This is a genomic window from Streptomyces sp. NPDC017202 (assembly GCF_044331705.1).
Lineage (GTDB): Bacteria > Actinomycetota > Actinomycetes > Streptomycetales > Streptomycetaceae > Streptomyces.
On sequence record NZ_JBIRNP010000026.1, the window covers coordinates 1 to 56748 of the forward strand.

The 56748-nt window shown below is 72.1% G+C and carries 53 protein-coding genes and 1 tRNA gene (1 of these 54 only partly in view); 30 read left to right on the forward strand and 24 right to left on the reverse strand.

Annotated elements, in window-relative coordinates; all coding sequences use genetic code 11:
• Window positions 1–90 precede the first annotated feature (90 nt).
• Window positions 91–1131, reverse strand: a complete 1041-nt coding sequence (locus ACH4N1_RS31395; RefSeq protein WP_398102961.1) for a hypothetical protein — start codon at window positions 1129–1131, stop codon at window positions 91–93.
• A 156-nt stretch (window positions 1132–1287) separates the two neighbouring features.
• Window positions 1288–2865, reverse strand: a complete 1578-nt coding sequence (locus ACH4N1_RS31400; RefSeq protein ID WP_398102964.1) for an oxidoreductase — start codon at window positions 2863–2865, stop codon at window positions 1288–1290.
• A 169-nt stretch (window positions 2866–3034) separates the two neighbouring features.
• Between ACH4N1_RS31400 and hisD the strand changes: the two genes are divergently transcribed.
• From hisD to hisF, 8 genes are read left to right on the forward strand one after another with little or no spacing between them, the layout of a single operon-like run.
• On the forward strand, window positions 3035–4360 hold the full coding sequence (gene hisD / locus ACH4N1_RS31405; RefSeq protein WP_398102967.1) for a histidinol dehydrogenase: 1326 nt from the start codon (window positions 3035–3037) through the stop codon (window positions 4358–4360).
• Window positions 4357–5463, forward strand: a complete 1107-nt coding sequence (locus ACH4N1_RS31410) for a histidinol-phosphate transaminase (protein ID WP_398102970.1) — start codon at window positions 4357–4359, stop codon at window positions 5461–5463. Before hisD ends, ACH4N1_RS31410 begins: the two co-directional genes overlap by 4 nt.
• Window positions 5460–6053, forward strand: coding sequence for an imidazoleglycerol-phosphate dehydratase HisB (gene hisB / locus ACH4N1_RS31415; RefSeq protein WP_366058870.1), 594 nt, complete (start codon window positions 5460–5462; stop codon window positions 6051–6053). The genes ACH4N1_RS31410 and hisB overlap by 4 nt, the downstream gene beginning before the upstream one ends.
• Window positions 6050–6214, forward strand: a complete 165-nt coding sequence (locus ACH4N1_RS31420) for a hypothetical protein (protein WP_170109940.1) — start codon at window positions 6050–6052, stop codon at window positions 6212–6214. The genes hisB and ACH4N1_RS31420 overlap by 4 nt, the downstream gene beginning before the upstream one ends.
• Complete coding sequence (gene hisH, locus ACH4N1_RS31425; protein WP_398102974.1) at window positions 6205–6855, forward strand: imidazole glycerol phosphate synthase subunit HisH; 651 nt, start codon at window positions 6205–6207, stop codon at window positions 6853–6855. Before ACH4N1_RS31420 ends, hisH begins: the two co-directional genes overlap by 10 nt.
• Entirely contained in the window at window positions 6852–7577 is a 726-nt protein-coding gene (gene priA / locus ACH4N1_RS31430) for a bifunctional 1-(5-phosphoribosyl)-5-((5-phosphoribosylamino)methylideneamino)imidazole-4-carboxamide isomerase/phosphoribosylanthranilate isomerase PriA (protein WP_382788228.1), read from the forward strand. The genes hisH and priA overlap by 4 nt, the downstream gene beginning before the upstream one ends.
• A complete protein-coding gene (locus ACH4N1_RS31435) occupies window positions 7574–7987 on the forward strand; it encodes a RidA family protein (protein WP_398102978.1) in 414 nt (137 codons plus the stop codon). The genes priA and ACH4N1_RS31435 overlap by 4 nt, the downstream gene beginning before the upstream one ends.
• 25 nt (window positions 7988–8012) lie before the next feature.
• On the forward strand, window positions 8013–8768 hold the full coding sequence (gene hisF, locus ACH4N1_RS31440; RefSeq protein WP_398102981.1) for an imidazole glycerol phosphate synthase subunit HisF: 756 nt from the start codon (window positions 8013–8015) through the stop codon (window positions 8766–8768).
• Window positions 8769–8843: 75 nt separating this feature from the next.
• On the opposite strand, the gene ACH4N1_RS31445 is transcribed toward hisF, so the two are convergent.
• Together ACH4N1_RS31445 and ACH4N1_RS31450 are read right to left on the reverse strand one after the other, a co-directional pair.
• Entirely contained in the window at window positions 8844–9242 is a 399-nt protein-coding gene (locus tag ACH4N1_RS31445) for a VOC family protein (RefSeq protein WP_398102984.1), read from the reverse strand.
• A gap of 12 nt (window positions 9243–9254) precedes the next feature.
• Window positions 9255–9890, reverse strand: a complete 636-nt coding sequence (locus ACH4N1_RS31450; protein ID WP_398102987.1) for a TIGR03085 family metal-binding protein — start codon at window positions 9888–9890, stop codon at window positions 9255–9257.
• An 82-nt stretch (window positions 9891–9972) separates the two neighbouring features.
• Between ACH4N1_RS31450 and hisI the strand changes: the two genes are divergently transcribed.
• The 11 genes from hisI to lgt all read left to right on the forward strand — a co-directional run bounded on the left by hisI (window position 9973) and on the right by lgt (window position 19159).
• A complete protein-coding gene (gene hisI / locus ACH4N1_RS31455) occupies window positions 9973–10425 on the forward strand; it encodes a phosphoribosyl-AMP cyclohydrolase (protein WP_398102990.1) in 453 nt (150 codons plus the stop codon).
• An 11-nt stretch (window positions 10426–10436) separates the two neighbouring features.
• Entirely contained in the window at window positions 10437–11939 is a 1503-nt protein-coding gene (locus ACH4N1_RS31460; protein WP_398102993.1) for an anthranilate synthase component I, read from the forward strand.
• Between the two features lie 52 nt (window positions 11940–11991).
• Window positions 11992–12642 (forward strand): TIGR02234 family membrane protein, encoded by a 651-nt coding sequence (locus tag ACH4N1_RS31465; protein ID WP_398102995.1) that lies wholly within the window; start codon window positions 11992–11994, stop codon window positions 12640–12642.
• 159 nt (window positions 12643–12801) lie between these two features.
• The gene (locus tag ACH4N1_RS31470) at window positions 12802–13053 is read left to right on the forward strand and encodes an HGxxPAAW family protein (RefSeq protein WP_382788212.1); all 252 of its coding nucleotides are present in this window, start codon (window positions 12802–12804) and stop codon (window positions 13051–13053) included.
• A gap of 92 nt (window positions 13054–13145) precedes the next feature.
• The gene (locus ACH4N1_RS31475; RefSeq protein ID WP_398102998.1) at window positions 13146–13583 is read left to right on the forward strand and encodes a DUF2752 domain-containing protein; all 438 of its coding nucleotides are present in this window, start codon (window positions 13146–13148) and stop codon (window positions 13581–13583) included.
• A 183-nt stretch (window positions 13584–13766) separates the two neighbouring features.
• Entirely contained in the window at window positions 13767–14576 is an 810-nt protein-coding gene (trpC, locus tag ACH4N1_RS31480; RefSeq protein WP_398103000.1) for an indole-3-glycerol phosphate synthase TrpC, read from the forward strand.
• 19 nt (window positions 14577–14595) lie between these two features.
• Window positions 14596–14835, forward strand: a complete 240-nt coding sequence (gene trpM / locus ACH4N1_RS31485; RefSeq protein WP_382791707.1) for a tryptophan biosynthesis modulator TrpM — start codon at window positions 14596–14598, stop codon at window positions 14833–14835.
• Window positions 14836–14899: 64 nt separating this feature from the next.
• Window positions 14900–16183: a tryptophan synthase subunit beta gene (trpB, locus tag ACH4N1_RS31490; protein WP_398103003.1), complete on the forward strand. Its 1284-nt coding sequence runs from the start codon at window positions 14900–14902 to the stop codon at window positions 16181–16183.
• Window positions 16180–16998 carry a tryptophan synthase subunit alpha gene (gene trpA, locus ACH4N1_RS31495; RefSeq protein ID WP_398103005.1) on the forward strand — a complete coding sequence of 273 codons (819 nt, stop codon included), beginning with the start codon at window positions 16180–16182 and terminating at the stop codon, window positions 16996–16998. Before trpB ends, trpA begins: the two co-directional genes overlap by 4 nt.
• 106 nt (window positions 16999–17104) lie before the next feature.
• Window positions 17105–17875 (forward strand): thioredoxin domain-containing protein, encoded by a 771-nt coding sequence (locus ACH4N1_RS31500; RefSeq protein WP_398103008.1) that lies wholly within the window; start codon window positions 17105–17107, stop codon window positions 17873–17875.
• Window positions 17876–18127: 252 nt separating this feature from the next.
• A complete protein-coding gene (lgt, locus tag ACH4N1_RS31505; RefSeq protein WP_398103011.1) occupies window positions 18128–19159 on the forward strand; it encodes a prolipoprotein diacylglyceryl transferase in 1032 nt (343 codons plus the stop codon).
• A gap of 63 nt (window positions 19160–19222) precedes the next feature.
• Here lgt and ACH4N1_RS31510 read toward each other — a convergent pair whose 3' ends face one another.
• The 7 genes from ACH4N1_RS31510 to ACH4N1_RS31540 all read right to left on the reverse strand — a co-directional run bounded on the left by ACH4N1_RS31510 (window position 19223) and on the right by ACH4N1_RS31540 (window position 26629).
• The gene (locus ACH4N1_RS31510; protein WP_398103014.1) at window positions 19223–20044 is read right to left on the reverse strand and encodes an HpcH/HpaI aldolase/citrate lyase family protein; all 822 of its coding nucleotides are present in this window, start codon (window positions 20042–20044) and stop codon (window positions 19223–19225) included.
• Window positions 20041–21267 (reverse strand): CaiB/BaiF CoA transferase family protein, encoded by a 1227-nt coding sequence (locus ACH4N1_RS31515; protein WP_398103017.1) that lies wholly within the window; start codon window positions 21265–21267, stop codon window positions 20041–20043. Before ACH4N1_RS31515 ends, ACH4N1_RS31510 begins: the two co-directional genes overlap by 4 nt.
• Entirely contained in the window at window positions 21264–21425 is a 162-nt protein-coding gene (locus ACH4N1_RS31520) for a hypothetical protein (protein ID WP_398103020.1), read from the reverse strand. The genes ACH4N1_RS31515 and ACH4N1_RS31520 overlap by 4 nt, the downstream gene beginning before the upstream one ends.
• Window positions 21422–22792 carry an ADP-ribosylglycohydrolase family protein gene (locus ACH4N1_RS31525; protein ID WP_398103023.1) on the reverse strand — a complete coding sequence of 457 codons (1371 nt, stop codon included), beginning with the start codon at window positions 22790–22792 and terminating at the stop codon, window positions 21422–21424. The genes ACH4N1_RS31520 and ACH4N1_RS31525 overlap by 4 nt, the downstream gene beginning before the upstream one ends.
• Entirely contained in the window at window positions 22792–24009 is a 1218-nt protein-coding gene (locus tag ACH4N1_RS31530) for an ADP-ribosylglycohydrolase family protein (RefSeq protein WP_398103026.1), read from the reverse strand. Before ACH4N1_RS31530 ends, ACH4N1_RS31525 begins: the two co-directional genes overlap by 1 nt.
• Window positions 24010–24017: 8 nt before the next feature.
• On the reverse strand, window positions 24018–25274 hold the full coding sequence (locus ACH4N1_RS31535) for an ADP-ribosylglycohydrolase family protein (RefSeq protein WP_398103159.1): 1257 nt from the start codon (window positions 25272–25274) through the stop codon (window positions 24018–24020).
• 350 nt (window positions 25275–25624) lie between these two features.
• Window positions 25625–26629 carry an ADP-ribosylglycohydrolase family protein gene (locus ACH4N1_RS31540; RefSeq protein ID WP_398103029.1) on the reverse strand — a complete coding sequence of 335 codons (1005 nt, stop codon included), beginning with the start codon at window positions 26627–26629 and terminating at the stop codon, window positions 25625–25627.
• A 294-nt stretch (window positions 26630–26923) separates the two neighbouring features.
• On the opposite strand from ACH4N1_RS31540, the gene ACH4N1_RS31545 reads away from it, so the two are divergent.
• The 4 genes from ACH4N1_RS31545 (at window position 26924) to ACH4N1_RS31560 (ending at window position 35051) form a co-directional block, all read left to right on the forward strand.
• Window positions 26924–27655: a VIT1/CCC1 transporter family protein gene (locus ACH4N1_RS31545; RefSeq protein ID WP_398103032.1), complete on the forward strand. Its 732-nt coding sequence runs from the start codon at window positions 26924–26926 to the stop codon at window positions 27653–27655.
• Between the two features lie 386 nt (window positions 27656–28041).
• The gene (gltB, locus tag ACH4N1_RS31550) at window positions 28042–32661 is read left to right on the forward strand and encodes a glutamate synthase large subunit (protein WP_398103035.1); all 4620 of its coding nucleotides are present in this window, start codon (window positions 28042–28044) and stop codon (window positions 32659–32661) included.
• Window positions 32654–34117 (forward strand): glutamate synthase subunit beta, encoded by a 1464-nt coding sequence (locus tag ACH4N1_RS31555; RefSeq protein ID WP_398103038.1) that lies wholly within the window; start codon window positions 32654–32656, stop codon window positions 34115–34117. Before gltB ends, ACH4N1_RS31555 begins: the two co-directional genes overlap by 8 nt.
• 205 nt (window positions 34118–34322) lie before the next feature.
• On the forward strand, window positions 34323–35051 hold the full coding sequence (locus ACH4N1_RS31560) for a vWA domain-containing protein (protein WP_398103041.1): 729 nt from the start codon (window positions 34323–34325) through the stop codon (window positions 35049–35051).
• A 169-nt stretch (window positions 35052–35220) separates the two neighbouring features.
• Here the strand turns inward: ACH4N1_RS31560 and ACH4N1_RS31565 are convergent, their stop codons facing one another.
• Complete coding sequence (locus ACH4N1_RS31565) at window positions 35221–36117, reverse strand: hypothetical protein (protein WP_398103044.1); 897 nt, start codon at window positions 36115–36117, stop codon at window positions 35221–35223.
• 168 nt (window positions 36118–36285) lie between these two features.
• On the opposite strand from ACH4N1_RS31565, the gene ACH4N1_RS31570 reads away from it, so the two are divergent.
• The 3 genes from ACH4N1_RS31570 (at window position 36286) to pepN (ending at window position 40071) form a co-directional block, all read left to right on the forward strand.
• Window positions 36286–36621, forward strand: a complete 336-nt coding sequence (locus ACH4N1_RS31570) for a chorismate mutase (RefSeq protein ID WP_363087286.1) — start codon at window positions 36286–36288, stop codon at window positions 36619–36621.
• Between the two features lie 151 nt (window positions 36622–36772).
• Window positions 36773–37306, forward strand: a complete 534-nt coding sequence (locus tag ACH4N1_RS31575) for a two-component system response regulator (RefSeq protein ID WP_398103047.1) — start codon at window positions 36773–36775, stop codon at window positions 37304–37306.
• A gap of 272 nt (window positions 37307–37578) precedes the next feature.
• Window positions 37579–40071 carry an aminopeptidase N gene (gene pepN, locus ACH4N1_RS31580; protein ID WP_398103050.1) on the forward strand — a complete coding sequence of 831 codons (2493 nt, stop codon included), beginning with the start codon at window positions 37579–37581 and terminating at the stop codon, window positions 40069–40071.
• Between the two features lie 108 nt (window positions 40072–40179).
• On the opposite strand, the gene ACH4N1_RS31585 is transcribed toward pepN, so the two are convergent.
• Entirely contained in the window at window positions 40180–41985 is a 1806-nt protein-coding gene (locus ACH4N1_RS31585; RefSeq protein ID WP_398103053.1) for a bifunctional metallophosphatase/5'-nucleotidase, read from the reverse strand.
• Window positions 41986–42178: 193 nt separating this feature from the next.
• Here ACH4N1_RS31585 and ACH4N1_RS31590 point away from each other — a divergent pair, with 193 nt between their 5' ends.
• The gene (locus ACH4N1_RS31590; protein ID WP_398103056.1) at window positions 42179–42871 is read left to right on the forward strand and encodes an SIMPL domain-containing protein; all 693 of its coding nucleotides are present in this window, start codon (window positions 42179–42181) and stop codon (window positions 42869–42871) included.
• Window positions 42872–43026: 155 nt separating this feature from the next.
• The gene (pyk, locus tag ACH4N1_RS31595; protein ID WP_398103059.1) at window positions 43027–44463 is read left to right on the forward strand and encodes a pyruvate kinase; all 1437 of its coding nucleotides are present in this window, start codon (window positions 43027–43029) and stop codon (window positions 44461–44463) included.
• Window positions 44464–44475: 12 nt separating this feature from the next.
• Here pyk and ACH4N1_RS31600 read toward each other — a convergent pair whose 3' ends face one another.
• Together ACH4N1_RS31600 and ACH4N1_RS31605 are read right to left on the reverse strand one after the other, a co-directional pair.
• Window positions 44476–45264, reverse strand: a complete 789-nt coding sequence (locus ACH4N1_RS31600; RefSeq protein WP_398103062.1) for a helix-turn-helix domain-containing protein — start codon at window positions 45262–45264, stop codon at window positions 44476–44478.
• A gap of 80 nt (window positions 45265–45344) precedes the next feature.
• A tRNA-Leu gene (locus ACH4N1_RS31605) sits at window positions 45345–45428 on the reverse strand.
• Between the two features lie 99 nt (window positions 45429–45527).
• On the opposite strand from ACH4N1_RS31605, the gene ACH4N1_RS31610 reads away from it, so the two are divergent.
• A complete protein-coding gene (locus tag ACH4N1_RS31610; protein ID WP_086771301.1) occupies window positions 45528–46184 on the forward strand; it encodes an ANTAR domain-containing response regulator in 657 nt (218 codons plus the stop codon).
• Window positions 46185–46264: 80 nt separating this feature from the next.
• On the opposite strand, the gene ACH4N1_RS31615 is transcribed toward ACH4N1_RS31610, so the two are convergent.
• The 9 genes from ACH4N1_RS31615 to ACH4N1_RS31655 all read right to left on the reverse strand — a co-directional run bounded on the left by ACH4N1_RS31615 (window position 46265) and on the right by ACH4N1_RS31655 (window position 56327).
• Window positions 46265–46981: an ABC transporter ATP-binding protein gene (locus ACH4N1_RS31615; protein WP_398103065.1), complete on the reverse strand. Its 717-nt coding sequence runs from the start codon at window positions 46979–46981 to the stop codon at window positions 46265–46267.
• Window positions 46978–47874 (reverse strand): ABC transporter ATP-binding protein, encoded by an 897-nt coding sequence (locus ACH4N1_RS31620; RefSeq protein WP_398103068.1) that lies wholly within the window; start codon window positions 47872–47874, stop codon window positions 46978–46980. The genes ACH4N1_RS31615 and ACH4N1_RS31620 overlap by 4 nt, the downstream gene beginning before the upstream one ends.
• Before the next feature lie 5 nt (window positions 47875–47879).
• Window positions 47880–49706 (reverse strand): branched-chain amino acid ABC transporter permease, encoded by a 1827-nt coding sequence (locus tag ACH4N1_RS31625; protein WP_398103071.1) that lies wholly within the window; start codon window positions 49704–49706, stop codon window positions 47880–47882.
• Window positions 49707–49711: 5 nt separating this feature from the next.
• Window positions 49712–50644, reverse strand: coding sequence for a branched-chain amino acid ABC transporter permease (locus ACH4N1_RS31630; protein ID WP_398103076.1), 933 nt, complete (start codon window positions 50642–50644; stop codon window positions 49712–49714).
• 108 nt (window positions 50645–50752) lie between these two features.
• Window positions 50753–51982, reverse strand: a complete 1230-nt coding sequence (locus tag ACH4N1_RS31635; RefSeq protein WP_398103079.1) for a branched-chain amino acid ABC transporter substrate-binding protein — start codon at window positions 51980–51982, stop codon at window positions 50753–50755.
• Between the two features lie 288 nt (window positions 51983–52270).
• On the reverse strand, window positions 52271–52888 hold the full coding sequence (locus ACH4N1_RS31640; protein ID WP_398103080.1) for a Tat pathway signal sequence domain protein: 618 nt from the start codon (window positions 52886–52888) through the stop codon (window positions 52271–52273).
• A complete protein-coding gene (locus ACH4N1_RS31645) occupies window positions 52885–53157 on the reverse strand; it encodes a hypothetical protein (protein ID WP_398103083.1) in 273 nt (90 codons plus the stop codon). The genes ACH4N1_RS31640 and ACH4N1_RS31645 overlap by 4 nt, the downstream gene beginning before the upstream one ends.
• 338 nt (window positions 53158–53495) lie before the next feature.
• The gene (locus ACH4N1_RS31650; RefSeq protein ID WP_398103086.1) at window positions 53496–53978 is read right to left on the reverse strand and encodes a PaaI family thioesterase; all 483 of its coding nucleotides are present in this window, start codon (window positions 53976–53978) and stop codon (window positions 53496–53498) included.
• A 69-nt stretch (window positions 53979–54047) separates the two neighbouring features.
• On the reverse strand, window positions 54048–56327 hold the full coding sequence (locus tag ACH4N1_RS31655; protein WP_398103089.1) for an FdhF/YdeP family oxidoreductase: 2280 nt from the start codon (window positions 56325–56327) through the stop codon (window positions 54048–54050).
• Window positions 56328–56565: 238 nt separating this feature from the next.
• Here ACH4N1_RS31655 and polA point away from each other — a divergent pair, with 238 nt between their 5' ends.
• A protein-coding gene (gene polA / locus ACH4N1_RS31660; protein ID WP_398103092.1) for a DNA polymerase I crosses the window boundary here: on the forward strand, window positions 56566–56748 show its start. The gene runs 2544 nt beyond the window's last position; only the first 183 of its 2727 coding nucleotides appear in the window; its start codon is at window positions 56566–56568; its stop codon lies beyond the right edge, outside the window.

Genomic DNA, 56748 nt, shown 5'->3' on the forward strand with positions numbered 1-56748 from the left:
GCCGGACGAACTCCCACTCCGCATCGGACAGTTCATGGCGACGTATCACCCGACCATGATCCACCACTCAAGATCATTTGAAGACACCACCTAGTGGTCCGTGGGGTACGCGCGTTCCCCGTGCCCGTTCCGTGGATGGTCCGGGGGCTCTCCGGAGGATCCCGCGCACACGCTCTCGCGCACCGCCAGGAAGTGTCCCAGCGGGTCGTCGGACAGCCGGCCCCACGGGAAGGACGTGGCGTACGGGCCGACCAGACGCAGCTGGGCGAGGGCGTCGGCCCGGCGGCCGAGCCGGACCAGGACGTACGTCAGGAGGTTGCGGATCTCGGCCGTCCACGGGTCCGACCCCGGGAAACGGGCGGAGAGCACGATCGCGCGGTCGGCGGCCGCGTCGAGGCGCTCGCGGGGCACCTCGGGCCCGCAGCCGTCGGTCAGGTAGGAGAAGGCGGCCCGTACCGGCAGCGCCTGGACGAGCGAGCCGGCCGGGGCGTCCTGCGCGGCACGGTCGGCGAAGTCGAAGCACTCGCGGTGGGAGCCGTGCCAGGACTCGGCCAGATAGCGTTCGGCGGCCACGTGACAGCCGTAGTGGTGCGGGGCGCGGCGGACGGCGGCCGCCCACAGCTCCTCGAAGTACGCGGGCCCGGCGTTCGAGCCGCGCGCGTGGTCCAGGGCGATCCGGCACGGCACCGGGTCGCGGTGGTCGCCCTGCGCGGCGGCCGTGATCAGCGGACTCACCTCGCGCAGCAGCTCGGCCCGGGCGGGCGACCCCCAGGCACGCGCCACCGCGAGCTGGGCGGCCACCAGCAGCACGTCGGGGTCGTGCGGGGCGGCGGCCCCCCGCCAGTCCTCGAACCACTCCGGGCGGGACCGGGCGAAGGACGCGAGGCGGGTGACGTACCGGTCGCGGTACTCCCACTCGGCCCGCTCCCTGGTACCGGCCAGCAGCGCGGCGGCCGTCCCGTACGCGCCCCGCCCGGCCGCGACCAGCGCGGGGCCCAGGCGGTCGTCGGGCACGTCGAGGAGCACCTCGTCGTCGGCCGGGAGTCCGGCCGCGGGGTGGGGGGCGGCGGTCCGCGCGCGCCGGGACGCGACCGTCCGCGGGGCGCGGATGAACGGGGGCAGCAGAGCCATGGTTTTGCCATTGAAAAGCGATCGGCCGACCCCGCGCCAGGGGGCGGCGCGAACCTCCGGAAAGTTGTACGCCGCCGGGTCAAGGCCGGGTAAAAGGTGAACGTCCCGTTCCGGTGGGCCGGCCTTCCGGGCGGGGCGCACCGGGCCCGGCCGCCGTCAGCCGCGTCGCAGCGCCCGGGTCACGCCCGCCGCGACCGTCGTGGCCAGCACCCAGCCCAGCAGGATCATCGCCGTCTGCACCCACTGCCAGCCGTCGTGCAGCCGCCACTGGCCCGCCTGGCCCAGGTCGATCACGGGCAGCAGCAGGTCGAGGGCGAACAGCGCCGGATTCCACGGCGGGTGCCCGTCGCGGTTGACCGGCGGATGGTCCGCGTGCGCGAACGCCAGGGAACTCGCCGCCCACAGCACCGCCATCCACACGGCCGCCCGGCCCGGCCGGTAGCCGTAGGCCACCGTCCAGTCCTGGGCGTACCCCCAGAGCTTCGCGGCCGGCGGCAGCGTCTCGCGGCGCCTGCGCTGCTTGGCGAGCAGCACCTCGCGGGCGTCCTCGTCCTCCCCGCCGGCCCGCAGCACCGCCGCCAGCCGCTCGTACGGCTCCGGGTTGTACTCGGCGGTCGCCGCGGCCACCCAGCCCAGGCGCTCGTTCAGCGGGAACGGCCCCTGCGGCACCAGGTTCTCGTACGCGAAACCGCCCATGTGCAGGTTGCCGGGGCCCGGCCAGGCGCCCGCGCGGTCCACCAGGTTGACCACCCGCGCCCCCGACAGCACCACCTTGCCGCGCTGCGGCCGCTCCCCGAGGAAGCGCAGCTCGGGCGTCTGCACCCGGCGCAGCGACAGCTCCTGGTCGTCGGTGAAGCCGAACCGGGCCTGCTCCAGGTCGACGGCGTCCCCGAACCGCCCGTCGTCCAGGCGCACCCCGCCCCGGCACTCGAAGCGCTGGACGCGGGTCCCGCGCGCGGGAGTGGTGCCGCTCAGCGCCTGGCCGCCGAGGCCGGCCGGGGTCAGGTAGAGGGAGCGTTCGACGGTGAGCTGGGGCGCGTTCAGCGCGAACCGGGTGTACGGATTGGTCAGCCGCGCCCCGCGCAGGCTCAGCGAGACCCCGATCTTGGCGCTGCGCAGCCGCAGCTCGCCGTGCGACTCCAGCATCTCGGCCTGGAGGTCCTGGCCGACGCTCAGGCCGTCGGCGGTGATCGAACGGCCGCTGCGGTCGCGGTAGACGATCGCCATGTTCAGCATCAGGTCGGTGCCTATCTGCGCGTCGGTGAGCCGGACGCCGTTGTGGAAGCGGCAGCGGGGCAGGTGCAGATCCCCCTCCGTCTGCAGCCGGGCGGCCTCCAGCCGCGGCACCGAGCAGTCCACCATCCGCAGCGTGGACACCCTCGCCTCGGGCAGCAGCACGTCCCGCTCGAAGCGGCAGCGCTTCATCTCGACGTACGGCTCCACGGTGCCGCCCGCCAGGTCGAGGCTGTCGCTGATCTGCACGCCGACCAGCTTGAGCGAGGCCACCCGGCCGGCGAGGGCGGCCGGCCCGTCCAGCAGCAGCCAGGCCACGATCCGCGCCCGTACCGTGCGGGACTCGCCCCAGGGGTGACCGCCGTGCGGGTCGTCGACGACGCCGTCGCCACTGCTGAGGTCGTACACGCTGCCGTTGCGGAAGGCCTGCCACATGCCGGCCTCGGCGGCGGTCAGGTCGTCCGGCAGGTCCCCGGTCGGTGTCCCGGTCCCTTCCGTCACGCTGCTTCGGTCCCTTCGCTCTCGCACACGTTTCGTACGACCGTTCATGCCCGGTGGGTGACGCCCCGAACGCTAACCGTGAGGGGGATCTTCCGTTTCCGGCCACGTTCTGTATCAGCCATTGATACGCGCGGACGGCCACTGATCCCGGTCTGAGAGAATTGACCACGTGATCTCTCGAATCGATCTGCGCGGCGACGCCCTCCCCGAGGGGCCCGCCCTGCGCGACCTGCTGCCCCGAGCCGACTTCGACGTCTCGGCCGCCCTGGAGAAGGTGCGTCCGATCTGCGAGGCCGTGCACCATCGTGGCGACGCGGCACTGATCGACTTCGCCGAGAAGTTCGACGGCGTCCGGCTCGACCAGGTGCGGGTCCCGGCCGAGGCCCTCACCCGCGCCCTCGCCGAACTCGACCCCGCCGTGCGCGCGGCCCTGGAGGAGTCCGTCCGCCGCACCCGCGCCGTCCACCGCGAGCAGCGCCGCACGAACCACACGACGCAGGTCGTGCCCGGCGGCTCGGTGACCGAGAAGTGGATCCCCGTCGACCGCGTCGGGCTGTACGCGCCCGGCGGCCGGTCGGTCTACCCGTCCTCCGTGATCATGAACGTGGTCCCGGCCCAGGAGGCCGGCGTCGAGTCGATCGCGCTCGCCTCCCCGGCCCAGGCCGACTTCGGCGGACTGCCGCACCCGACGATCCTCGCCGCGTGCGCGCTGCTCGGCGTCGACGAGGTCTACGCGGCCGGCGGCGCCACCGCCGTCGCGATGTTCGCCCACGGCACCGAGTCCTGCCCGCCCGCCGACATGGTCACCGGCCCCGGCAACATCTGGGTCGCCGCCGCCAAGCGCTACTTCACCGGCAGGATCGGCATCGACGCCGAGGCCGGCCCGACCGAGATCGCCGTCCTGGCCGACTCCACCGCCGACCCCGTCCACGTCGCCGCCGACCTGATCAGCCAGGCCGAGCACGACCCGCTGGCCGCCGCCGTCCTGGTCACCGACTCCGCCGAGCTGGCGGACGCGGTCGAGCGGGAGCTGGAGCCGCAGGTCGCGGCCACCCGGCACATCGACGACCGGATCGTCCCGGCCCTCAAGGGCAGGCAGTCCGCGATCGTCCTGGTCGACGGCATCGACGAGGGCCTGCGGGTGGTCGACGCCTACGGCGCCGAGCACCTGGAGATCCAGACGGCCGACGCCGCCGCGGTCGCCGACCGGGTGCGCAACGCGGGCGCGATCTTCGTCGGGCCCTGGGCGCCCGTGTCGCTCGGCGACTACGCCGCCGGGTCCAACCACGTCCTGCCCACCGGCGGCTGCGCCTGCCACTCCTCCGGCCTGTCCGTCCAGTCCTTCCTGCGCGGCATCCACATCGTCGACTACACGAAGGACGCGCTGGCCGACATCGCGCACCACGTGGTCACGCTGGCGGAGGCGGAGGACCTGCCCGCGCACGGCGCGGCGATCAAGGCACGGTTCGACTGGAAGGTACCCGAGGGCAAGTGACCGGCATTGACGATCTCCCCGTACGGGACGAGCTGCGCGGCAAGTCCCCCTACGGCGCGCCCCAGTTGGACGTGCCGGTACGGCTGAACACCAACGAGAGCCCCTACCCGCTGCCCGAGGCGCTCGTCGAGCGGATCACCGAGCGCGTCCGCGCGGCCGCCCGTGACCTCAACCGCTACCCCGACCGGGACGCCGTCGAGCTGCGCACCCGGCTCGCCGCGTACCTGACGGACACCTCCGGGTACGAGGTCGGTCCGGCGAACGTCTGGGCCGCCAACGGCTCCAACGAGGTCATCCAGCAACTCCTCCAGACCTTCGGCGGACCGGGCCGCACCGCGATCGGTTTCGAACCGTCGTACTCGATGCACGGCCTCATCGCGCGCGGCACCGGCACCGGATGGATCTCCGGGCCGCGCAACGAGGACTTCACCATCGACCTCGCGGCCGCCGAGAAGGCCATCGCGGAGAACCGGCCGGACGTCGTCTTCGTCACCACCCCCAACAACCCCACCGGCACCGCCGTCCCGGCCCCGACCGTCCTCGCGCTGTACGAGGCCGCGCAGGCCGCCAAGCCGTCCATGGTGATCGTGGACGAGGCCTACGTCGAGTTCAGCCACGGCGACTCGCTGCTGCCGCTGCTCGAAGGTCGGCCGAATCTCGTCGTCTCGCGGACGATGTCGAAGGCCTTCGGCGCGGCCGGCCTGCGCCTCGGCTACCTCGCCGCCCACCCGGCCGTCGTGGACGCCGTCCAGCTCGTCCGGCTGCCCTACCACCTGTCCGCCGTCACCCAGGCGACCGCCCTGGCCGCCCTGGAACACACCGGCACGCTGCTGCAGTACGTCGAGCAGCTCAAGGCGGAGCGGGACCGTCTGGTGGCCGAACTGCCGGCGCTCGGCTACGAGGTGACCGCCTCCGACGCCAACTTCGTGCAGTTCGGCCGGTTCGAGGACGCGCACGCGATGTGGCGGAGGATCCTCGACCGGGGCGTCCTGGTCCGCGACAACGGCGTACCGGGATGGCTGCGGGTCACCGCCGGGACCCCCGAAGAGAACGACGCGTTCCTCGACGCGGTCCGTGAGATCAAGAAGGAGCAGGGTTCATGAGCCGTGTCGGACGCGTGGAGCGCACGACCAAGGAGACGTCCGTCCTGGTCGAGATCGACCTCGACGGCACCGGCAAGGTCGATGTGGCGACCGGCGTCGGCTTCTACGACCACATGCTCGACCAGCTCGGCCGGCACGGTCTGTTCGACCTGACCGTGAAGACCGACGGCGACCTGCACATCGACTCCCACCACACCATCGAGGACACCGCCCTCGCGCTGGGCGCCGCCTTCAAGCAGGCGCTCGGCGACAAGGTGGGCATCTACCGCTTCGGCAACTGCACGGTCCCGCTGGACGAGTCCCTCGCCCAGGTGACGGTGGACCTGAGCGGCCGCCCCTACCTCGTGCACACCGAGCCCGAGAACATGGCGCCGATGATCGGCGAGTACGACACCACGATGACCCGGCACATCCTGGAGTCCTTCGTCGCCCAGGCCCAGATCGCGCTGCACGTGCACGTGCCCTACGGACGCAACGCGCACCACATCGTGGAATGCCAGTTCAAGGCGCTCGCCCGGGCCCTGCGTTACGCCTGTGAGCGCGACCCGCGCGCGGCCGGCATCCTCCCCTCCACGAAGGGCGCGCTGTGACCGGCCTGTCCACCATCCTGATCGTCGTCGGCCTCTTCCTGGCCGGCGGCATCTACTCCTTCGTCAAGCAGGACATGCCGAGGAGCCTGATCGTGCTCCTCTCCATCGGCGCCGCGATGTGTCTGGTCGCCGGAGTGATGAGGCTGGAGGTGTGGAGTTGACCGCCGCATCCAAGAAGGTCGTCGTCTTCGACTACGGCTTCGGCAACGTCCGCTCCGCCGAGCGCGCCCTCGCGCGCACCGGGGCCGACGTCGAGATCACGCGTGACTTCGACACGGCGATGAACGCCGACGGGCTGCTGGTGCCGGGCGTCGGCGCCTTCGCCGCCTGCATGAAGGGCCTGCGGGCCGCCCGCGGGGACTGGATCGTCGGCCGCCGGCTGTCCGGCGGCCGCCCGGTGATGGGCATCTGCGTCGGCATGCAGATCCTGTTCGCCCGCGGCATCGAGCACGGCGTCCAGACCGAGGGCCTCGACGAGTGGCCCGGCACGGTCGAGCCGCTCCAGGCGGAGATCGTGCCCCACATGGGCTGGAACACCGTGGACGCCCCGGCCGACTCCCAGCTGTTCGCCGGCCTGGACGCGGACGCGCGCTTCTACTTCGTGCACTCCTACGCCGTCCAGGACTGGTCCTTCGACGAGCACAACCCCACCATGCAGGCGCCCAGGGTGACCTGGTCGACGCACGGCAAGCCGTTCGTGGCCGCCGTGGAGAACGGTCCGCTGTGGGCCACCCAGTTCCACCCCGAGAAGTCCGGCGACGCCGGAGCCCAGCTCCTCACCAACTGGATCGGAACCCTGTGAGCAAGCTCGAACTCCTCCCCGCCGTCGACGTCCGCGACGGCCAGGCCGTCCGGCTCGTGCACGGCGAGTCGGGGACGGAAACTTCTTACGGTTCGCCCCTGGAGGCCGCCCTCGCCTGGCAGCGCTCGGGCGCCGAGTGGCTGCACCTGGTCGACCTGGACGCCGCGTTCGGCACCGGCGACAACCGCGCGCTGATCGCCGAGGTCGCGGGCGCCATGGACATCAAGGTGGAGCTGTCCGGCGGCATCCGCGACGACGACACCCTCGCCGCCGCCCTCGCCACCGGCTGCACCCGCGTCAACCTGGGCACGGCCGCCCTGGAGACCCCCGAGTGGGTCGCCCGGGTCATCGCCGAGCACGGCGACAAGATCGCCGTCGGTCTCGACGTCCGCGGCACCACCCTGCGCGGCCGCGGCTGGACCCGGGACGGCGGCGACCTCTACGAGACGCTGGAGCGCCTGAACAAGGAGGGCTGCGCGCGGTACGTCGTCACCGACATCGCCAAGGACGGCACCCTCCAGGGCCCCAACCTGGAGCTGCTGCGCACCGTGTGCGCCGCCACGGACCGTCCGGTCGTCGCCTCCGGCGGGGTCTCCTCCCTCGACGACCTGCGCGCCATCGCCGAACTGGTCCCCCTCGGTGTGGAGGGCTCCATCGTCGGGAAGGCGCTCTACGCGAAGGCGTTCACCCTGGAAGAGGCCCTGGAGGCAGTGTCGTCATGACGTCCGGAACCGTACGGCGCGTGCAGAGCGGAAATCCCTGGGAAGAGACTCTCGGCTTCGCGCGCGCCGTGGCGGCGGGCGACATGGTGCTGGTGGCGGGCACGACGTCCTTCAAGGGCAGCGTGCTGTACGGGGAGGGCGACCCCTACGAACAGGCCAAGGTGGCCTTCGCCAGCGCCCTGGAGGCGATCGCCGAGTTCGGGCTGGGACCCGAGTCGGTGGTCAGGACCCGGATGCACCTGGCGCATCCACGGGACGTCGACGAGGTGGGCCGGGCCCACAAGGAACTCTTCGACACCGTGCGCCCGGCCGCGACCCTGCTGGTCGTGGAGGGGTTCATCGACCCGCGCGTCCTGGTCTCCGTGGAGCTGGAAGCATTCAGAGGCAACACGCGCAACACAGGCAACTAGAGGCAATCAGAGGAGCCGTGGATTCATGACCCTGGCGGTCCGAGTCATCCCCTGCCTGGACGTGGACAACGGCCGGGTCGTCAAGGGCGTCAACTTCCAGAACCTGCGCGACGCGGGCGACCCCGTCGAGATGGCCAAGGTGTACGACGCCGAGGGCGCCGACGAGCTGACGTTCCTGGACATCACCGCCTCGTCGGGCAACCGCGAGACCACCTACGACGTGGTCCGGCGCACGGCCGAGCAGGTGTTCATCCCGCTCACCGTCGGCGGCGGGGTGCGCACCCCCGGGGACGTCGACAAGCTGCTGCGGGCCGGCGCCGACAAGGTCGGCGTCAACACCGCCGCGATCGCCCGCCCGGAGCTGATCAGGGAGATCGCCGAGCGCTTCGGCAGCCAGGTCCTGGTGCTCTCCGTGGACGCCCGCCGCACCGGGTCGGGCTCCTTCGAGGTCACCACCCACGGCGGCCGCCGCGGCACCGGCATCGACGCCGTCGAGTGGGCCCACCGCGCCGCCGAGCTGGGCGCCGGCGAGATCCTGCTCAACTCGATGGACGCGGACGGCACCAAGGACGGCTACGACCTGGAGATGATCGCCGCCGTCCGGGGGCACGTCTCGGTGCCGGTCATCGCCTCCGGCGGTGCCGGCAAGCTCTCCGACTTCCCCCCGGCCGTCGAGGCGGGCGCGGACGCGGTCCTGGCCGCGTCGGTCTTCCACTTCGGCGACCTGCGCATCGGCGAGGTCAAGCAGGCGCTGCGAGCGGCGGGCCACCCGGTCCGCTGAGGCGCCCCCCGGCGTCAGCCCCGGCCACCTCACCTGGTGGCCGGGGCGCACGCGTGAGCGGACACGAAGACCCGACTACCCCCTGGCCTGCGCCAGTTGGACGTAGTTGCCGACCGTGTCGTCCAGCACCGCGGTGATCACCGGACCCCGCTCCCGGGGCTCCTGCGGGAAGCGCACGCCGAGGCCGCTCAGCCGCTCGAACTCCGCCCGCATGTCGTCCACGGACAACACGATGCAGGGCAGCTCGGCCTCCCGCAGCGCCGCGCGGTACGGCGCCACGACCGGACCGTGGCCGGGTTCCAGCAGCAGCTGGAGGTCCCGCTGGGCGCCCTCGGCCGCGCCCACGGTGACGTACTGCGCGCCGCCGCCCAGGTCCAGGTGGACGCGGGTCTCGAAGCCGAGGACGTCGGTGTAGAAGGCATGGGCCCTGGTGACGTCGTCGACGTACACGCTGGTCACAGCGACCTTGATCACTGCGGCGTCCTCTCAGATGCCGAGCTGCTTGCCGCCGCGCAGTGCGGTGATGGCGTCCTCGTCGCCGACCAGGCCCACCGTGGCGGCGCTCTGCCGGCCGTACAGGAACAGCAGCAGCTCCGAGGGCTCGCCGGTCGCCGTGACCACCGGGGTGCCGCGGTTGGCGACCGCCGTACGCCCGTCCGGGCGGCGCAGCACCAGGCCGGTCGGGGTGCCACGGCCCATCAGCCGGGCGGTGCGCTCCAGGCGCGACCACAGGGCGTCCTGGAAGACCGGGTCCAGCTCACGGGGCGTCCAGTCGGGCTGGGCGCGGCGCACGTCCTCGCCGTGGATGTAGAACTCGACGGTGTTCGACGCCTCGTCGAGCTGTTTGATCCGGAAGGGGGAGAACCGCGGCGGGCCGGTACGGATCAGCTGGATCAGCTCCTCGTACGGCTTGGCGGCGAACTCCTCCATCGTCCTGTCCAGCCGGGACGCGAGCTGCTTGACGAGGATGCCGCCGGCCGCGTCGGGCCGTCGCTCGCGCACCACCACGTGCGCGGCCAGGTCGCGGGTCCGCCAGCCCTCGCAGAGGGTCGGCGCCTCGGGCCCCAGAGTCTCCAAGAGCTCGGCGAGCAGAAGTCGTTCACGCTTGGCGAAGGTCGACATGCCGTCAGCCTACGACCGTCCGTCGGGTCCGCCCAGTGGACATCGGCCCGGGAGTGCCGCCACCGCGCGGCACAATGGCCCCATGACCAGCAAGCCCGTCCGTCACCCGGCCACCGCCCCCGAGCGAGACGCCTCGCCCCACGGTTCCCCGCCCCGCGGTCTCGCCCCGGACATCGCCGCGCGCCTCAGGCGCAGCCCCGACGGCCTCGTGCCGGCCATCGCCCAGCAGTACGACACCGGAGAGGTGCTCATGCTCGGCTGGATGGACGACGAGGCGCTGCACCGCACCCTGACGACCGGCCGGTGCACGTACTGGTCGCGCAGCCGCCGCGAGTACTGGGTCAAGGGCGACACCTCCGGCCACTTCCAGTGGGTCAAGGCGGTCGCCCTGGACTGCGACGCCGACACCCTGCTGGTCAAGGTCGACCAGGTCGGCGCCGCCTGCCACACCGGCGCCCGCACCTGCTTCGACGCCGACGTGCTCCTCGAGGACGCCGGGAGCGCCGGTTCCGGCACCTCCGACCCGGATCAGTAAGGTCAGCCGTCATGGATCTCGAGACGTTCCGCAAGCTGGCCACCGACCGCCGCGTCGTTCCGGTCACCCGCAAGCTCCTCGCGGACGGCGACACCCCGGTCGCGCTCTACCGCAAGCTGGCCGCCGAGCGCCCCGGCACCTTCCTGCTGGAGTCCGCGGAGAACGGCCGTTCCTGGTCCCGGTACTCGTTCGTCGGCGTGCGCTCGGCGGCCACGCTCACCGCGCGCGACGGACAGGCCCACTGGCTCGGCACGCCGCCCGTCGGCGTCCCCGTCGACGGCGACCCGCTGGCCGCCCTGCGCGCCACCATCGAGGCCCTGCACACCCCCCACCAGGAGGGCCTGCCGCCCTTCACCGGCGGCATGGTCGGCTACCTGGGCTACGACATCGTCCGCCGGCTGGAGAAGATCGGCCCCGGCGAGCGCGACGACCTCCGGCTGCCCGAGCTGACCATGCTCCTCACCAGCGACCTCGCCGTGATGGACCACTGGGAGGGCTCCGTCCTGCTGATCGCCAACGCGATCAACCACAACGACCTCGACACCGGCGTGGACGAGGCCCACGCGGACGCCGTCGCCCGCCTCGACGCCATGGAGGCGGACCTCTCGCGCGCCGTGGCCCAGCCGCCCGCCGTCCTGCCCCCCTCCGAGCTGCCGGAGTACACGGCCCGCTGGGGCGGCCCCGACTTCCGGCGGGCCGTCGAGGACGTCAAGGAGCGCATCCGCGCGGGCGAGGCCTTCCAGGTCGTCCCCTCCCAGCGCTTCGAGACGCCGTGCACGGCGAGCGCGCTGGACGTCTACCGGGTCCTCAGGGCCACCAACCCCTCGCCCTACATGTACCTGTTCCGCTTCGACGGCTTCGACGTCGTGGGCTCCTCCCCGGAGGCGCTGGTCAAGGTCGAGGACGGGCGGGCCATGGTGCACCCCATCGCCGGCACCCGGCACCGCGGGGCGACCCCGCAGGAGGACCAGGCGCTCGCCGACGAGCTGCTGGCCGACCCCAAGGAGCGCGCCGAGCACCTCATGCTCGTCGACCTGGGCCGCAACGACCTGGGACGGGTCTGCGAACCCGGCTCCGTCGAGGTCGTCGACTTCATGTCCGTCGAGCGCTACTCCCACGTCATGCACATCGTCTCGACGGTCACGGGCCGGGTCGCGGCGGACCGCACCGCCTTCGACGTCCTCACCGCCTGCTTCCCGGCGGGCACCCTCTCCGGCGCCCCCAAACCCCGCGCCATGCAGATCATCGACGAACTGGAACCGTCCCGCCGCGGCCTGTACGGCGGCTGCGTCGGCTACCTGGACTTCGCCGGCGACTCCGACACCGCCATCGCCATCCGCACCGCCCTGCTGCGCGACGGCACCGCCTACGTCCAGGCCGGCGCCGGCGTCGTCGCCGACTCCGACCCGGTCGCCGAGGACCAGGAGTGCCGCAACAAGGCGGCGGCCGTGCTCCGCGCGGTCCACACCGCCAACCGGCTGACCGGTCAAGCAGGGGCGCCGCGCGCGAAGTAGGACGAGGCTCACGTGAGCCCCGGGTGACGGTTCGCCCGGGGTTCAGGCGATAGTGGAGCACGTGACTGCCGTTCCTCACCCCCGTTCCGAAGCCGCCGCTCCCGCCCGGTCCGGCCGCCGGAGCCTCGCGCTCGCCCTGATGTGCGGTGCGCTGGGCGCGGCCCTGGCCCTGCTCGCGACCCGGCAGCGCTGGTCGCAGGGCACGGCGACGGTGGCCGGCGGAGCCTTCCCCCTGACCGCCAAGGGCAGCGACGTCACGGGCGTCCCCGCGGCGCTCGCCATAGTGGGCCTCGCCGCGCTCGTCGCCGTCTTCGCCGTCCGCCGGGCGGGCCGCCTCGCCGTCTCCGCCCTCCTCGCGCTCTCCGGCGCCGGCATCGTCGTCGCCGCGCTGCTCGGCGCCTCCGACAGCTCCGCGCTCGACGACAAGGCGGCCAAGGCCTCCGGGGACACCGCCGCGGCCGTCGCCTCCCTCACCCACACGGCCTGGCCGTACGCCGCCGCGGCGGGCGGCGCCCTGATCCTCCTGGCGGGCCTGCTCGCCCTGCGCTACGGCCGCCTGTGGCCCGCCATGTCGGGCCGCTACGAGCGCGACGGCACCCCCCGGGCCCGGCGCAGGGCCCCGGTCGTCGACCCCGACCGTCCCGAGGACATCTGGAAGGCCCTGGACCGCGGCGAGGACCCCACGGGCGCGGACCCGGCCTGATCCGCCTCCGCGTCCGGTTCCCCGGTGTGGCGAACCAGACTCGACCGGAAGCCACCCCAGCACTTCTGCACACGCGCGCGTACGGGACAATGGAGGACGAGCCCCCGGCTCGGACACGTACGACCCGTACGCCACATAGACAGCAACGAGGAGCAAGTCATGGCGGGCAGCAGCCACGGACACACCCCGGCCGCCTGGACCGGTGTCACCATCGCCTTCATCGGTTTCTGCGTCGCGGGCGCGTTCATGGTGATGGCCGAGCCGCTCGGCTTCTGGGCCGGCATGGTGATCGTGGTCCTCGGCGGTGTCGTCGGCGCCGCCATGAGCGCCATGGGCCTCGGCATGCCGAAGGACGCCCACCCGGTGCACCAGGTCACGGCGACGCGCGAGCCGGCCGGCGCCGAGGGCTGACACCAGCGAACGACCTCGCGTGAGGGGCGGCCGGTGTGCGACCGGCCGCCTCTCACGCGCGCGCGGACGTGCCGCGGGGCACAATACGAGGCGTGAACGCAGACAGCCGCAGCGTGACGCCACCCGCTCCCGCGACCGTCCCGGCCCGGCTCGCGGTGCCCGCCGGGATCCTCGCGGCCGTCGTGGGCGCCTTCGCGTACGTGGCCGCCGTCGACCCCAACGAGCCGGGCCACTACCCGGTCTGCCCGCTGCTGCGGGTCACGGGCCTGTCCTGTCCCGGCTGCGGCGGTCTGCGCAGCGCCCACGCCTTCGCGCACGGCGACCTGGTGACCGCGCTGCACGCCAACGCCATGGCCGTGGCCGCCTACGCGGGCTTCGCCGTGCTGTGGACCGTCTGGGTGGTCCGCGCGGCACGGGGCCGCCCGGTCCGCATCGATCCCGGACCGGTCCCGATGTGGACGCTGGGCGCGTTGCTGCTGGTCTTCACGGTGGTCCGGAACCTGCCGTCCGGCGCCTGGCTGCTTCCCTGACCACCGGCGAACGTCCGGCCCGGGGGCACCTCCCGCCCGAGCCGTGCGAAGCTGGTCCGAGGGTGAGGAAGGGACCTCCCTCCACCGGATGCGAGGCCACCGCCCTCGTCCGGATACCATCGCAGTGACCATCCATCTCCTCTGGTCGCTGGAACCGCAACCGTCTGGAAGGGGGCCGCTCGCGTGAGTGTGCTCGACGAGATCATCGACGGAGTCCGTGCCGACCTCGCGGAGCGGCAGGCGCGCGTCAGCCTCGACGAGCTCAAGGAGCGCGCCGCCAAGGCACCCGCGGCCAAGGACGGGGTCGCCGCGCTCAAGGGCGACGGCGTCAAGGTGATCTGCGAGGTCAAGCGCTCCAGCCCCTCCAAGGGCGCGCTGGCCGCGATCGCCGACCCGGCGGGCCTCGCCGCCGACTACGAGGCGGGCGGCGCCGCCGTCATCTCCGTCCTCACCGAGGAACGCCGCTTCGGCGGCTCGCTCGCCGACCTCGAAGCGGTCCGCGCGCGCGTCGACATCCCGGTGCTGCGCAAGGACTTCATCGTCACGTCGTACCAGCTGTGGGAGGCCCGCGCGTACGGCGCCGACCTCGCCCTGCTGATCGTCGCCGCCCTCGACCAGTCGGCCCTGGAGTCGCTGATCGAGCGCGCCGTCTCCATCGGCCTCACCCCGCTCGTCGAGGTGCACGACGAGGACGAGGTCGAGCGCGCCGTGGACGCGGGCGCCAAGGTGATCGGCGTCAACGCCCGCAACCTCAAGACCCTCGAGGTCGACCGGGGCACGTTCGAGCGGGTCGCCCCCGAGATCCCGGACCACCTCGTCAAGATCGCCGAGTCCGGCGTCCGCGGCCCGCACGACCTGATCGCCTACGCCAACGCCGGCGCCGACGCGGTCCTGGTCGGCGAGTCCCTCGTCACCGGCCGCGACCCGAAGACGGCGGTCGCCGACCTGGTGGCGGCGGGCGAGCACCCCGCACTGCGGCACGGCCGGGGCTGACCCCGCTAGGCTGGGCACGATGACGCTCCCGATCACCCTCACGGCCACGGACCGGTACGCCCGCCTCGCGCGCGGCTGCCGCCCCCGTGGCTGCCGCGCGCCCGCCCGCAGGGTGCACGGCCGCAGAGTGCGGTACGTCATCGGAGACGAGCCGGGCCAGGTGAACGGACGTCGATGGCAGCGCGCCCCCGAGGGGCGCAGCGCAGTGTCCGCCCACGCGGCTTCGCCGCCCGGGCACGACCGGCCGCACCCGGCCTGAGGTCGTCGCACCAGCTCCGCCCCACGGCGATCGGTTTCTCCCCAACTCACCGTGAGGTTTCCGCATGCCCAGCGAGTTCTTCATTCCCGACCCCGAGGGTCGGGTCCCCACCGCCGAAGGCTACTTCGGCGCCTTCGGCGGCAAGTTCATCCCGGAGGCCCTGGTCGCCGCCGTGGACGAGGTCGCCGTCGAGTACGACAAGGCCAAGCACGACCCCGAGTTCGCCCGCGAGCTCGACGACCTGCTCGTCAACTACACCGGCCGGCCCAGCTCCCTCACCGAGGTGCCGCGGTTCGCCGAACACGCCGGTGGCGCACGGGTGTTCCTCAAGCGCGAGGACCTCAACCACACCGGCTCCCACAAGATCAACAACGTGCTCGGCCAGGCGCTGCTCACCAGGCGCATGGGCAAGACGCGCGTCATCGCGGAGACCGGCGCCGGCCAGCACGGCGTCGCCACCGCCACCGCCTGCGCGCTGTTCGGCCTCGAATGCACCATCTACATGGGCGAGATCGACACCCGGCGGCAGGCCCTCAACGTGGCCCGGATGCGCATGCTCGGCGCCGAGGTCGTCGCGGTGAAGTCCGGCAGCCGCACGCTGAAGGACGCCATCAACGAGGCCTTCCGCGACTGGGTCGCCAACGTCGACCGCACCCACTACCTGTTCGGCACGGTCGCCGGACCGCACCCCTTCCCGGCGATGGTGCGCGACTTCCACCGCGTCATCGGCGTCGAGGCCCGCCGCCAGATCCTGGAGCGCACCGGACGCCTGCCCGACGCGGCCGTCGCCTGCGTCGGCGGCGGTTCCAACGCCATCGGCCTCTTCCACGCCTTCATCCCGGACACCGGCGTACGCCTCATCGGCTGCGAGCCGGCCGGGCACGGCGTCGAGACCGGCGAGCACGCCGCCACCCTCACCGCGGGCGAGCCCGGCATCCTGCACGGCTCCCGCTCCTACGTCCTCCAGGACGACGAGGGCCAGATCACCGAGCCGTACTCGATCTCGGCCGGCCTGGACTACCCGGGCATCGGCCCCGAGCACTCCTACCTCAAGGACAGCGGCCGCGGCGAGTACCGCGCGGTCACCGACGACGCGGCGATGCAGGCGCTGCGCCTGCTGTCGCGCACCGAGGGCATCATCCCGGCCATCGAGTCCGCGCACGCCCTCGCCGGCGCGCTGGAGGTCGGCAGGGAGCTGGGCCCGGACGGGCTGATCGTCGTCAACCTCTCCGGCCGCGGCGACAAGGACATGGACACGGCCGCCCGCTACTTCGGCCTGTACGACACCGACGCCGAGGTCGCCGCCGACGCGGCCGACACCGCCGAGATCGAGGGGGACGCCAAGTGAGCGGGAACATCCAACTGCTGTCGGACACCCTCGCCGCTGCGAAGGCCGAGGACCGGGCCGCACTCATCGCCTACCTGCCGGCCGGCTTCCCGACCGTCGACGGCGGCATCGAGGCGGTCAAGGCCGCACTCGACGGCGGCGCCGACGTCGTCGAGGTGGGGCTGCCGCACAGCGACCCCGTCCTCGACGGCCCGGTCATCCAGACCGCCGACGACATCGCCCTGCGCGGCGGCGTACGGATCGCGGACGTCATGCGCACCGTCCGGGAGGCGACCGAGGCCACCGGCAAGCCGGTCCTCGTCATGACGTACTGGAACCCCATCGACCGCTACGGCGTCGAGCGCTTCACCGCCGAACTGGCCGAGGCGGGCGGGGCGGGCTGCATCCTGCCCGACCTGCCCGTGCAGGAGTCGGCGCTGTGGAGGGAGCACGCCGACAAGCACGGCCTCGCGACGGTCTTCGTCGTGGCGCCCAGCAGCCAGGACGAGCGGCTGGCCACGATCACCCGCGCGGGCAGCGGATTCGTCTACGCCGCCTCGCTGATGGGGGTCACCGGCACCCGCGAGTCGGTGGGCACGCAGGCCCGCACCCTGGTCGAGCGCACCCGCGCGACCGGCACCGGACTGCCCGTCTGCGTGGGCCTCGGGGTGTCCGACCCCCGGCAGGCCGCCGAGGTCGCCGGCTTCGCCGACGGGGTGATCGTCGGCTCGGCCTTCGTCAAGCGGATGCTCGACGCCCCGGACGAGGCGGCCGGCGTCGCGGCCGTGCGCGAACTCGCGGGCGAGCTGGCGAAGGGCGTGCGCGGCCAGGCCTGACACGCGGCCGGGCGGAGCACGCCGGGCACGGGAGGAAGCGGTCACTCGAACGGGTGGACCTGGGACCGGGGAGGCGCTGGGCGCCTCCCCGGTTCGTTTCCGGGGTGTGAGCGAGAAGAATCGTGACAGGAAGCGCACCGCCCGGGAGCGGCTGGCGGTCGAGCGGGACAGGCAGAAGGCCGCGGAGCGACGGCGGCGGACACTGATCGTCGCCGCGAGCGTCGTCTGTGTACTGGGCCTGGCCGCGGTCATCGGCATCGTCGCGGCGAACGCCGGAAAGGACGACGGCGGCGACAGCGCGGGCCCGGTCGTGGCGCCCTCGGGCGCGCAGGGCAAGGACGCCCTCGCGATCCCGGTCGGGAAGGAGGGCGCGAAGTCCACGCTCACCGTGTGGGAGGACTTCCGCTGCCCGGCCTGCAAGTCCTTCGAGGACACCTACCGTTCGACGATCCACGAGCTGACCGACGCCGGAAAGCTGAAGGTGGAGTACCACCTGGCCACCATCATCGACGGCAACATGGGCGGCAGTGGGTCCCGCACCGCGGCCAACGCCGCGGCCTGCGCGCAGAACGCCGGCAAGTTCCCCGCCTACCACGACGTGCTGTACGTGAACCAGCCGGAGGAGACCGACGACGCCTTCGCCGACGACGACAAGCTCCTCGAACTCGCCGGCAAGGTCGACGGCCTCGACACCCCCGCCTTCCGCACCTGCGTGGCGAAGGGCACCCACGACGGCTGGGTCGAGAAGTCCAACCAGGCCTTCCGCACCGGTGGTTTCACCGGCACCCCGACCGTCCTGTTCAACGGCAAGAACATCTACCAGGACCGGACGATGACGCCGGCCAAGCTGAAGAAGATGGTGGAGGAGGCCGACTAGGGCGTGTCTGACAATTCGCGTCGGATCAGTGCGCGGCGTCTGGTGCGGTGCATCGCAAGGCGGAGGATCGCCCGTGTACTGGATGTACTCGGGTGATCCGACAACGCGGCGAGGTGCCGTGCCAGGCGTCGCGCACCCGACGGGAATTGTCAGACACGCCCTAGGGGTGAGCCCCGCTCACCGGCCCGTTATGGAGCCGTAGCCGGGCTGCCCGCCGTGGGCCCGGCCCGGCACGGTAGCGTCGACCCTGCCATGGAACTTGCCTACATTCCCAGCCCGTCGCGCGGAGTGATCCACCTCGGCCCCATTCCGCTGCGCGGCTATGCCTTCTGCATCATCATCGGTGTCTTCGTCGCCGTCTGGCTCGGCAACAAGCGCTGGATCGCCCGGGGCGGGCGGGCCGGCACGGTGGCCGACATCGCCGTCTGGGCCGTGCCCTTCGGCCTGATCGGCGGCCGGCTCTACCACGTGATCACGGACTACGAGCTGTACTTCAGCGAGGGCCGCGACTGGGTGGACGCCTTCAAGATCTGGGAGGGCGGCCTCGGCATCTGGGGCGCGATCGCGCTCGGCGCGGTGGGCGCCTGGATCGGCTGTCGCCGCCGGGGCATCCCGCTGCCCGCGTACGCCGACGCCATCGCGCCGGGCATCGCCCTCGCGCAGGCGATCGGCCGCTGGGGCAACTGGTTCAACCAGGAGCTGTACGGCAAGGAGACCGACCTGCCGTGGGCCCTGCACATCACGTCCTCCGTGGACGGCCGGGAACCGGGTTACTACCACCCGACGTTCCTGTACGAGTCGCTGTGGTGCGTCGGCGTCGCCCTCCTCGTCATCTGGGCCGACCGCCGCTTCAAACTGGGTCACGGACGGGCGTTCGCCCTGTACGTCGCCGCGTACTGCGCCGGCCGCTTCTGGATCGAGTACATGCGCGTCGACGACGCCCACCACATTCTCGGTCTGCGGCTGAACAACTGGACCGCGCTCGTCGTGTTCCTGCTGGCCGTGGCGTACCTCGTGATCTCGGCCAGGAAGCGGCCGGGACGGGAGGCCGTGGTGGAACCGGGCGCGGACGACCCCACCGGCGGTGAGACCGCCGCCGGCTCCGAGGCCGACGGCGGCTCCGAGGCCGGGGCGAAGGCCGAGCCCGTGCGGGACGGCGACGACGGCGAGGCCGGCGCGAAGACCGACGAGGACGCCGAGGCCGGCGCGAAGGACGGCGAGGACCAGGCGGGGGACCGGGCGAAGGACGCCGCCGAGTCCGGCTCGGCGGGCAAGAAGAGCTGACGGCGACGTCCACGACGACGAGGGCGCCCGGAATCTCCGGGCGCCCTCGTCGTGTGCGACGGCTCAGGTGCGACGCGCCAGCGACAGCGTCCGCCGGGCCGTCGCCACCACGGCCGCGTCGATGAACCGGCCGTCCGGCAGGGCCTGGGCACCCGGCTCGGCCGCCGCCGCCTTCACGATCGTCTCCGCCTCCTCGATCTCCCGTTCCGTGGGCAGGTAGGCCCGTTCGATGATCGGGAGCTGGCGGGGATGGATCGCCGACCGGCCCAGGAAGCCCAGACTGCGACCGTGCGCACAGGAGGACGCCAGGCCTTCGAGGTCGCGGGTGTCGGGGTGGACCGACTGCGGCGGCGGGGCCAGCCCCGCCGCCCGCGCGGCGACGATCACCCGGGAGCGGGACCAGTCGAGGCCCGCGTCCGCCCGTACGCCGAGGTCGGCCCGCAGGTCGGACTCGCCCAGGGAGATGCCGCGCAGGTCGGGGTGGGCGGCGGCGATGGCATAGGCGTGTTCGACGCCGAGGGCCGTCTCCAGGAGGGCGTAGAGGGGGCGCGGGCCGTGCTCCGCGACGCGGCCGGCGATCCGGGTGATCTGGGCGGGTGAGGTCACCTTGGGCAGGCGGAGGCCGCGGACACCGGGGAGGGCCGCCACCGCCCGGAGATCGGGGGCGGCGAGGGGCCCGTCCAGGGCGTTGACCCGGACGTGGACCGGGACCGGCTGTTCCTCGCAGAGCAGCTCGGCGGTGGCCTCGCGGGCGTACTCCTTGCGGTCGGGGGCGACCGCGTCCTCCAGGTCGATCACGACGACGTCCGCTCCGCAGCGCAGGGCCTTGGCGACGACGTGCGGGCGGTCGCCGGGGACGTACAGCCAGGTGAGCGGGAAGGTCACAGGGCGCCCTCCGTCCGCAGGGCCTCCAGGTCGGCCGGGGTGAGGCCCAGCTCGGTGAGGACCGCCTCGGTGTCCGCGCCGTGCGGGCGTCCGGCCCAGCGGATCGCACCGGGGGTGGAGGAGAGGCGGAAGAGGACGTTCTGCATGCGGATCGGGCCCAGTTCGGGGTCGTCGACCGTGGTGACGGTGTCGAGGGCCTGGTACTGGGGGTCGGTCAGCACGTCCCGTACGTCCTGGATCGGGGCGACGGCCGCTTCCGCCTTCTCGAAGGCGGCGAGGACGTCGGTGCGGGTGCGGGCGGCGATCCAGGTGCCGACCGCCGTGTCGAGGACGTCGGCGTGGGCGGCCCGTTCGGCGCCCGTCGCGAACCAGGGCTCGTCGATCAGGTCGGGGCGGCCGACCAGCCGCATCACCCGCTCCGCCACCGACTGGGCCGACGTGGACACGGCGACCCAGGTGCCGTCGGCCGTGCGGTAGGTGTTGCGCGGGGCGTTGTTCGCGGAGCGGTTCCCGGTGCGCTCCTGGACGTATCCGAGCTGGTCGTACCAGAGGGGCTGCGGGCCGAGGACGGTCAGGATCGGTTCGATGATCGCCATGTCGACGACCTGGCCCTCGCCCGTGCGGTCGCGGGCGGCGAGGGCCGTCATGACGGCGTAGGACGTGGCGAGTGCCGCGATGGAGTCGGCGAGGCCGAACGGCGGCAGGGTCGGGGGCGCGTCGGGTTCGCCGGTGATGGAGGCGAAGCCGCTCATCGCCTCGGCGAGGGTGCCGAAGCCGGGGCGGTGGGCGTACGGGCCGAACTGGCCGAAGCCGGTGACGCGGGTGAGGACCAGCCGGGGGTTGGCCGCCGACAGCTCCTCCCAGCCGAGGTCCCACTTCTCCAGGGTGCCGGGGCGGAAGTTCTCGATGATCACGTCGGCGGTGGCGGCGAGGCGGAGCAGGGTGGCGCGGCCGCCGGGCCTGGACAGGTCCAGGGTGATGGCGCGCTTGTTGCGGCCGAGGAGCTTCCACCACAGGCCGACGCCGTTCTTGGAGGGTCCGTGGCCCCGCGACGGGTCGGGTCTCGACGGGTGCTCGACCTTGACGACCTCCGCGCCGAAGTCGCCGAGCATGGTGGCGGCGAGGGGGCCGGCGAAGAGGGTGGCCAGGTCCAGGACGCGCAGACCGGCGAGGGGCGCGCCGCCCGTCCCGGTCGCGGTGCGGGTGTTGTCCGGTCCGGTCATGACGTGTGCCGCTCCTCGGTCCCGGAGCGGTACGGCGTCGACGCGGAGGCGTCCGGACGGAGGTCCGGTCCCCGCACGCCCTTCCCGCGCCGCGGGGCCTGCTCGACGGGGGCGACGAGGTCCGTGTGCGTGCTGCCGAGCACGACGATGTCGGTCATGGGCGTGCAGCCTCCCGGTGGGTGAGGTGGGCGAGGGTGTCGAATCCGGTGCCGTCGAAGTCTGAGACGGAGGTGGTCAGACGGTTCTTGAGCGGGGCCGTCCAGCGGTCGGGGAGGGCGGCCGGGTCGCCGGCGAGCAGCGCGGCGACGCCGCCGGCGGTGGCGCCGTCGGAGTCGGTGTCCAGGCCGCCGGACACGGCACGGCAGACGGAGCCGGTGAAGTCGCCGTCGGCGTGGGTGAGGGCGGCGGCGATCAGGGCGGTGTTGGGGACGGCGTGGACCCAGTGGTGGGTCGCGCCGTGCGCGGCGTGGAGTTCGTCCACGACCGTGTCGAAGTCGGCGTGCTCGCGGGCGAGTCCGATCGCGTGCGTGACGGCCCGGAACAGGCGCGAGCGGGGCGGGACCACGGTGAGGCCGGTGCGCAGGCAGGCGTGGACGTCGTGCCCGCCCGTCGCGGCGGTGGCGATGGCGGCCGCCGCGAACATCGCCGCGTAGACGCCGTTCGCGGTGTGGGTGAGCGTGGCGTCGCGGTGCGCCTGCTCGGCGGCGGCGGCGGGGTCCCCGGGGTTGGTCCAGCCGTGGACGTCGGCGCGGATCAGCGCGCCGATCCACTCGCGGAAGGGGTTGCGGTGGCGGGCGGTGTGCGGGGGTTCGACGCCGCAGAGCAGGTTGCGGTAGGCGACGCGTTCGGCCGTGAAGGTGCGCCCGGCGGGGAGTTCGTCCAGCCAGAGGCGTGCCACGTCGGCGGTGGTGAAGGTCCTGCCGTGACGCTGGAGCAGGAGCAGGTTGAGCAGGGGGTAGTTGAGGTCGTCGTCCTCGGGCATGCCGTCGATGTTCTCGGCGAGGGAGGTGGCTGCCGAGCGGCGGTTCCAGGGGTGCGCCTCCAGCAGGTCCCGCGGGACGCCCCGGGCCGTGAAGTAGGTGGTGAGGGGCCAGTTGCCGGTGGCGCCGGCCAGGGCGCGGACGGCGTGCAGGGGAAGCTTCTCCACGGGCTTGCCCAGGAGGCAGCCCACCGCCCGGCCCAGCCAGGCGGCTTCCAGGCCGGCCCGGGTGGGGGCCGGGCCGCGCCCGCCCGCGGGACCGGCGGGCCACGCCGGGCAGGCGGCCCTGATGCCCGGCAGGTCCGTCGGCTCGTCCTCCGCCAAGGCGCTCGGCAGGTCCGCCAGTTCGTCCAGCAGGTCCTCCGCCAGCAGGCGCAGGTAGCGCGACGCGCGCCGGGGGGACGCGCCGGCGCGCTCCGGGGCCTCCCCGCCGCCCGCCGCCCGCCAGCGGGCCGCCACCGCCGAGGGTTCGCGGCCGTCCTGGGCCGCCTGCCGCAGTTCGTGGCCGACGAGGTCCTCGGGCTGGACCCAGGTCAGGCGGAGCATCACCGGCCCCCGAGGGCGGCGAACGCCCGTTCGTGCGCACGGCGGCGGCGGACGTCCTTCTCGAAGATCTCCCGTGCGACCTCGGCGAGGGCGGTCGCCGGCGCCCACAGGTCCAGGCGGCTGGCCTTTGCGATCTGCTTGGACCACTCGTCCGGCACGGGGGAACCGAGGGCGCCGGTCACCGCGCCGGCCATCGTCGCGATCGAGTCGCAGTCGCGGCCGTAGTTCACCGCGCCCAGCACGGCGTGACGGTGGTCGCCGCCGGCCACCACCACCATGCCCAGCGCGACGGGGAGTTCCTCGACGGCGTGCAGGCGGGAGGGGCGGCGGGCGGCCAGGGAGGGCTGCCGGTAGTCGGGGCCGACGGTGTCGTACGGCGCCACCGCCTCCCGGAGCGGGGCCAGTGCCGACTCGAAGTCCCGGTGGCGGGAGGCCACTTCACAGACCCGCTCGATCGCGGTCCGGGTGCCGTCCTTGGCCAGGGACAGGCACGCCGCCACCACCGAGTCGGGCGTCGCGCCCGGTGCGCAGGCCGCGGCCACCGCCGCCGCGAGGACGCCCGCCGCCTCACGGCCGTACGACGACTGGTGGGCGCCCGCCAGGTCGATCGCCTCGGCGTAGGCGGCCGCCGGGTCGGCCGCGTTGACCAGCCCCACCGGGGCCATGTACATCGCCGCACCGCAGTTGACGATGTTGCCGACGCCCGCCTCGCGCGGGTCGACATGGCCGTAGTGGAGCCTCGCGACCAGCCACTTCTCCGCCAGGAAGACGCGCTGGAGGGGGAGCGCCTCGGCCTCCAGCTCCGGGATCCAGCGCGGGTTCGTCATCAGGTCGGGGACCAGGTGACCGGCGAGCGCGTACGCGTCCAGGTGGTCGCGGACCGTGGTGTAGACCCTGATCAGCGCGTGGGTCATCAACGTGTCGTCGGTGACGTGGCCGTCGCCCTTGTGGTACGGCGCGATGGGGCGGGCCGTGCGCCAGTCGTCGCCGTTCCAGGGACCCACGACGCCGTGCACGCGGCCGCCGTGGCGCCGGCGGATCTGGTCGGGGGAGTAGCCCTCCACCGGGCCGCCGAGGGCGTCGCCGACGGCCGCGCCGACGAGGGCGCCCGTGACGCGTTCCTCCAGCGTCCCGCCTTCCGGGAGCCGCCCCGCCGGGGTCTGCCGCTCGGGGATTCCCCCGTACCCGACGCCGCCTTCTTCCGTTTTGGGTGTCATGGGCCGAATCATCCTCCTGGTGCGGCCGGTTGTGCGGCTTCCAGCAGTCCGGCGAGTTCCACCAGGTCGGTGCCGGTGAGGCGGGGCAGGGCGCAGCCGGAGAGGGTGCGGCAGGCGGCGCGCCAGGTCGCCGGGATCGACGCGGCACCGCCCAGCGCCCCGGTCAGCGCGCCCGCGAGCGCGGGGGCGGAGTCCGCGACCCGCGACAGACAGGCCGCCGCCGGTACGGCCTCCGCGATCCGCCCGCCCGACGCGACGGCCAGGGCGAGGGCTACGGGCACGGTCTCGGCGGCGGCGACGCCGTAGCTGTAGACGTGGTCGACGATCTGGTGCTCCAGCAGCGGCACCAGGGCGAACGTGCTCTCCGCGGCCCGCGCGAGGACGAGCGCGTGACGGGCGTTGCGGCCGATCTCCGTCTCCTCGGGGAGTTCGGCGAGCGCCGCGGCCACGCAGGTCCCGGTGTCCGCGCCGGCCAGGGCCAGGGAGAGGGCCGCCGCCATCGCGCGGGCGCCGTGCACGCCGTCGCCGTCCTGTGTGTAGCGGGCGTCGAACTCGGCCAGTTCGGCGGCGAGTCGGGGGTTGCCGGGGTGCGCCACCGCGAGCACGCAGGCGCGGACGCAGGCCGCGTCGTCGAAGTAGTGCGGGTTGTCGTGGCCGGTGGCGGGCGGGCGCAGACCGGTGGCCAGGTTGCCGAGCCCGGCCCGGACCGAGATGCGGGCACGCAGGGGGAGCACGGCCGACTCCACCTCGGGCGCGCGGTCCGCCGCCGCCGCGACCTCACTGGCGGCGGCGTTCCAGGTGAGATCGATGGCGGCGCGCATACGGCGCTGGCGGCTGAGGTCGCCGAGGACGGTGTCGTCGCCCGCCCGCAGGACCGCCTCCGCGGCGAAGGCCGCCCACTCGGCGTCGTCGGAGGGGCCCAGGCGGAGGGGTTCGGGGGACTGGTTCAGGGCGATGGGGACGGGGAGGGTCGTCGTCGCGTTCTGCTCGGCGAAGGTGTCCAGTTCGCGGGTGAGGCGGCGGGTCCACTCCGGCATGCGGGCGGCGCGGTGACGGGCGGCGGGCCAGCCTGCGGCGTCGCCCGCGGCGAGGCCGAGGAAAAGGCCCTCGGTCCGGCGCGGGGCCGGTCCGGCCTCGGCTCCGCCGGCGGCCGGGGAGGGTTTCCCACCCGCACCGTCCGTGCGGGCATCGCCGGCGGGTGCGGGCGGCCCCGGCGGGGGGTCCCCGCCGTCGGCGGCCGCGCGTCCGCCGGACTCCCTCGTGATCGTGGGGTCGGTGGGGTCGGTGGGGTCGGTGGGGTCGGTGGCGTCCGGGGCGTCGATGTCGGCATCGGCACCGGCGCCGGCGCTCCCGTCGTCGCCGTCGCCGTCGCCGTCGTCGGTGGTCGCGGGCCTGGTCGGCCTCGTCGGGGCGGTGCGGGGCGTGGCGGGTTCGCCGTCGCCGGCGGGTGCGAGCGGCTCCGCCGGGGTGGTGCGGCCGGTGATGTCCACCGCGTCGGCGGCCGCGGGTGCGGGCGGCTCCGCCGTGGCCGTGCCGCCGGCGGTGGCGGCGTCCGCGGGCGGCGCCAGGGCCACCGGGCCGCCCGCCGCCCCCTCGTCCCACGGGCCCGGCGGCCTCATGAGGTGGCCGCCGGAGCCAGGAGGTCGGCCACGTCCAGGACGTGGTGGCCGCGGACCGAGGGGAGGCAGCTGCCGAGGGCCGGGCCGATGGCGGCCGCCCAGGCCGGGGGGATCGCCGAGACGCCCTGGCCGGCGCCGGCCAGGGCGCCCGCCACCGCGGCCGTCGTGTCGGCGTCGCGGCCCATGTTGACGGCCGTGAGGACGGACCGGGCGAAGTCGCCGTCGGCCGCCGCGTACGCGCCGAAGGCGAGGGCGACCGCCTCGGGGGCCAGGTCGGTCCAGGGGTAGCCGCCGATGACGACGGCGGAGCGGACGGCGCGTTCGCCGCGGTGGGCGACCGCGACCGCGCGGCGCAGGGAGCGGGCCGTCCAGGAGTCGTCGGGGATCACGGCCAGGGCGGCGGCGACCACGGCGACCGTCGGCGCTCCCGCCATCGCGGCCGCGACGCCCGCCGCGACCGCCTGGCCGCCGTAGATGCCCTCGCCGTCGTGGCTGACCGAGCCGTCGACGGCGACCAGGCGGGCGGCCTCGGCCGGGCGGCCCGCGGCGAAGACGCCGAAGGGGGCCGCGCGCATCGCGAGGCCGTCGCTCCAGGCGTGCCGGTGCTGGGCGGAGACGGGGGCGGCCAGGCCCCGGCGGAGGTTCTCCAGGGTGCCGCGTTCGCTGAAGCCCGCCCCGCGGAAGGGGCCCTCGTGGCGGCCGGTGATCCACCGGTGCCAGGCCGCCTCCACGTCGGCGGGGGTCAGCGCGGAGCCGTGCCGGGCCAGCAGGAGGCCCGAGAAGATCGCGTACTCGGTGTCGTCGGTGCCTGCCGGGTGGTCGGTGACGTAGCCCGTGACCCGGCCCCAGCGGGCGCGGATCTCGGACGGTTTGAGGTTCTCGGCCGGTGCGCCGAGGGCGTCTCCCACGGCCAGGCCGAGCAGTGCGCCGCGGGCCCGGTCGCGGAGGCCGGTGGCGTCCTCGGGCGCCGGGACCGGGGGCATGCAGGCGATCGATGCCATACGGGGCCTTCCCTCCGGGGGCCGCGCAGGGGTGCGGAGCCCTTTGCGGATGTGTCCCACCGTCGGCGGTTGACCTGAGCCTCCCGAGCCGCCATGTCACCCGGTCGACATCTGTGCACGCTCCCGATCGAATGAGCGATCCAGGGTAAAGCCGCAGGTTAGCGGAGCCTTTCCTTGCTGGCGAGGAGGGAAGGGCGGGCGTATTCTCAGCGTTGTCAAAATATGGAATGAGTCCAAAGAGGGCTGTCCGGGGGTCACGCCGGGCGGCGCGGAGACGTACGGCTGGAGATCGGCATGGCTCTCATCGAGAACGAGGCGGCGCTGCACGAGGCGCACCGGGACAACCACACCCACCGGGACGTGAACGGCGGCTGGCTGCGGCCGGCCGTCTTCGGTGCGATGGACGGCCTCGTCTCCAACCTCGCCCTGATGACCGGCGTCGCCGGCGGGGCGGTCGAGCGGCAGACCATCGTGCTCACCGGGCTCGCGGGTCTCGCCGCCGGCGCCTTCTCGATGGCCGCCGGAGAGTACACCTCCGTCGCCTCGCAGCGCGAACTCGTCGAGGCCGAACTCGACGTCGAGCGGCGCGAGCTGAGGAAGCACCCGAAGGACGAGGAGGCCGAACTGGCCGCGCTCTACGAGTCCCGCGGCGTCGAGCCGGAGCTCGCCCGGCAGGTCGCCTCGCAGCTGTCGCGCGACCCCGAGCAGGCGCTGGAGATACACGCCCGCGAGGAACTGGGCATCGACCCCTTCGACCTGCCCTCGCCGCTGGTCGCCGCCGTCTCCAGCTTCGGCGCCTTCGCGCTGGGCGCCCTGCTGCCCGTCCTGCCCTACCTGCTGGGCGCGACCGTGCTCTGGCCGGCCGTCCTGCTCGCGCTGCTCGGGCTGTTCCTGTGCGGTGCGGTGGTGGCCAGGGTGACCGCGCGGACCTGGTGGTACAGCGGGCTGCGGCAGCTCGCCCTCGGTGGTGCGGCGGCCGGTGTGACGTACGCCCTGGGCAGTTTCTTCGGAACGGCCGTAGGATAGATCGGATGCTACTTATGCGATGGGCCGTATAAGTAGTCGTTACCCGCTGGTTTCGCGCGCTTGACCACCGGGCATGAGCCGTAAGCGCTGTGGGCAATGACGCCCGCGGCGCACCCGCGGAGCGGGGTACGACCCCCTCCGCCCCCCCTGCGGACTGACGGGCACCGGTCCGACCGATGGTGTCCGGTCAAGTCCCCCCACACACTTTCAGCCGCTCGTGCGGCACCCCGCCGCCACCCCCACGGCGTCCGCATGTTGGAACGGAGTATCCGGTTCCCGAGAACCGCTCCATCATGTAACCTGCACGAAATTTTGCACTTACGCAGAGGGCCAACGTCGTCCCTTCGCCAGCAGACATGCCACTTGAGACGACGACGGGAGAGCCGATGCGTACGCCGCGCCAGCCGTCCCAGCATTCCGCGAATGGCCAGAACTGGTCCTTCATGGATGCTCGCCCTGCTGCGCAGGGTATGTACGACCCCCGCAACGAGCACGACGCCTGCGGCGTCGGCTTCGTGGCCAACCTCACCGGCGAGGCGAGCCACACGCTGGTCGAGCAGGCGCTGACCGTTCTGCGCAACCTCGAGCACCGTGGTGCCACCGGCTCCGAGCCCGACTCCGGCGACGGCGCGGGCATCCTCACCCAGGTCCCCGACGCGTTCCTGCGCGAGGTCACCGGATTCGAGCTGCCCGAGGCCGGCGGTTACGCCGTCGGCATCGCCTTCCTGCCGCAGGACGGCCTGACGGACGCCGTCTCGCGCATCGAGACGATCGCCGCCGAAGAGGGCCTCACCGTCCTCGGCTGGCGCGAGGTCCCGGTCGCCCCCGAGCTCCTCGGCGCCACCGCCCGCTCGACGATGCCCGCCTTCCGGCAGATCTTCGTCACCGACGGCGCCTCGAAGGGCATCGACCTCGACCGCCGCGCCTTCGTGCTGCGCAAGCGCGCCGAGCGCGAGGCCGGCGTCTACTTCCCCTCGCTGTCCGCGCGGACCATCGTCTACAAGGGCATGCTGACCACCGGCCAGCTCGAACCCTTCTTCCCGGACCTGTCCGACCGCCGCTTCGCCTCGGCCGTGTCGCTCGTCCACTCGCGCTTCTCGACGAACACCTTCCCGTCGTGGCCGCTCGCCCACCCGTACCGCTTCGTCGCGCACAACGGTGAGATCAACACCGTCAAGGGCAACCGCAACTGGATGGCGGCCCGCGAGTCCCAGCTCGCCTCCGACGCGTTCGGCTCCGCCGGCAACGGGCACAGCGGGGACCAGGGGCGCATCGACCGCGTCTTCCCCATCTGCACGCCGGACGCCTCCGACTCGGCCTCCTTCGACGAGGTGCTCGAGCTGCTCCACCTCGGTGGCCGCTCGCTGCCGCACTCCGTGCTGATGATGATCCCGGAGGCGTGGGAGAACCACGACTCCATGGACCCGGCCCGCCGCGCCTTCTACCAGTTCCACTCCAACCTGATGGAGCCCTGGGACGGTCCCGCCTGCGTCACCTTCACCGACGGCGTCCAGGTCGGCGCGGTCCTCGACCGCAACGGTCTGCGCCCCGGCCGCTACTGGGTCACCGACGACGGCCTCGTCGTCCTCGGCTCCGAGGTCGGCGTCCTCGACATCGACCCGGCGAAGGTCGTCCGCAAGGGCCGCCTCCAGCCCGGCCGGATGTTCCTCGTCGACACCGCCGAGCACCGCATCATCGAGGACGACGAGATCAAGGCCCAGCTCGCCGCCGAGAACCCCTACGCGGAGTGGCTGGAAGCCGGCGAGATCGAGCTGAGCGACCTGCCCGAGCGCGAGCACATCGTGCACACCCACGCCTCGGTCACCCGCCGCCAGCAGACCTTCGGCTACACCGAGGAGGAGCTGCGCATCCTGCTCGCGCCGATGGCCAAGTCGGCCGCCGAGCCGATCGGCTCCATGGGCACCGACTCGCCGATCGCCGCGCTGTCGTCGCGCCCGCGCCTGCTCTTCGACTACTTCACCCAGCTGTTCGCGCAGGTCACCAACCCGCCGCTGGACGCGATCCGCGAGGAACTGGTCACCTCCCTGCGCTCCTCGCTCGGCCCGCAGGGCAACCTGCTCGACCCGAGCGCCGCGTCCTGCCGCTCCGTCGTGCTGCCCTTCCCGGTGATCGACAACGACGAGCTGGCCAAGCTCATCCACATCAACGCCGACGGCGACATGCCCGGCTTCAAGGCCGCCACCCTCTCCGGCCTGTACCGGGTGCACGGCGGCGGCGACGCGCTGGCCGCGCGGATCGAGGAGATCTGCGCCGAGGCCGACGAGGCCATCGCCAACGGCGCCCGCCTCATCGTGCTGTCCGACCGCCACTCCGACGCCGAGCACGCGCCCATCCCGTCGCTGCTGCTCACCGCGGCCGTCCACCACCACCTCATCCGCACCAAGCAGCGCACCCAGGTGGGCCTGCTGGTGGAGGCCGGCGACGTCCGCGAGGTGCACCACGTCGCCCTGCTGATCGGCTTCGGCGCCGCCGCCGTCAACCCGTACCTGGCGATGGAGTCCGTCGAGGACCTGCTGCGCGCCGGCACCTTCCTGGACGGCATGGAGCCCGAGCAGGCGATCCGCAACCTGATCTACGCCCTCGGCAAGGGCGTCCTGAAGGTCATGTCCAAGATGGGCATCTCGACCGTCGCCTCCTACCGCGGCGCCCAGGTGTTCGAGGCCGTCGGCCTCGACGACGCCTTCGTCGCGAAGTACTTCAACGGCACCGCCACCAAGATCGGCGGCGTCGGCATCGACGTCGTCGCCAAGGAGGTCGCCGCCCGCCACGCCAAGGCCTACCCGGCCAGCGGCATCGCGCCGGCCCACCGCGCGCTGGACATAGGCGGCGAGTACCAGTGGCGCCGCGAGGGCGAACCGCACCTGTTCGACCCGGAGACGGTCTTCCGCCTCCAGCACTCCACGCGCGCGGGCCGCTACGACATCTTCAAGAAGTACACGGACCGCGTGAACGAGCAGTCCGAGCGCCTCATGACGCTGCGCGGACTGTTCGGCTTCAGCTCCGGCCGGCAGCCGATCCCCCTCGACGAGGTCGAGCCGGTCAGCGAGATCGTCAAGCGCTTCTCCACCGGCGCCATGTCGTACGGCTCCATCTCCAAGGAGGCGCACGAGACCCTCGCCATCGCCATGAACCAGCTGGGCGGCAAGTCCAACACCGGTGAGGGCGGCGAGGACGCGGACCGTCTGTACGACCCGGCGCGGCGTTCGTCGATCAAGCAGGTCGCCTCCGGCCGCTTCGGCGTCACCTCCGAGTACCTGGTCAACGCGGACGACATCCAGATCAAGATGGCCCAGGGCGCCAAGCCCGGCGAGGGCGGCCAGCTGCCCGGCCACAAGGTCTACCCGTGGGTCGCAAAGACGCGTCACTCGACGCCGGGCGTCGGCCTGATCTCCCCGCCGCCGCACCACGACATCTACTCCATCGAGGACCTGGCCCAGCTCATCCACGACCTCAAGAACGCCAACCCGCAGGCCCGCATCCACGTGAAGCTGGTCTCCGAGGTCGGCGTCGGCACGGTCGCCGCCGGTGTCTCCAAGGCCCACGCGGACGTCGTCCTCATCTCCGGCCACGACGGCGGCACGGGCGCCTCCCCTCTGACCTCCCTCAAGCACGCGGGCGGCCCCTGGGAGCTGGGCCTCGCCGAGACCCAGCAGACCCTGCTGCTCAACGGCCTGCGCGACCGCATCGTCGTGCAGACCGACGGCCAGCTCAAGACCGGCCGCGACGTGGTCATCGCCGCGCTGCTCGGCGCCGAGGAGTTCGGTTTCGCCACCGCGCCGCTCGTCGTCTCCGGCTGCGTCATGATGCGCGTCTGCCACCTGGACACCTGCCCGGTCGGCATCGCCACCCAGAACCCGGTGCTGCGCGACCGGTTCAACGGCAAGGCCGAGTACGTGGTGAACTTCTTCACGTTCATCGCGCAGGAGGTCCGCGAGCTGCTGGCCGAGCTGGGCTTCCGCTCGATCGAGGAGGCCGTCGGTCACGCCGAGGTCCTCGACGTCGAGCGCGCCGTCGACCACTGGAAGGCCCAGGGCCTGAACCTGGAGCCGCTGTTCCACGTGCCGGCGCTGCCCGAGGGCGCCTCGCTCCACCAGGTCGTCGAGCAGGACCACGGTCTGGAGAAGGCGCTCGACAACGAGCTGATCAGGCTCGCCGCCGACGCGCTGGCCGCGGACTCCCAGGCCGACGCCCACCCGGTGCGCGCCCAGGTCGCGATCCGCAACATCAACCGCACGGTCGGCACCATGCTCGGCCACGAGGTGACGAAGAAGTTCGGTGGCGCGGGCCTGCCCGACGACACCATCGACATCACCTTCACCGGCTCGGCCGGCCAGTCCTTCGGCGCCTTCCTCCCGCGCGGAGTCACGCTGCGCCTGGAGGGCGACGCCAACGACTACGTCGGCAAGGGCCTCTCCGGCGGCCGGATCGTCGTCCGCCCGGACCGGGGCGCCGACCACCTCGCCGAGTACTCGACGATCGCGGGCAACACCATCGCCTACGGCGCGACCGGCGGCGAGCTCTTCCTGCGCGGCCGGACGGGCGAGCGGTTCTGCGTCCGCAACTCCGGCGCGACGGTCGTCTCCGAGGGCGTGGGCGACCACGGCTGCGAGTACATGACCGGCGGTCACGCGGTGGTCCTCGGCGAGACGGGCCGCAACTTCGCGGCCGGCATGTCCGGCGGCGTCGCCTACGTGATCGACCTGAACCGCGACAACGTCAACGCCGGCAACCTCGGCGCCGTCGAGGCGCTCGACGACACCGACAAGGCGTGGCTGCACGACGTGGTGCGCCGCCACGCCGAGGAGACCGGCTCGACGGTCGCCGAGAAGCTGCTCGCCGACTGGGACGTCTCCGTGGAGCGCTTCAGCAAGATCATCCCCAGCACGTACAAGGCAGTGCTCGCCGCCAAGGACGCCGCCGAGCGAGCCGGTCTCTCCGAGACCGAGATCACCGAGAAGATGATGGAGGCGGCGACCAATGGCTGATCCCAAGGGCTTTCTCAACCACGGCCGCGAGGTCGCCAGGTCCCGCCCCGTCGAGGAGCGCGTCAGGGACTGGAACGAGGTCTACGTCCCCGGCTCGCTGCTGCCGATCATCGGCAAGCAGGCCAGCCGGTGCATGGACTGCGGCATCCCGTTCTGCCACAACGGCTGTCCGCTGGGGAACCTGATCCCCGAGTGGAACGACTTCGCCTACCGCGAGGACTGGTCGGCGGCCTCCGAGCGCCTGCACGCCACGAACAACTTCCCGGAGTTCACGGGCCGGCTGTGCCCCGCCCCGTGCGAGTCGGCGTGCGTGCTCGGCATCAACCAGCCGCCGGTCACCATCAAGAACGTCGAGGTCTCGATCATCGACAAGGCGTGGGAGACCGGTGACGTCGCCCCGCAGATCCCCGAGCGGCTGTCCGGCAAGACGGTCGCGGTCATCGGCTCGGGCCCGGCGGGCCTGGCCGCCGCCCAGCAGCTGACCCGGGCGGGTCACACCGTCGCCGTCTACGAGCGCGCGGACCGCATCGGAGGCCTCCTGCGGTACGGCATCCCCGAGTTCAAGATGGAGAAGCGGCACATCAACCGCCGTATCGAGCAGATGCGCGCGGAGGGCACCCGCTTCCGCACGGGCATCGAGATCGGCCGCGACCTCAAGGCCACGGACCTGAAGAAGCGCTACGACGCCGTCGTCATCGCCGCCGGCGCCACGACCGCCCGTGATCTGCCGGTCCCCGGCCGCGAACTCAAGGGCGTCCACCAGGCCATGGAGTACCTGCCGCTGGCCAACAAGGTGCAGGAGGGCGACTTCGTGGCGCCCCCCATCTCGGCCGAGGGCAAGCACGTCGTGGTCATCGGCGGTGGCGACACCGGCGCCGACTGCGTGGGCACCGCCCACCGCCAGGGCGCGGCCTCGGTCACGCAGCTGGAGATCATGCCCCGCCCCGGCGAGGAGCGGAACCCGGTCGCCCAGCCGTGGCCGACGTTCCCGATGCTCTACAAGGTCACCAGCGCGCACGAGGAGGGCGGCGAGCGGGTCTACTCCGTCTCCACCACCCACTTCGAGGGCGACGAGGACGGCAACGTCCAGTGGCTGCACCTCACCGAGGTCGAGTTCGTCGAGGGCAGGCTGACCCAGAAGCCGGGCACGGAGCGCAAGATCCCCGCCCAGCTGGTCACCCTCGCGATGGGCTTCACCGGCACCGACCGCGAGAACGGCCTCGTGGAGCAGTTCGGCCTGGAGCTGGACGAGCGCGGCAACATCGCCCGCGACGCCGACTTCCGGACCAACGTGCCGGGCGTGTACGTCGCCGGTGACGCCGGCCGCGGCCAGTCCCTCATCGTGTGGGCGATCGCGGAGGGCCGCTCGGCCGCCCGCGGCGTCGACCGCTTCCTGACCGGCGCCAGCGAACTGCCGGCCCCGATCCGGCCGACCGACCGGTCCCTGATGGTCTGACGGTCCAGTCCCCGACGGACCGGCCGGCGGATCGTCCCACGCTCCGCCTGACGGACCGTCACCAAGCGTCCCGTACAAAGGCGTACGGGCGGGAGGTCCGGGGCACCGCCCCCGGACACCCCCCGAGACGGCGTCTGCCCCACTGTCCCCGACCGGACGACCGGGCAGGCGCCGCCGCACGTCCCGGTGTGGGAAGGTGTGGCCCATGGTCGCGATCAGTCTCAGCAAGGTCCAGGAGACGGCACCCGCGCTGGTCAGCCTGTACAAGAGCGCCGGGGTGTCCCTCGCGAAGCACGGCCTGGACGGGCAGCGGGCCGCCGTCTACCTCGTCGTGGACTACTCGGGGTCGATGAAGCCGTACTACCGGGACGGCAGCGTGCAGGCGCTCGCCGACCGGGTGCTGGGGCTCTCGGCGCACCTCGACGACGACGGGCGGGTGCCGGTGGTGTTCTTCTCCACCGACGTGGACGCCGTCACCGACATCGCGCTCGCCGACCACCAGGGGCGGGTGGAGCGGATCGTGGCCGGTCTCGGGCACATGGGCAGGACCAGCTACCACCTGGCGATGGATGCCGTCATCGACCACCACCTCGACAGCGGCTCGCGCGAGCCCGCCCTCGTCGTCTTCCAGACCGACGGCGGGCCGATCAACAAGCTCGCCGCCGAACGCCATCTGTGCAAGGCCTCCACCCTGCCGCTGTTCTGGCAGTTCATCGGCTTCGGGGACAAGGACAGCAAGCAGTTCGACTTCCTGCGCAGGCTCGACGAGCTGCCCGTGCCGGGAAAACGGGTCGTCGACAACGCCGGTTTCTTCCACGCGGGCGCCGATCCGCGCAGGATGCCGGACGCGGAGCTGTACGACCGTCTGGTCGGCGAGTTCCCCAAGTGGCTGGTGGCGGCGCGGGCGCGGGGGATCGTCGGCCCCGGCCGCTGAGCCGCACGGCGTCCGGGACGTCTGAGCCGCACGGCGTCCGGGACGTCTGAGCCGCACCGCACTCCCGCCGGGTGCCCCCGGGCGGTGCGCGGGGCACGGACCTCGGTGCGCCACGGCGACAGACCGTGCTCCGCGGTGCAGCCGATCGCGCCGCCCACGGCCGGGCGCCTCAGGTGTCGCACTCCAGCACCGTCCGGCAGAGCCCGCACCGCGCCCGCACCCGCCCCCGCACCGGCACCCTGATCCGCTGCAGACAGGTGGGACACGGGAACGTCACCCGCAGCGGCCCCTGCCCGTCCGGCACGAAGGCGTACGGAGCGGCCGGCGAGACGGCCGGCACCGGAGTGTCCCGCGCGTGCCGCCGGTCACGCGCGTAGCGCCGCCGCCCCGCCCACCCCGCGGCCGTCAACGGCGGCTGCCGTCCGTCGAGGCGGGCCCGCTCCCGCCCCTCGACGTACGCCGTGTACGCCTGCGCACTGGTGAACCACGTCGACGGGTCCTCGCCGAAGACCAGCGCCCGCTTGGCCAGCACGTACCCGAACTCCTCCGGCGTCAGGTACCCCAGCTTCTGCGAGGAGACCGCGTCCTCCCGGTAGGCGTCGAGCAGCAGCCACCCCGCCCCCAGATAGGCGGTGGCCGTGTCCGTGAGGATCTCGTTGTCACGCGTGCCGGGGAACGCCAGGTCCACGCGGTGCAGGAAGACGTGCATGATCTCGTGCGCCAGGGCCGCGCCGATGTCCCGCCGGTGGGTGCGGAACCGGTCGTTCAGCTCGATGAAGTACTCGGGCCCCGCCGTCAGTTCGACGTCGGCGGCGTGCTGCATCTCCCGGAAGCCGACGATCACCCGGGCGTCCGGCAGGCGGAAGTGCCGCACCAGCTCCCGCGCCACCCGCTGCGCCCCGAGATGCAGGTCGTCGGTGTCGCAGAACGCGACGTCCGCGGGGGCCACGCTGACGGGGAACTGGTGGACGGTGTCGTACGACAGCCGCCGGTACAGCGCGGTGACGGCGTCCCGCACCGTGTCCAGGTGGGGATAACCGTGCTCGACCGGTCCGCCGTTCGCCACGCCCGTACCCCCAAGACGCCGTGCACCCGCTTCCACTGTACGAGCAACCGCCGCAAGCGGCCCCGGCGGGAACCGGGGGAGAACCGGGGCGCGCACCGGGCGAGGGCCCCGGCGACCGTGGTCCCGCGGCCGCCGGCCCCGGACCGCGACGCACTAGGGTGAACGCCCATGACCACCAGCAACACCGGAACCGGTGACGTCGACCCCGCCGTCCACGAGGAACTCGCCCGGCTGCGCGACAGCATCGACAACATCGACGCGGCCGTCATCCACATGCTCGCCGAGCGCTTCAAGGCCACCCAGCAGGTCGGCCACCTCAAGGCCCGCCACCAGCTGCCGGCCGCCGACCCGGCCCGCGAGGCCCGCCAGATCGCCCGCCTGCGCGCCCTCGCCGAGAGCGCCAAGCTCGACCCGGCGTTCGCCGAGAAACTTCTCAACTTCATCATCGCCGAGGTGATCCGCCACCACGAGCGCATCGCCGAGGACGCCGTCAACGGCGCCTGACCTCCACGAACGGCCCCCGTCCGCGGCGGACCGGGACCCGGCGCGGACGGCACCGCGTACGCCCCGGCGGGCACCGGGCGTCAGCCGACGGACACGGCGCGTCAGGGTTCGGGCATAAGCTGGTGGTCCCATCGCGGGAGGGACGTCGGTCATGCCGCCGGATGCCAGGATCCTGATCGTGGACGACCACCAGGACACGCTGTACGCGCTGGAGAACGTCCTGGCCCCGCTGGGCCACCGGATAACGCGCGCCACCAGCGGCGACGAGGCCCTCAAGCAGGTGCTGCGAGGCCGGGTCGGCCTCCTCGTCCTCGACGTGCGGATGCCCGGCGTCAGCGGCCTGGACGTGGTCCGCTACCTGCGGCGCCTCGAACAGACCCAGCACATCCCCGTCATCCTCCTCACCGGCTTCGGCCCCGACCAGGAACTGACCGCCACCGCCTTCGGCCTCGGCGTGGCCGACCTGGTCATGAAACCGGTCGACCCGCTGGCCCTGCGCACCAAGGTCCGCTACCTCTACGACGCCCACCAGCGCTACCTCGCCCTCCAGGAGGAGACGCGCGCGCTGCGGGCCCGGGTGGAGGGCCTGGGCGCCGGGGCCCCGGACGCCTCGGACGCACGGCTGCCGCCCCAGCGCGACACCGAGACCCGTCCGGCGGGCCCGCGGACTCCCACGGCGACATAGGCCGGGCCCGGCGCACATGGGCCGGGCCCGGCGCACATGGGCCAGGCCCCGGCACACATGGGCCGGGCCCGGCGGACGCAGGCGCCGCCCGGCGGACACAGGCCCGGCCCCGCCGCGCCGTCGACACCCGGCTCCCGCGGCCGGCGCAACGCCCGCCCCCGCGCCGTCGGCACCGGAATCCCACCCTCCCGGCGCACGCGCGGACGGGGGACAAACGGCGCGTACCGATCCGCCCCTGTGCCCGGCCTGCGGCATCGGGCAGCATGGCCTGCATGTCCGTACTGACGCGCGACGAAGCGCAGACCCGTGCCCAGCACCTCGACGTCCACCGCTACACCATCGAACTGGACCTGACCACCGGAGACGAGACCTTCGAGTCCCGCACCGTGATCCGGTTCACCGCGCGCACGGGCGCCGACACCTTCGTCGAGCTGAAGCCTGCCGAGCTGCGCTCCGCCGTCCTCGACGGCGAGACCCTCGACCCGCAGACCCTGGACGACAACCGGCTGCCCCTGAAGAACCTCGCCGCCGGCGAACACGAACTGCGGATCACCGCGAGCATGCGCTACTCCCGCACCGGCGAGGGCATGCACCGCTTCACCGACCCCGCCGACGGCGAGACCTACGTCTACACGCAGATGTTCATGGACGACGTCCAGCGCGTCTTCGCCGCCTTCGACCAGCCCGACCTCAAGGCCGTCTTCGACCTGTCGGTCAAGGCCCCCGCGGGCTGGACCGTCCTCGCCAACGGCGTCACCGAGCACCTCGGCGAGGGCCGCTGGCGGGCCGCCACCACCCCGCCGATCTCCACCTACCTCGTCGCCGTCGCCGCCGGCCCCTGGCACTCCGTGCGCACCGAACACCGCGACCTGCCCTTCGGCATCCACTGCCGCCGCTCCCTCGCACCCCACCTCGACGCCGACGCCGACGAGATCCTCGACGTCACCCGCGCCTGCTTCGACCGCTACCACGAGAAGTTCACCGAGCCCTACCCCTTCGACTCCTACGACCAGGCGTTCGTCCCCGAGTTCAACGCCGGCGCCATGGAGAACCCCGGCCTCGTCACCTTCCGCGACGAATTCGTCTACCGCTCCGCCGTCACCGACACCGAGCGCCAGACCCGCGCCATGGTCATCGCCCACGAGATGGCCCACATGTGGTTCGGCGACCTCGTCACCCTCAGGTGGTGGGACGACATCTGGCTGAACGAGTCCTTCGCCGAGTACATGGGCTACCAGACCACCGCCGAGGCCACCCGCTTCACCGACACCTGGACCGAGTTCGGCGTCGTCCGCAAGGCCTGGGGCTACGACGCCGACCAGCGCCCCTCCACCCACCCCGTCGCCCCCGAGGACGTCGCCGACACCGCCTCCGCGCTCCTCAACTTCGACGGCATCTCCTACGCCAAGGGCGCCTCCGCCCTGCGCCAGCTGGTGACCTGGCTCGGCGAGAAGGACTTCCTGGCCGGCATCAACACCCACTTCGCGCGCCACAAGTTCGCCAACGCGACCCTCGCCGACTTCATCGACTCCCTCGCCTCCGCCACCGAACGCGACGTCCACGCCTGGGCCGACGCCTGGCTGCGCACCACCGGCGTCGACACCCTCACCCCGACCGTCACCACCGAGGCCGGCACCTGCGCCCTCACCGTCGAGCACACCGGCAGCCGCCCGCACCGCATCGCCGTCGGCCTGTACGACCACGACCTCTCCGACGACGAGGGCCGCCTCACCCTGCGCGAACGCGTCGACATCGACATCCCGCAGAGCACGCCGCAGCCCATCGGCAAGCCCCCCGCGCTGCTCCTGCTCAACGACGGCGACCTCACCTACACCAAGGTCCGCTTCGACGCCGCGTCCGCCGAGTCCGTCGGCACGAGCCTGTCCCGGCTGCCCGACCCGCTGACCCGCGCCGTCGTCTGGAACGCCCTGCGCGACGCGGTCCGCGACGGCGAACTCGCCCCCGGCGCCTACCTGGAGACCGCCCGCGTCCACCTCCCCCGCGAGACCGACCTGGCCCTCGTCCAAGGCGTCCTCGCCTTCGCGTCCACCCAGATCGCCGACCGCCACCTCACCCCCGAGGAGCGCCCCGCCGCCCTGGCGACCCTGTCCTCGCTGTGCCGCGACCTCATCCGCCGCACCGAGGACGGCGACCACCCCGGCCTGCGCCTGATCGCCGTACGCCACTTCATCGACGTCGCCGCCCACCCGGAGACCATCGCCGCCTGGCTCTCCGAAGGCACCGTCCCCGGCGGACCCGAACTCGACCCCGACCTGCGCTGGCGCGTCCTCGCCCGGCTCGCCGTCCTCGGCGCCGCCGACGAGGCCGCCATCACCGCCGAACAGGAACGCGACCCGTCCGCCAACGGCCGCGAAGGCGCCGCCCGATGCCGCGCCGCCCTGCCCGACGAGGAGGCCAAGCGCACGGCCTGGGCCGCGATGTTCGACGGCGACGACCTGTCCAACTACCTCTTCACCGCCACCGCCCAGGGCTTCTGGCAGCCCGAACAGGCCGACCTCGTACGGCAGTACGTGCCGCGCTTCTACGACGCCGCGGTCGCCGTGGCGGCCCGCCGCGGCCCCGCCATCGCGGACGCCGTCGGCCGCTGGGCCTTCCCCGCGCACGCCGTCGACGCCGAGAACCTGGCCCTGGGCGAGACCTGCCTGCGCGAGGCGGACCCCACCCCGTCCCTGCGCCGCAAGCTGGCGGACCAGCTGGACGACCTGCGACGCGCCCTGCGGATCAGGCAGGGCACAACGGCGTAGCACCGTCAACGCGGTCGCGGGACGACACGTCCGCACCGGAAGCGGGCCGGGGGCCGGGGGCGGCGGCCCCGGCCCGCACGGCCCTTCGTCGTGGTCGCTCCCCGCCGCCTAGAAGACGGGCGTACCGTCGCGCGTCAGCCTCCAGTCCACCGACGCGAAGTCCTTCGGGTCCAGCACGCCCTTCGCCGTCACCCACTCCGCGATCCGCGTCCGGATCTCCGTCGACTCCGCCCACAACTCCCGCGCCGACGCCACGTGCGGGAACGCACCACCGCCGTTGGCCCGGTAGTTGTTCACCGCCAGCACGAACTGCCGGTCGTCCTCCAGCGCCGCCCCGCCGTACGTCAGGTTCCTGATCCGCGAACCGGCCGGCTGCGCGACGTCGATGTCGTACGACAGCCCCGACACGTAGTCGTAGTTGTAGTCCGGACGACCGCCGGCGTTCGTCAGCTTCGCCACGTCCACGACCGCGTCCGCCGCCGTCTGCACGAAGTACTCCGCCGAGTACTCCAGGTACGCCCGCACCTGGGCGCCCGTCATCAGCTTCGCGACCAGCGTGTTGTCGTACACGTACAGGCTCGACAGATCCCGGATCGTCACCTCGCCCGCCGGGATCTCCGAGGTCCGCGAGAACGGCGACGCCTGCGCGATCACCGGCAGGGACGCGTACGACGTGCCCGCCAGAGCCGCCTTCACCACATCCTCCTGCACCTTGGTGATCAGATCGATGATCGGGGCGTCCTTGTAACGCGCCTCGACCGTGGTCAGCGTGTCCGTCGCCGTGCCGACGACCTGGTTGACGTACTCGACGACCTTGGCGTGCTCGTCCGACAGCAGCCTGGTGATCCTCGGATCGTCGGCGACCGTGTTGGAGTTCAGCACCGACGCCGCCACCGACTCCACGCTCCAGCGGCCCCGGGCGAAGACCAACTCGATGTCGAACAGCGACAGCCGCTCCGCGTAGGCCAGCGGCTCCGACAGCACGACCGTCTTCCCCGTCTCCTCGTTGACGACCTTCAGCTCCGGGATCTCCACGTGCGCGTGCCCCACCAGGATCGCGTCGATCCCCGGCACCCGCTGCGCCACCAGCGCCGCCGAGTTCTCCACGTACGGCAGCTGGTCACCGTACGACGACGTGCCCGAGGAACCCGAGTGCGCCGACACCACGACCACGTCCGCACCCATCGACCGCAGCTTCGGCACCCACTTCGCCGCCTGCTCCTCCAGACCCGGGAAGGTCAGCTTCCCCTGCACGTACGCCTTGTCCCAGATCGCGATGCCCGGGTTGGTCAGGCCCAGCACCGCCACCTTCACCGGCGGCGCGCCCTTCACACAGAACGTCTTCATGAAGTAGGGCGGGAACGCCGGCTTCAACGTCTTCGCGTCCAGCGCGTTCGCCCCGAGCAGCGGGAAGTCGCACTGCTCCTCGAACTTGCGGAGCGTCTCGATGCCGTAGTTGAACTCGTGGTTGCCGAGCGCCACCGCGTCGTACCCGATCGCGTTCATCGCCTGCGCCATCGGGTGCACCGGACCACCCTTGGCGGTGATCGGGTCCACCTTGGCGTAGTAGTACGTCAGCGGCGTGCCCTGGATCGTGTCGCCCGCGTCCAGGAGCAGCGTGTTCTCCCGGCCCCGCTCCTTGCGGATCGCGTTCACCAGGGTCGAGACGCGCGCCAGGCCCTGCGCGTTGCCCTTGGCGTCCGAGTACTCCGCGTCCTTGAAGTAGTCCCAGTTGAAGACGTGCCCGTGCAGGTCCGTCGTGCCCAGCACGGTCAGCGCGTACCGCTTGGCGGGCCTGGCCGGCTTCCCGGGCACCGCCGCCTGCGCCGCCGGTGCCGCGACCGCGCCCGCGACCGCCACCCCCGCCCCGGTCACGGCGGACTTCTTCAGGAACTTCCGGCGGTTCAACGGCATGCTGTGCTCCTCGGGCGACGACCAATGACGCGCGTAGACAGACGCGCGCGAACGAAGGGCGCGCGCAGCCGGACGCGCGTAGATTCTGACCCGGTCATGGCAAACGACAACAGACCCCGCAGGTTTCGATCTGATGACCGCAACCACCCGGCAGCCACCCCATAACCAGGTAAGGACTGCCAGAGTGGGACGTATGGCCACACCCGCCGCCCACGGCACCCCCGATGCCCCCCTCCTCCTCGTCCGCGGCGAGACCACCCTCGATGCCGACCCCGAGATCGCCCGCCTCGGCATCACCGTCACCGCCCGCGGCCGGGACCGCCGCACCACCCTCGACGACCTCACCCGCCGCAACACCGACGTCCTCGACCTGATCAGGTCCTACGGCGACACCGTCACCGAGGTGTCCACCGGCGCCTTCTCCCTCGCCCCCGAACTCACCCCGCACGGCCGCGGCGAACGCGTCCGCGGCCACCACGGCCACGTCCACGTCACCACCGCCCTGACCGACTTCACCGCCCTCGGCGACCTCACCACCCGCCTCGCCGACCTCCACCTCACCCGCATCGACGGCCCCTGGTGGGAACTGCGCCCCGACTCACCGGTCCACCGCGAGGCCCGCCGGCAGGCGGTACGGGACGCCGTACGACGCGCGACCGAGTACGCCGAAGCGCTGGACACCTCCCTGGCCGCCCTGATCGAGCTGGCCGACCTCGGCGGCGAAGCCACAGGCGGACACCCGCAGGGCGCCCTCGAACGCCGGACCCTCCGCAGAACCGCCGCCCCGGAGGACGCACCGCCCGAACCCCTCGACCTCGAACCGCAGCGGATACGGGTGCGCGCCGAGGTGAGAGCGCAATTCACCATGCTCCCTCCGCACCTGTGAATTCATCCGTTCGAGGAATTCGGGCGCCCGTGCGGATGCTCATCGGAGCAGCCGGGCGCACAATGCCGCACCCGTCAACATCCCTTCACGCAAAGGTTGTTGAGCGGCCATGTCCCGCGAATTCGCTACCGCCGGGTAAGACATAGGCTCGACTCATGCGCCGAGCGAAAATCGTCTGCACCCTGGGCCCCGCCACCGACTCCTACGACCGGATCAAATCCCTCGTCGAAGCCGGAATGGACATCGCCCGCCTCAACCTCAGCCACGGCGACCACGCCGAGCACGAGGAGCGCTACCACCACGTCCGCAAGGCCTCCGACGAGACCGGCCACAGCGTCGGCACCCTCGCCGACCTCCAGGGCCCCAAGATCCGCCTCGGCCACTTCACCGAAGGACCCGTCCTCCTCGAACGCGGCGACACCTTCACCGTCACCGTCGAAGAAGGCGTGGCAGGCGACCGCCACACCTGCGGAACCACCTACGCCGGCCTCGCCGACGACGTCTCCCCCGGCGAACGCATCCTCGTCGACGACGGCAAGGTCTGCCTGGAAGTCACCGACATCGACGGCCCCCGCATCCACACCCGCGTCGTCGAAGGCGGCATCATCTCCGACCACAAAGGCCTCAACCTCCCCGGAGTCGCCGTCTCCGTCCCCGCCCTGTCCAAGAAGGACGAAGAAGACCTCCGCTGGGCCCTGCGCACCGGCCTCGACGTCATCGCCCTCTCCTTCGTCCGCAGCGGCCGCGACATCCTCGACGTCCACCGCATCATGGACGAGGAAGGCCGCCGACTGCCCGTCATCGCCAAGATCGAGAAACCCCAGGCCGTCGAGAACATCGACGACATCGTCGCCGCCTTCGACGGCATCATGGTCGCCCGCGGCGACCTCGGCGTCGAGATGCCCCTGGAACAGGTCCCCATCGTCCAAAAACGCGCCGTCAAACTCGCCAGGCGCAACGCCAAGCCGGTGATCGTCGCCACCCAGATGCTCGACTCCATGATCGACAACTCCCGCCCCACCCGCGCCGAAGCCTCCGACGTCGCCAACGCCGTCATCGACGGCACCGACGCCGTCATGCTCTCCGGCGAGACCAGCGTCGGCAAACACGCCGTCCAGACCGTCCGCACCATGGCCAAGATCCTCGAAGCCGCCGAAGAAGACATCCTCGCAGCCGGCCTCCCACCCCTCACCGAACGCAACAAACCCCGCACCCAGGGCGGCGCCGTCGCCCGGGCCGCCGCCGAGATCGGCGACTTCCTCGACGCCAAACTCCTCATCGCCTTCACCCAGACCGGCGACACCGCCCGCCGCCTCTCCCGCTACCGCTCCCCGATCCCCCTCCTCGCCTTCACCCCCGAACCCGCCACCCGCTCCCAGCTCAACCTCACCTGGGGCGTCGAGACCTTCCTCGTCCCACCCGTCGGCTCCACCGACGCGATGGTCGACCAGGTCGACGAACTCCTGCTGCGCCACGGCCGCTGCGAGAAGGGCGACGTGGTGGTGATCACGGCCGGTTCGCCGCCGGGGGTGTCCGGCTCGACGAACCTGGTCCGCGTCCACCACGTCGGGGAGGACGACAGGCCCAAGTAGGGGCCGGGCGGGTCAGTGCTTGGGGCCCACGTGGGTGTCGAGCAGGGCGACAGAGGCTTTGCGGGCGACGGAGATGTTGAACGGATCGCTGCCGCGAGCGAGAGTGGTCCACTCGACGCCGACCTTGTCGAGGGTGTCAGCGAAGAGCTTCCGGATGTCGTCCGACTTGTTGGCGAAGAAGTAACGAGGATATTCGTAGCGCTTGATCTTGCCGCCGACGGTTTTCTCGGTCCAGTTGGTGATGCGACATCCGTCGGAGTGGATGAGACCGCGGATGAACTCCCAAGGGTGCGCATCGACGATGGCCTGCTGCCAGGGGGCGAGAGTGATGCGACGCTCGTGCTTCTTGCCCGGGCCGTGTTGGGGGAAGAGGCAGTGCAGGTGCTTCGAGTAGACCTTCACGTTGCGGCAACCCGTCCTGCGCACCCGGCAGACGGAGTTGTCGGGGAAGACTGCGCGCATGGCCTGCTCACATTCATCCATGAGGCCGGGCCACGATTCAGCGCAAGTGATCATGAGGTTGGGCACGCGGTGCTCTGAATAGTGGCTGATGTGGCCGTCGCCGAGATAGAGCCCCAAGAGGTAGCTGTATGCCGTCTCGTCCAGCTCCCGACCGTCGCACCGGGGGCACCTCGGGTCATGCGAGCCAGGACACTCGCCGCGTTTGGCGCGGTCCAGGTGCTTCCAATAGCCGATTGTGCCCAGAGGGATGTTGAGCTGACGAGCCACGTCAGCGTTCCGGGCGCCGTTGCGCAGCAACGTGACGGCAGCCTGTCGAACCTCGACGCTGTGGAAGTTCATGTGAATACGGTGCGTGGCCCACCGTCACCGTGCGCAGCAAAAAACGGAAGATCACGCGAACGTGATCCTCCGCTTATCGGTGCCGGGTATGGGATTCGAACCCACATGTCCTTTCGGACAGAGGTGTTTGAGACCTCCGCGTCAGCCAGTTGCGCCAACCCGGCTAGCCAGCCAGAGAGGAGTGTACCGGGTGACCGCGTCGAGCTGCAGCTAGGTAGGCTCTACGGGAGCAGCACTTGCCCGGCCCGTAACAAGGAGCCCCCGTGACCGCCCCCGAGTCGCCCCAGCCCGTAGACGCGCCCGACGACGACAAGTCGCACGTGCCTCCGCTGACGACCCGTGTCGTCATCGCCGAGGACGAGGCGCTGATCCGCCTCGACCTCAAAGAGATGCTGGAGGAGGAGGGCTACACCGTCGTCGGCGAGGCCGGTGACGGCGAGCAGGCCGTCGAGCTCGCCCGTGAGCACAAGCCGGACCTGGTCATCCTCGACGTGAAGATGCCGAAGCTGGACGGCATCTCCGCCGCCGAGAAGATCGCCGAGGAGCGCATCGCGCCGGTGCTGATGCTGACCGCGTTCTCGCAGCGCGACCTCGTCGAGCGGGCGCGGGACGCGGGGGCGATGGCGTACCTGGTGAAGCCGTTCAGCAAGAGCGACGTGGTTCCGGCGATCGAGATGGCCGTCTCGCGGTTCACGGAGCTGCGTGAGCTGGAGAACGAGGTCGCGGACCTCACGCTGCGGCTGGAGACCCGCAAGCTGGTCGACCGGGCGAAGTCGATCCTGCAGACGGAGTACGGGCTGACCGAGCCGGCGGCGTTCCGCTGGATCCAGAAGACGTCGATGGACCGGCGGATGTCGATGCAGCAGGTGGCGGAGGCCGTCATCCAGGACGCGGACGAGAAGAAGGCGTCCAAGGGCTGAGGCGTCGCCGCGCACATGCGGAGAGGCCCGCGCCCCCGGTTCGGTCCGGGGGTGCGGGCCTCTTCGTGTGCGGGGTCGGTTCAGTCCTCGCCGAGGTAGGCCTTGCGGACGGACTCGTCGTGCAGGAGGTCCCGGCCGGTGCCGGAGAGCACGATCTTGCCGATCTCCATGACGTGGCCGTGGTCGGCGAGCGAGAGTGCCGCCTGGGCGTTCTGCTCGATGAGCAGGATGGTCATGCCCTGGGACTTCAGTTCCGCGATGGTCGCCATGATCTTCTGCATCATGATGGGGGACAGGCCCATCGAGGGTTCGTCGAGCATCAGCAGTTTCGGCTGGGACATGAGGGCGCGGCCCATGGCGAGCATCTGCTGTTCTCCGCCGGAGAGGGTGCCGGCGGCCTGCTTGCGGCGCTCTCCGAGGATGGGGAAGAGGTCGTAGGCGCGCTGGATGTCCTTCTCGATGCCCGCTTTGTCGTTGCGGAGGAAGGCGCCGAGGCGGAGGTTGTCCTCGATCGTCATGCGGGGGAAGATGTGCCGGCCCTCGGGGGAGTGGGCGAGTCCCAGCGAGACGATGTCGTGGGCGGGGATCTTCTTCAGTGACTTGCCGTTGAATTTGATCTGGCCGCCGACGGGCTTGAGGAGGCCGGACAGGGTGCGCAGGGTGGTGGTCTTGCCGGCGCCGTTGGTGCCGATGAGGGTGACGACCTCGCCGGCGTCGACCTTGAAGGAGATGCCCTTGACGGCTTCGATCTTGCCGTAGGCGACCCGGAGGTCCTCGACTTCGAGCAGTGCGGTCATCGGTCGTTCTCCTTGGCGGGCGTGGCGTCCGTCGTGGTCTCGGCGTGCGCTTCGGCGGCCTCGACTTCGGCGATCTCCTCGGCGCCGGGTGCGTCCTCGTAGGGTTCGCCGAGGTAGGCGGCGACGACGCGGTCGTCGCCCTGCACGGTGGCGCTGTCGCCTTCGACGAGCTTTTCGCCCTGGACGAGGACGGCGACGCGGTCGCAGAGGTTGAAGATGAAGCGCATGTCGTGCTCGATGACGAGGACGGCGATGCCCTGGTCGCGGATGGCGAAGACCAGTTCTTCGGTGGCTCGCGTCTCCTGGGGGTTCATGCCGGCGGTGGGTTCGTCGAGGAGGAGCAGGCCGGGTTCGCTGGCGAGTGCTCGGGCGATCTCCAGCTTGCGCTGTTCGCCGTAGGGCAGGTTGCGTGCGAGGTGGTCGGCCTTCTTGTCCAGGCCGACGAACTCGAGGAGTTCCATGGCGCGTGCGCGGGAGGTGGCTTCGGCCTTGTGGAAGCCGGGGAGGCGCAGGACGGCGGACCAGAAGCCTTCTTTGGTGCGGGTGTGGCGGCCGACGAGGACGTTTTCCAGGACCGTCATGTTGGCGAACAGGCGGATGTTCTGGAAGGTGCGGGCGATGCCGGCGGCGGTGACCTTGAAGGATTTGGGGGGTAGGACGGTGCCCTTGTAGCGGACTTCGCCCTCGGTGGGGATGTAGAGGCCGGTGAGGCAGTTGAAGAAGGTGGTTTTTCCGGCGCCGTTGGGGCCGATGAGGCCGACGATTTCTCCGGCGTTGACGTGGAGGTCGACGTCGCGGACGGCGGTGAGGCCGCCGAAGCGCATGGTGACGCCGCGGGCGTCGAGGACCCTTTCGCCGGTGGGGGCGACCGTGGTGGTGGTGTCGGTGGTCATGGTGGTCAGGCCCCTGCCTTCGTCAGGACGGTGGGAGCTTCCGCGTCCTCGTGGAACTCGAGCTGACGTCGCCGGTTGGGGATGAGGCCCTCGGGGCGGAAGCGCATCAGGAGGATGAGTGCGAGGCCGAAGGCGAAGAGCTGGTAGTCGCCGAGGAACTGGAGTTTGTTGGGGATGAGGAAGAGCAGTGCGGCGCCGATGAGGGGTCCGCTGATGGTGCCCATGCCGCCGAGGACGACGGCGGCGAGGAGGAAGGCGGAGTTGGGCGGGATGGGGCCGGCGAAGAGGTACTGCTCGGGGGTCACGGTGTAGGTGACGTGGGCCTGGACGGTGCCGGCGAGGCCGGCGAGGGAGGCGCCGACGGCGAAGGCGATGAGTTTGACGCGGAAGCCGTTGATGCCCATGGCGAGTGCGGCGGTCTCGTCCTCGCGGATGGCGACCCAGGCGCGTCCGATGCGGGAGTCGCCGCTGCGCCGGAAGACGAGGACGACGATTGCCGTGATGATGAGCATGAGGAAGAAGTAGTTGGCGAAGCGGCCGATGGTGAATCCGGCGATGGCGTGCTCGGTTCCGAAGTCGAACCCGAGGATGTTGAGGTTCGGGATGGAGGAGATGCCGTTGGAGCCGTTGGTGACGTCGGGGCCGGAGGTGCCGTCGAGGTTGTTGGCGGTGATGCGGAAGATCTCGCCGAAGCCGAGGGTGACGATGGCGAGGTAGTCGCCGCGCAGTCGCAGGGTCGGGGCGCCGATGAGGACGCCGAAGATCAGGGAGGCGGCGGCGCCGACCAGGACGGCGGCCCAGAAGGGGAAGTGCACGTCGAAGGGGGAGCTGGGGGAGCCGGAGACCATGGCGGCGGCGTAGGCGCCGACGCCGAGGAAGGCGACGTATCCGAGGTCGAGGAGGCCGGCGAGGCCGACGACGATGTTGAGGCCGAGGGCGACGGTGCCGAAGATCAGGATGTAGACGCCGACGGTGGCGTACTGGTCGTCGGTCTGGGTGAAGGGGAACATCGCGGCTGCGACGAAGGCGCCGCAGATGGTGATGTTCTGGTGCCGGGCGGTGATCTGGGAGGCCTGGTTGACCAGTCCGGCCTTGTTGAGTGCGGCGAAGCCGAAGGCGGCGGTGATGAGGAAGCCGATGAAGAGTTCGTCGTACTCGGTGCCGATGCCGTAGGTGAAGACGGTGAGGCCGAGGCCGAGGACGGCGACGATGATGAGGATCTCGGCGTAGGGGGGCAGGGTGCCGACGGGGCGGGGGGTGCCGCCGGCGAAGGCGGCCTTGGTGATGTCCCGGGCGGCGCGCAGGCGGTGGCGGAACAGTTCCCAGCCGGTGTCGTCGGGGTCGTGGGGTTCGGGTGCGGGCCGCTCGAAGGGGAGGGCGAGGGCGCCGAGGAGGGCGATCAGGGTGGCGAGGGCGGCGACGAAGCCGCCGGGTTCGAGGTTGACGACGCCGCCGAGGTCGACGGTGATCGCGACGACCGTGTACCAGACGGTGGCGAAGGCGGCGAGGGCGGCGAACTTGATGGCGCCGTCGGCGCCGGCGGGGGTGAGCCAGCCGAGGCCCTTCACGCCGTAGGAGGACAGGCCGAGGAGGGTGGTGAGGGTGCCGCCGATGAGGGCGAGGACCTGGAGTCCGCCGGGGTAGCCGTAGACGGTGAGGTCGCCGGGGAAGGCGGCCGTCCAGGTCCAGGCGAGGAAGGTGGAGACGACGGTGAGGGCGCCGCCGCCGGTGGCGAGGGCGCGGCCGAGGTGTTCGGGGATGCCGATGAGGCCGGTGGCCGGTGCGGCGGCGGGGGTGCTGGGGGTGCCGGGTGCGGTGGTCTGTGTGGTCATCGGTGTCACGCCCTGTCCGCGACGCGTTCGCCGAGCAGGCCTTGTGGCCTGAACAGCAGTACGAGGATGAGAAGTACGAAGGCCCAGACGTCGGCCCAGGACTGGCTGCCGAACTTGTCCATGCCGGGGATGTCGGCGATGTAGGCGGTGGCCAGGGTTTCGGCGATGCCGAGGACGACGCCGCCGATCATGGCGCCGTAGATGTTGCCGATGCCGCCGAGGACTGCCGCGGTGAAGGCCTTGAGGCCGAGGATGAAGCCCATGCGGTAGTCGATCTGGCCGTACTTGAGGCCGTAGGCGACGCCGCCGACGGCGGCGAAGATCGCGCCGAGGGCGAAGGCGATCACGATGATGCGGTCGGTGTTGACGCCCATGAGCTTGGCGGTGTCGGGGTCCTGGGCGGTGGCCTGCATGCCGCGTCCGGTGCGGGTCTTCATGACGAAGTAGGCGAGGACGGCCATGCTGATGGGGGCGGCGGCGAGCAGGAAGACGTCACCGGTCTGGATGGTGATGTCGCCGAGGTGGAAGGGGCCACCCTCGATCTGGGGGAAGGTGCGGGCGGACTTGGCCTCCGGGTACCAGGCCCAGACCGCCTGCTGGAGGGCCAGGGAGAGGCCGATGGCGGTGATGAGGGGGGCGAGCCGGGGTGCGCCGCGCAGGGGGCGGTAGGCGAACCGTTCCGCTCCGATGGCGACGAGGGCGGCGACCAGCATGGCGCCGATGAGCATGAGCGGCAGGGCTATCCACATGGTCGTGCCGTTGGGCAGTACCCAGAGGTAGACGGAGAGAGCCCCGAAGGCGCCCGTCATGAAGATCTCGCCGTGGGCGAAGTTGATGAGCTGGACGATGCCGTAGACCATCGTGTAGCCAATGGCGACCAGCCCGTACATGGATCCCAGTAGCAGGCCGTTGACCAGCTGCTGCGGCAGTTCGTTCACCGCATGTCCTCCGAGACGTTCGGATGTTTTCGACGGATGTGTCCGGATGTGGGTCCGCGCGGGGCGCCAGTGGAACAGCGCCCCGCGCGGCTCGGTGATGCGGGTGGGTCAGCCGGTGTAGGTGCCGGACTTCACCGACTTCCAGGCGCCGTTCTCGACGGCGTACACGGTGAGCTGCTTGTTGGTGGCGTCACCGAACTCGTCGAAGGAGACCTTGCCGGTCACACCGTCGAAGGAGACGTTCTGCATGGCGGCCGTGACCTTGGCGCGGGCGTCGTCCGGGAGCTTGCCGTCGTTGTCGTCGACGACCTTCTTCACGGCCTCGATGATCGCCCAGGCCGAGTCGTAGGAGTAGCCGCCGTAGGCCTCGAAGGCCTCCTTGTAGCCCTCGGCCTTGTAGTTGGCCACGAACTCCTTGGCGGAGGGCAGCTCCTCGACCGGCGCGCCGACCGAGGTGGCCAGGTCGCCGGCGGCGGTGGCGCCGGCCAGCTTGATGAAGTCGGCGCTGTAGATGCCGTCGCCGCCGACCACGGGGATCTTGGCGCCGGCGGCCTTGATCTGCTTGCTCAGCGGGCCGGCCTGCGGGTACTCGCCGCCGTAGTAGACGACGTCGGCGCCGGAGTTCTTGACCTTCGTGGCGATGGCCGAGAAGTCCTTGCTGTCCGGGTTGATGTGCTCGGTGCCCGCGACCGCGCCGCCGAGCTTCTGGAACTCCTTGGTGAAGGTGGCGGCCAGGCCGGCGCCGTAGGTCTTCTTGTCGTCGATGACGAAGACCTTCTTCTTCTTGGCGTCGTTGAACAGGTACTGGGCGGCGAACGGGCCCTGGATGGCGTCCGTGGTCGCGGTGCGGAAGTACGAGTTGTAGACGCGCTTCTTGGAGTTCTGCCAGTCGGTGCCCTGGGTCAGCGCCGGGTTGGTGTTGGCCGGGGAGACCTCGACCAGCTTGGCGTCGTCGAAGACCTTCTGCATCGACTCGGCGACGGAGGAGTTCAGCGGGCCGACCACGCCGAGGACGGACTTGTCGGCGACCAGCTTGGTGGCGTTCTGCTGGCCGGAGGACGGCTGCGCCTGGTCGTCGAGCGCCTCGATCTTGAAGGTGACGCCGTCGACGTACTTCTTCTTGTTGGCCGTCTTGGCGGCCAGGTCGACGGAGTTCTTGATGCCGAGGCCCAGCGCGGACAGGTCGCCGGTCAGCGGGGCGTCGACGCCGATGGTGACGGTGGTGCCGCCGCCGCTGTCGGAGCCCTTGTCGTCGCTGTCGCGCGAGCCGCAGGCAGTGAGGGTGAGTGCTCCCGCGGACAGCGCAGCGGTGATGGCGATGAGCGAACGTTGACGCACGTTCCAGTCCTTTCCCTGGGCGGCCCTCCCCCCTGGAAGAGGCCGAGTCGAGCGCTGGGGCCGAAGGGGTATTCCAGCTGCGCGGTGACTGGCCGTGACTCTAAACGGGTGAAGGTAACGCGGAGGAGGCTCTGGCCCATGCTGTGACTCTCTTGTTATGACACGAGGTAATGCAGAGCGGTACTCAGAGGGTGGAACCGTGGAATTCAGGCCGATTCGCCCTGTCCGCATGCTGAGAATCCGCAGGACGGACCTTGATGGTTTCAGGCGTCTCAGCCGTTTTGGTGATTACGAAGATTCGTTGCTACAGGCGACTTGTAGGGCCTGGGAGAGGTCCTGGGCATACCGGGAGCCGAGGATGAAACTGTGGTCCTGTATTGCGCGCGCATTACGCAGAGTTACGTCCAGGAAAGGCAGCCCGGCATCCGCCGGCACATTTCCGCAATCCGTCACATGCATCGTGATGACGATCTTGCGGGCGGAACCGGCCTTCGTGCGGAAAGGTGAGCGCGGCGCCGACGTCAGGAGGATCCCCGCGTACGGCTGCGCCAGCCGCGTCGTCGTGACCGGCGGGCCCGACTCCACGCTGAGCAGCACCTCCAGCGCGAAGGTCCGCGGCCGGGTGCCCGGCGGCACCGTGAGCGGCCCCAGATACGCGACGTCCACGACCTGGGACGGGAACGGCGGTGCCGGGACGGCCCGTTGGCGCTCCTGCGGCCGCGTCGCCCAGAGCAGACCGCCGCCGGCCAGCAGGGCGAGGGCCGTCAACGCCCCGAGCACGGCCCGGCGGTGACGCCCGGGAAGCAGGCCCGGCCGCAGGCGCGAGGCGGCCGCCCCCCGGCCCTCCTCGGCCTCCCGCGCGCGCGTGCCCTCACCCGGCTCGACGGGGCCGACCCCGCCGCTCACCGCCACGGACCCCCGTCCGGGGTACCGGAGCGGTACCGGGCGACACAGTCCTCGCGCGCCTGACGGCCGATCAACTCGTCGGCGGCGCGGGCGCCTTCGCGTTCCTTCGCGGCCCGCGCGGCGTCCACGACCGACCGCAGGATGTCGTACTGGCCGCCGGAGAGCCCCATCGACTGATAGTCCCCGTAGCCGCCGCCGTCCAGCACCTCGCGCGACCAGTGGGCGACGATCCGGGCGCACAGCACCTCGGGCGGAGTCGCGGAGGGCACCGGGGTGCCCCGGGCCCCGGCGGCGCCGGGACCGGCGCAGGCCGTCGCCAGCACGCCCGCGCCGAGGAGCGCCCCGAGGCCCCGCGCCGTGGCGGCCCACCGGGGCGCCCCGAACCGCCGGGCCGGCGCGGACCGGCGCGCCGCGGGCCGCCGTGCCGTTCCGGTCCGTCGTGCCGTTGCGGTCCGTCGTGCCGTTCCGGTTCGCCGTGCCGTCGCGGGCCGTCGCGCCGCCCGCGGCCAGAGGGGCCCTCCCGTTGCCATCCCCCGACGCTAGGCCGCGGAGGCGGCGGCGGGCAACGGGCGGGGAGGGCCGGGGGAGGGGAGCAGCGCCGGTGCGGTCAGCCGGCCGCGGGCGCGGCGTCGCCGGGGTTCAGGTCCCGCAGCAGACACGTCAGGCGTGCCGTGCACACCCGCTTGTCCGCCTCGTCGCTGATCACGATCTCGTACGTCGCCGTGGACCGGCCCCGGTGCACGGGCGTGGCCACGCCCGTGACCAGGCCGGAGCGGACGCCGCGGTGGTGGGTGCAGTTGAGGTCGACACCGACGGCGATCTTGGAGCTGCCGCCGTGCAGCATGGCGCCGACCGAACCGAGGGTCTCCGCCAGCACCGCCGAGGCGCCGCCGTGCAGCAGTCCGTACGGCTGGGTGTTGCCCTCGACGGGCATCGTGCCGACGACCCGCTCGGCGGACGCCTCGACGATCTGCACGCCCATGCGGGTGCCCAGGTGCCCGGCGGAGAAGAGGGCGCCCAGGTCTATGCCGAGCGCCGCGTACTCGTCGACGACCTCCTGCGGGAACTTCACGTGCTGCTGCTCGCCCATCGGGACCTGCTCCGTTCGTCGTGACCCGTGTCGTGACCGGTACGGGGACCGTGTCGGCTGAGCAAACGCTCAGTCGGTCGCCGATTGTTCCAGACGGACGACGACGGACTTGCTGGCCGGGGTGTTGCTGGTGTCCGCGGTGGCGTCCAGCGGCACCAGGACGTTGGTCTCCGGGTAGTACGCTGCCGCGCAGCCCCGCGCCGTCGGGTAGGACACCACCCGGAAGCCGGGCGCCCGCCGCTCCACCCCGTCCCGCCACTCGCTCACCAGGTCCACGTAGGAGCCGTCGGCGAGGCCGAGCGTCCGGATGTCCTCGGGGCTGACCAGGACGACCCGGCGGCCGTTCGTGATGCCCCGGTAGCGGTCGTCGAGCCCGTAGACGGTGGTGTTGTACTGGTCGTGCGAGCGCAGCGTCTGCAGCAGGAGGCGGCCCGCGGGCAGCTCGGGGAACTCCACCGGCGCGGCCGTGAAGTTGGCCTTGCCGGTGGCCGTGGGGAAGCGGCGCTCGTCGCGCGGGGCGTGCGGCAGCGCGAAGCCGCCGGGGCGGGCGACGCGCGCGTTGAAGTCCTCGAAACCGGGGACCACGCGCGCGATGCGGTCCCGGATCGCCGCGTAGTCCTTCTCGAACTCCTCCCACGGCACCCGGCTGCCCTCGCCCAGCACCCGGCGCGCCAGCCGGCACACGATGGCCGGCTCGGACAGCAGCCGCGCGCTCGCGGGCGCCAGCCGCCCGCGGGAGGCGTGCACCATGCCCATGGAGTCCTCGACGGTCACGAACTGCTCGCCGCCGTCCTGCACGTCGCGCTCGGTACGGCCGAGCGTCGGCAGGATCAGGGCACGCGCGCCCGTGACGACGTGCGAGCGGTTGAGCTTCGTCGACACGTGCACCGTCAGCCGGGCCCGCCGCATCGCCGCCTCGGTGACCTCCGTGTCGGGGGAGGCGGACACGAAGTTGCCGCCCATGGCGAAGAAGACCTTCGCCTCGCCGTCCCGCAGCGCCCGGATGGCCCGTACGACGTCGAAGCCGTGCTCGCGCGGCGGCGCGAAGCCGAACTCCCGCTCCAGGGCGTCCAGGAAGGCCGGAGCCGGACGCTCGAAGATGCCCATGGTGCGGTCGCCCTGCACGTTCGAATGACCGCGCACCGGGCAGACGCCCGCGCCCGGACGGCCGATGTTGCCGCGCAGCAGCAGGAAGTTGACCACCTCGCGGATGGTCGGTACGGAGTGCTTGTGCTGGGTGAGGCCCATCGCCCAGCACACGATGACGCGCTCCGAGGCCAGCACCATGCGCAGGGCCTCCTCGATCTCCGCGCGCGTGAGCCCGGTCGCGGCGAGCGTCGCGTCCCAGTCGGCGTCGCGGGCGGCCGCGGCGAACTCCTCGTAGCCGTGGGTGTGTTCGGCGACGAAACGTTCGTCGACCGCGCCCTCGGTCTCGATGATCAGCTTGTTGAGGAGACGGAACAGGGCCTGGTCGCCGCCCAGGCGGATCTGGAGGAACAGGTCGGTCAGGGCGGCGCCCTTGAGCATGCCCCGCGCGGTCTGCGGGTTCTTGAAGCGCTCCAGGCCGGCCTCCGGCAGCGGGTTCACGCTCACGATCCGCGCGCCGCCCGCCTTGGCCTTCTCCAGGGCGGAGAGCATCCGCGGATGGTTGGTGCCCGGGTTCTGGCCGGCGACGATGATCAGGTCGGCCTGGTACAGGTCCTCGAGCAGGACGCTGCCCTTGCCGATGCCGATCGTCTCCACGAGGGCCGAACCGGACGACTCGTGGCACATGTTGGAGCAGTCGGGAAGGTTGTTGGTGCCCCACTCGCGCGCGAACAGCTGGTAGAGGAACGCGGCCTCGTTGCTCGTGCGCCCCGAGGTGTAGAACACGGCCTCGTCGGGGGAGGCCAGGGCCGCCATCTCCTCGGCGACGATGTCGAAGGCCCGCTCCCAGGAGACCGGCTCGTAGTGCTCGCCGCCCTCGGGCAGGTACATCGGGTGCGTGAGCCGGCCCTGCTGGCCCAGCCAGTAGCCGCTCCGGTCCGCCAGGTCGGTGACCGGGTGCGCGGCGAAGAACTCCGGGGTGACCCGGCGCAGGGTGGCCTCCTCGGCGACCGCCTTCGCGCCGTTCTCGCAGAACTCCGCCGCGTGCCGGTGGTCCGGCTCCGGCCAGGCGCAGCCCGGACAGTCGAAACCGTCCTTCTGGTTGACGCGCAGCAGCGTCAGCGCGGTCCGCCTCACCCCCATCTGCCGCTGGGCGGCCCGCAGGGTGTGACCGATGGCCGGCAGCCCCGCCGCCGCGTGCTGCGGCTCGGCGACCTGCGGCGCGTCCTGAACCGGATCGGCCTTGGGCGGCTTCGTTGCCATCGCGGCGCTCCTTCACTGACACGGGTGACCACTCCCACCGATCCTTGCACGCGACACCGACGGGGCGGGCGTGCGGGCGCGCGGCGGGGTGCGGGAGCAAGGGGCGCGGGGACGTGAGGAGGCGGGGAGGCGGGGGGCAGGGGGCAGGGGGCAGGGGGAGGGGGGCCGTGGCCGCGCCCCGGGCCGCCGGAGGCGCACGGGGGCCGGAGTGTCGGTGGGGCGTGGCAGGATCGGGGGCGTGGCAGAAACAGCATCGAAGACGACCGAGAACACCTCCGGCGCCGGCCGGCCCCGCCTGATGCTCATGGACGGGCACTCGCTGGCCTACCGCGCGTTCTTCGCGCTGCCCGCGGAGAACTTCACCACCGCGACCGGCCAGCCGACGAACGCGATCTACGGCTTCGCGTCGATGCTGGCGAAC

What these genes read in the sequence shown, in the direction of transcription:
- ACH4N1_RS31395 (WP_398102961.1), bottom strand. Translation starts at nt 1,131, where the DNA reads ATGGCTCTGCTGCCCCCGTTCATCCGCGCCCCGCGGACGGTCGCGTCC.
- hisB (WP_366058870.1), top strand. Translation starts at nt 5,460, where the DNA reads ATGAGCCGTGTCGGACGCGTGGAGCGCACGACCAAGGAGACGTCCGTC.
- ACH4N1_RS31435 (WP_398102978.1), top strand. Translation starts at nt 7,574, where the DNA reads ATGACGTCCGGAACCGTACGGCGCGTGCAGAGCGGAAATCCCTGGGAA.
- hisF (WP_398102981.1), top strand. Translation starts at nt 8,013, where the DNA reads ATGACCCTGGCGGTCCGAGTCATCCCCTGCCTGGACGTGGACAACGGC.
- ACH4N1_RS31450 (WP_398102987.1), bottom strand. Translation starts at nt 9,890, where the DNA reads ATGTCGACCTTCGCCAAGCGTGAACGACTTCTGCTCGCCGAGCTCTTG.
- hisI (WP_398102990.1), top strand. Translation starts at nt 9,973, where the DNA reads ATGACCAGCAAGCCCGTCCGTCACCCGGCCACCGCCCCCGAGCGAGAC.
- ACH4N1_RS31460 (WP_398102993.1), top strand. Translation starts at nt 10,437, where the DNA reads ATGGATCTCGAGACGTTCCGCAAGCTGGCCACCGACCGCCGCGTCGTT.
- ACH4N1_RS31470 (WP_382788212.1), top strand. Translation starts at nt 12,802, where the DNA reads ATGGCGGGCAGCAGCCACGGACACACCCCGGCCGCCTGGACCGGTGTC.
- trpM (WP_382791707.1), top strand. Translation starts at nt 14,596, where the DNA reads ATGACGCTCCCGATCACCCTCACGGCCACGGACCGGTACGCCCGCCTC.
- trpB (WP_398103003.1), top strand. Translation starts at nt 14,900, where the DNA reads ATGCCCAGCGAGTTCTTCATTCCCGACCCCGAGGGTCGGGTCCCCACC.
- lgt (WP_398103011.1), top strand. Translation starts at nt 18,128, where the DNA reads ATGGAACTTGCCTACATTCCCAGCCCGTCGCGCGGAGTGATCCACCTC.
- ACH4N1_RS31515 (WP_398103017.1), bottom strand. Translation starts at nt 21,267, where the DNA reads ATGACCGGACCGGACAACACCCGCACCGCGACCGGGACGGGCGGCGCG.
- ACH4N1_RS31520 (WP_398103020.1), bottom strand. Translation starts at nt 21,425, where the DNA reads ATGACCGACATCGTCGTGCTCGGCAGCACGCACACGGACCTCGTCGCC.
- ACH4N1_RS31525 (WP_398103023.1), bottom strand. Translation starts at nt 22,792, where the DNA reads ATGCTCCGCCTGACCTGGGTCCAGCCCGAGGACCTCGTCGGCCACGAA.
- ACH4N1_RS31530 (WP_398103026.1), bottom strand. Translation starts at nt 24,009, where the DNA reads ATGACACCCAAAACGGAAGAAGGCGGCGTCGGGTACGGGGGAATCCCC.
- ACH4N1_RS31540 (WP_398103029.1), bottom strand. Translation starts at nt 26,629, where the DNA reads ATGGCATCGATCGCCTGCATGCCCCCGGTCCCGGCGCCCGAGGACGCC.
- ACH4N1_RS31545 (WP_398103032.1), top strand. Translation starts at nt 26,924, where the DNA reads ATGGCTCTCATCGAGAACGAGGCGGCGCTGCACGAGGCGCACCGGGAC.
- gltB (WP_398103035.1), top strand. Translation starts at nt 28,042, where the DNA reads ATGCGTACGCCGCGCCAGCCGTCCCAGCATTCCGCGAATGGCCAGAAC.
- ACH4N1_RS31555 (WP_398103038.1), top strand. Translation starts at nt 32,654, where the DNA reads ATGGCTGATCCCAAGGGCTTTCTCAACCACGGCCGCGAGGTCGCCAGG.
- ACH4N1_RS31560 (WP_398103041.1), top strand. Translation starts at nt 34,323, where the DNA reads ATGGTCGCGATCAGTCTCAGCAAGGTCCAGGAGACGGCACCCGCGCTG.
- ACH4N1_RS31570 (WP_363087286.1), top strand. Translation starts at nt 36,286, where the DNA reads ATGACCACCAGCAACACCGGAACCGGTGACGTCGACCCCGCCGTCCAC.
- ACH4N1_RS31575 (WP_398103047.1), top strand. Translation starts at nt 36,773, where the DNA reads ATGCCGCCGGATGCCAGGATCCTGATCGTGGACGACCACCAGGACACG.
- pepN (WP_398103050.1), top strand. Translation starts at nt 37,579, where the DNA reads ATGTCCGTACTGACGCGCGACGAAGCGCAGACCCGTGCCCAGCACCTC.
- ACH4N1_RS31585 (WP_398103053.1), bottom strand. Translation starts at nt 41,985, where the DNA reads ATGCCGTTGAACCGCCGGAAGTTCCTGAAGAAGTCCGCCGTGACCGGG.
- ACH4N1_RS31590 (WP_398103056.1), top strand. Translation starts at nt 42,179, where the DNA reads ATGGCCACACCCGCCGCCCACGGCACCCCCGATGCCCCCCTCCTCCTC.
- pyk (WP_398103059.1), top strand. Translation starts at nt 43,027, where the DNA reads ATGCGCCGAGCGAAAATCGTCTGCACCCTGGGCCCCGCCACCGACTCC.
- ACH4N1_RS31600 (WP_398103062.1), bottom strand. Translation starts at nt 45,264, where the DNA reads ATGAACTTCCACAGCGTCGAGGTTCGACAGGCTGCCGTCACGTTGCTG.
- ACH4N1_RS31615 (WP_398103065.1), bottom strand. Translation starts at nt 46,981, where the DNA reads ATGACCGCACTGCTCGAAGTCGAGGACCTCCGGGTCGCCTACGGCAAG.
- ACH4N1_RS31620 (WP_398103068.1), bottom strand. Translation starts at nt 47,874, where the DNA reads ATGACCACCGACACCACCACCACGGTCGCCCCCACCGGCGAAAGGGTC.
- ACH4N1_RS31625 (WP_398103071.1), bottom strand. Translation starts at nt 49,706, where the DNA reads ATGACCACACAGACCACCGCACCCGGCACCCCCAGCACCCCCGCCGCC.
- ACH4N1_RS31650 (WP_398103086.1), bottom strand. Translation starts at nt 53,978, where the DNA reads ATGGGCGAGCAGCAGCACGTGAAGTTCCCGCAGGAGGTCGTCGACGAG.
- ACH4N1_RS31655 (WP_398103089.1), bottom strand. Translation starts at nt 56,327, where the DNA reads ATGGCAACGAAGCCGCCCAAGGCCGATCCGGTTCAGGACGCGCCGCAG.